At 39.1% G+C, this 57,671-nt stretch carries 55 protein-coding genes (1 of these 55 running past the window's edge); 19 read left to right on the top strand and 36 right to left on the bottom strand.

The features are described from left to right. Positions 1–227: 227 nt before the first annotated feature. The 10 genes from CLV48_RS18795 to CLV48_RS18845 all read right to left on the bottom strand — a co-directional run bounded on the left by CLV48_RS18795 (position 228) and on the right by CLV48_RS18845 (position 15,273). Positions 228–626 carry a hypothetical protein gene (locus CLV48_RS18795; RefSeq protein ID WP_106568845.1) on the bottom strand — a complete coding sequence of 133 codons (399 nt, stop codon included), beginning with the start codon at positions 624–626 and terminating at the stop codon, positions 228–230. A 9-nt stretch (positions 627–635) separates the two neighbouring features. Beyond that, on the bottom strand, positions 636–1,361 hold the full coding sequence (locus CLV48_RS18800) for a superoxide dismutase (RefSeq protein ID WP_066839752.1): 726 nt from the start codon (positions 1,359–1,361) through the stop codon (positions 636–638). Between the two features lie 419 nt (positions 1,362–1,780). Then, entirely contained in the window at positions 1,781–2,257 is a 477-nt protein-coding gene (locus CLV48_RS18810; protein ID WP_146140124.1) for a hypothetical protein, read from the bottom strand. A 74-nt stretch (positions 2,258–2,331) separates the two neighbouring features. Beyond that, positions 2,332–5,430, bottom strand: coding sequence for an efflux RND transporter permease subunit (locus tag CLV48_RS18815; protein ID WP_106568848.1), 3,099 nt, complete (start codon positions 5,428–5,430; stop codon positions 2,332–2,334). A 5-nt stretch (positions 5,431–5,435) separates the two neighbouring features. After that, positions 5,436–6,530 (bottom strand): efflux RND transporter periplasmic adaptor subunit, encoded by a 1,095-nt coding sequence (locus CLV48_RS18820; RefSeq protein ID WP_106568898.1) that lies wholly within the window; start codon positions 6,528–6,530, stop codon positions 5,436–5,438. A 32-nt stretch (positions 6,531–6,562) separates the two neighbouring features. After that, on the bottom strand, positions 6,563–7,879 hold the full coding sequence (locus CLV48_RS18825; protein ID WP_106568849.1) for a TolC family protein: 1,317 nt from the start codon (positions 7,877–7,879) through the stop codon (positions 6,563–6,565). A gap of 70 nt (positions 7,880–7,949) precedes the next feature. After that, a complete protein-coding gene (locus CLV48_RS18830) occupies positions 7,950–9,320 on the bottom strand; it encodes a sensor histidine kinase (RefSeq protein ID WP_106568850.1) in 1,371 nt (456 codons plus the stop codon). Beyond that, positions 9,317–9,997 carry a response regulator transcription factor gene (locus CLV48_RS18835; protein ID WP_106568851.1) on the bottom strand — a complete coding sequence of 227 codons (681 nt, stop codon included), beginning with the start codon at positions 9,995–9,997 and terminating at the stop codon, positions 9,317–9,319. The genes CLV48_RS18830 and CLV48_RS18835 overlap by 4 nt, the downstream gene beginning before the upstream one ends. Positions 9,998–10,500: 503 nt before the next feature. Then, entirely contained in the window at positions 10,501–13,749 is a 3,249-nt protein-coding gene (locus CLV48_RS18840) for a S41 family peptidase (RefSeq protein WP_170069057.1), read from the bottom strand. 180 nt (positions 13,750–13,929) lie between these two features. After that, the gene (locus CLV48_RS18845) at positions 13,930–15,273 is read right to left on the bottom strand and encodes a DUF418 domain-containing protein (RefSeq protein WP_106568852.1); all 1,344 of its coding nucleotides are present in this window, start codon (positions 15,271–15,273) and stop codon (positions 13,930–13,932) included. A gap of 173 nt (positions 15,274–15,446) precedes the next feature. On the opposite strand from CLV48_RS18845, the gene CLV48_RS18850 reads away from it, so the two are divergent. After that, entirely contained in the window at positions 15,447–15,896 is a 450-nt protein-coding gene (locus CLV48_RS18850; protein WP_106568853.1) for a nuclear transport factor 2 family protein, read from the top strand. Between the two features lie 24 nt (positions 15,897–15,920). On the opposite strand, the gene CLV48_RS18855 is transcribed toward CLV48_RS18850, so the two are convergent. The 14 genes from CLV48_RS18855 to CLV48_RS20615 form a co-directional block, all read right to left on the bottom strand. After that, positions 15,921–16,496, bottom strand: coding sequence for a flavodoxin family protein (locus tag CLV48_RS18855; protein WP_010609677.1), 576 nt, complete (start codon positions 16,494–16,496; stop codon positions 15,921–15,923). A 42-nt stretch (positions 16,497–16,538) separates the two neighbouring features. Continuing rightward, entirely contained in the window at positions 16,539–16,997 is a 459-nt protein-coding gene (locus CLV48_RS18860) for a PIN domain-containing protein (RefSeq protein ID WP_106568854.1), read from the bottom strand. Between the two features lies 1 nt (position 16,998). After that, entirely contained in the window at positions 16,999–17,274 is a 276-nt protein-coding gene (locus CLV48_RS18865; protein ID WP_106568855.1) for a hypothetical protein, read from the bottom strand. A 136-nt stretch (positions 17,275–17,410) separates the two neighbouring features. Beyond that, complete coding sequence (locus CLV48_RS18870; protein WP_211299976.1) at positions 17,411–18,805, bottom strand: c-type cytochrome domain-containing protein; 1,395 nt, start codon at positions 18,803–18,805, stop codon at positions 17,411–17,413. A gap of 4 nt (positions 18,806–18,809) precedes the next feature. Continuing rightward, positions 18,810–20,318, bottom strand: coding sequence for a DUF1501 domain-containing protein (locus CLV48_RS18875; RefSeq protein WP_106568857.1), 1,509 nt, complete (start codon positions 20,316–20,318; stop codon positions 18,810–18,812). Between the two features lies 1 nt (position 20,319). Further along, positions 20,320–23,046 (bottom strand): DUF1553 domain-containing protein, encoded by a 2,727-nt coding sequence (locus tag CLV48_RS18880; RefSeq protein WP_106568858.1) that lies wholly within the window; start codon positions 23,044–23,046, stop codon positions 20,320–20,322. Positions 23,047–23,518: 472 nt separating this feature from the next. Then, positions 23,519–23,653, bottom strand: a complete 135-nt coding sequence (locus tag CLV48_RS20855) for a hypothetical protein (protein WP_281261114.1) — start codon at positions 23,651–23,653, stop codon at positions 23,519–23,521. Between the two features lie 170 nt (positions 23,654–23,823). Further along, the gene (locus CLV48_RS18885) at positions 23,824–24,180 is read right to left on the bottom strand and encodes a DUF418 domain-containing protein (protein WP_106568859.1); all 357 of its coding nucleotides are present in this window, start codon (positions 24,178–24,180) and stop codon (positions 23,824–23,826) included. Between the two features lie 240 nt (positions 24,181–24,420). After that, positions 24,421–25,710, bottom strand: a complete 1,290-nt coding sequence (locus CLV48_RS18890; RefSeq protein ID WP_106568860.1) for an agmatine deiminase family protein — start codon at positions 25,708–25,710, stop codon at positions 24,421–24,423. A gap of 219 nt (positions 25,711–25,929) precedes the next feature. Further along, positions 25,930–27,216 (bottom strand): type II toxin-antitoxin system HipA family toxin, encoded by a 1,287-nt coding sequence (locus CLV48_RS18895; RefSeq protein ID WP_106568861.1) that lies wholly within the window; start codon positions 27,214–27,216, stop codon positions 25,930–25,932. After that, positions 27,210–27,554 (bottom strand): helix-turn-helix domain-containing protein, encoded by a 345-nt coding sequence (locus tag CLV48_RS18900; RefSeq protein ID WP_106568862.1) that lies wholly within the window; start codon positions 27,552–27,554, stop codon positions 27,210–27,212. Before CLV48_RS18900 ends, CLV48_RS18895 begins: the two co-directional genes overlap by 7 nt. Before the next feature lie 423 nt (positions 27,555–27,977). Further along, positions 27,978–28,661 (bottom strand): agmatine deiminase family protein, encoded by a 684-nt coding sequence (locus CLV48_RS18905; protein WP_106568863.1) that lies wholly within the window; start codon positions 28,659–28,661, stop codon positions 27,978–27,980. A gap of 168 nt (positions 28,662–28,829) precedes the next feature. Further along, positions 28,830–29,021, bottom strand: coding sequence for a hypothetical protein (locus CLV48_RS18910; RefSeq protein ID WP_106568864.1), 192 nt, complete (start codon positions 29,019–29,021; stop codon positions 28,830–28,832). 39 nt (positions 29,022–29,060) lie between these two features. Beyond that, complete coding sequence (locus CLV48_RS20615; RefSeq protein WP_170069058.1) at positions 29,061–29,201, bottom strand: hypothetical protein; 141 nt, start codon at positions 29,199–29,201, stop codon at positions 29,061–29,063. A gap of 180 nt (positions 29,202–29,381) precedes the next feature. Here CLV48_RS20615 and CLV48_RS18915 point away from each other — a divergent pair, with 180 nt between their 5' ends. Together CLV48_RS18915 and CLV48_RS18920 are read left to right on the top strand one after the other, a co-directional pair. Next, positions 29,382–29,666: a type II toxin-antitoxin system RelE/ParE family toxin gene (locus tag CLV48_RS18915; RefSeq protein WP_010609664.1), complete on the top strand. Its 285-nt coding sequence runs from the start codon at positions 29,382–29,384 to the stop codon at positions 29,664–29,666. 1 nt (position 29,667) lies between these two features. Beyond that, positions 29,668–29,967 carry a HigA family addiction module antitoxin gene (locus CLV48_RS18920; protein WP_106568865.1) on the top strand — a complete coding sequence of 100 codons (300 nt, stop codon included), beginning with the start codon at positions 29,668–29,670 and terminating at the stop codon, positions 29,965–29,967. A gap of 114 nt (positions 29,968–30,081) precedes the next feature. On the opposite strand, the gene CLV48_RS18925 is transcribed toward CLV48_RS18920, so the two are convergent. The 8 genes from CLV48_RS18925 to CLV48_RS18960 form a co-directional block, all read right to left on the bottom strand. Continuing rightward, positions 30,082–30,459, bottom strand: coding sequence for a GxxExxY protein (locus CLV48_RS18925; RefSeq protein ID WP_010609663.1), 378 nt, complete (start codon positions 30,457–30,459; stop codon positions 30,082–30,084). A 232-nt stretch (positions 30,460–30,691) separates the two neighbouring features. Continuing rightward, positions 30,692–31,162, bottom strand: coding sequence for a YceI family protein (locus CLV48_RS18930; protein WP_245889614.1), 471 nt, complete (start codon positions 31,160–31,162; stop codon positions 30,692–30,694). A 152-nt stretch (positions 31,163–31,314) separates the two neighbouring features. Continuing rightward, positions 31,315–32,865 carry a hypothetical protein gene (locus CLV48_RS18935; protein WP_106568867.1) on the bottom strand — a complete coding sequence of 517 codons (1,551 nt, stop codon included), beginning with the start codon at positions 32,863–32,865 and terminating at the stop codon, positions 31,315–31,317. 133 nt (positions 32,866–32,998) lie between these two features. Next, complete coding sequence (locus tag CLV48_RS18940; protein ID WP_106568868.1) at positions 32,999–33,688, bottom strand: hypothetical protein; 690 nt, start codon at positions 33,686–33,688, stop codon at positions 32,999–33,001. A gap of 193 nt (positions 33,689–33,881) precedes the next feature. Further along, entirely contained in the window at positions 33,882–34,712 is an 831-nt protein-coding gene (locus CLV48_RS18945; RefSeq protein WP_106568869.1) for a helix-turn-helix transcriptional regulator, read from the bottom strand. Between the two features lie 228 nt (positions 34,713–34,940). After that, positions 34,941–35,570 (bottom strand): response regulator, encoded by a 630-nt coding sequence (locus CLV48_RS18950; protein ID WP_106568870.1) that lies wholly within the window; start codon positions 35,568–35,570, stop codon positions 34,941–34,943. A 370-nt stretch (positions 35,571–35,940) separates the two neighbouring features. Further along, positions 35,941–37,953: a tetratricopeptide repeat-containing sensor histidine kinase gene (locus CLV48_RS18955; protein ID WP_106568900.1), complete on the bottom strand. Its 2,013-nt coding sequence runs from the start codon at positions 37,951–37,953 to the stop codon at positions 35,941–35,943. A gap of 130 nt (positions 37,954–38,083) precedes the next feature. After that, entirely contained in the window at positions 38,084–39,589 is a 1,506-nt protein-coding gene (locus tag CLV48_RS18960) for a S10 family peptidase (RefSeq protein ID WP_106568871.1), read from the bottom strand. 224 nt (positions 39,590–39,813) lie between these two features. Between CLV48_RS18960 and CLV48_RS18965 the strand changes: the two genes are divergently transcribed. From CLV48_RS18965 to CLV48_RS18975, 3 genes are all read left to right on the top strand, one after another. Further along, positions 39,814–40,164 (top strand): single-stranded DNA-binding protein, encoded by a 351-nt coding sequence (locus CLV48_RS18965; RefSeq protein ID WP_106568872.1) that lies wholly within the window; start codon positions 39,814–39,816, stop codon positions 40,162–40,164. 157 nt (positions 40,165–40,321) lie between these two features. Continuing rightward, a complete protein-coding gene (pfkA, locus tag CLV48_RS18970) occupies positions 40,322–41,296 on the top strand; it encodes a 6-phosphofructokinase (RefSeq protein WP_106568873.1) in 975 nt (324 codons plus the stop codon). A gap of 55 nt (positions 41,297–41,351) precedes the next feature. Continuing rightward, positions 41,352–41,657 carry a hypothetical protein gene (locus CLV48_RS18975; RefSeq protein ID WP_245889615.1) on the top strand — a complete coding sequence of 102 codons (306 nt, stop codon included), beginning with the start codon at positions 41,352–41,354 and terminating at the stop codon, positions 41,655–41,657. Positions 41,658–41,665: 8 nt separating this feature from the next. Here CLV48_RS18975 and miaA read toward each other — a convergent pair whose 3' ends face one another. Beyond that, positions 41,666–42,586 (bottom strand): tRNA (adenosine(37)-N6)-dimethylallyltransferase MiaA, encoded by a 921-nt coding sequence (miaA, locus tag CLV48_RS18980; protein WP_106568875.1) that lies wholly within the window; start codon positions 42,584–42,586, stop codon positions 41,666–41,668. A 52-nt stretch (positions 42,587–42,638) separates the two neighbouring features. Here miaA and CLV48_RS18985 point away from each other — a divergent pair, with 52 nt between their 5' ends. The 5 genes from CLV48_RS18985 (at position 42,639) to CLV48_RS19005 (ending at position 46,387) form a co-directional block, all read left to right on the top strand. Beyond that, on the top strand, positions 42,639–43,400 hold the full coding sequence (locus CLV48_RS18985) for an Hpt domain-containing response regulator (RefSeq protein WP_106568876.1): 762 nt from the start codon (positions 42,639–42,641) through the stop codon (positions 43,398–43,400). Beyond that, positions 43,397–43,774 carry a response regulator gene (locus CLV48_RS18990; RefSeq protein ID WP_106568877.1) on the top strand — a complete coding sequence of 126 codons (378 nt, stop codon included), beginning with the start codon at positions 43,397–43,399 and terminating at the stop codon, positions 43,772–43,774. Before CLV48_RS18985 ends, CLV48_RS18990 begins: the two co-directional genes overlap by 4 nt. Before the next feature lie 8 nt (positions 43,775–43,782). Continuing rightward, positions 43,783–44,061, top strand: coding sequence for a hypothetical protein (locus CLV48_RS18995; RefSeq protein ID WP_106568878.1), 279 nt, complete (start codon positions 43,783–43,785; stop codon positions 44,059–44,061). After that, positions 44,058–44,822: an MBL fold metallo-hydrolase gene (locus tag CLV48_RS19000; protein ID WP_106568879.1), complete on the top strand. Its 765-nt coding sequence runs from the start codon at positions 44,058–44,060 to the stop codon at positions 44,820–44,822. The genes CLV48_RS18995 and CLV48_RS19000 overlap by 4 nt, the downstream gene beginning before the upstream one ends. 134 nt (positions 44,823–44,956) lie before the next feature. Beyond that, positions 44,957–46,387, top strand: coding sequence for an NFACT RNA binding domain-containing protein (locus tag CLV48_RS19005; protein WP_342748309.1), 1,431 nt, complete (start codon positions 44,957–44,959; stop codon positions 46,385–46,387). Between the two features lie 47 nt (positions 46,388–46,434). Here the strand turns inward: CLV48_RS19005 and pyk are convergent, their stop codons facing one another. Together pyk and CLV48_RS19015 are read right to left on the bottom strand one after the other, a co-directional pair. Then, positions 46,435–47,865 carry a pyruvate kinase gene (gene pyk, locus CLV48_RS19010; protein ID WP_106568881.1) on the bottom strand — a complete coding sequence of 477 codons (1,431 nt, stop codon included), beginning with the start codon at positions 47,863–47,865 and terminating at the stop codon, positions 46,435–46,437. A 12-nt stretch (positions 47,866–47,877) separates the two neighbouring features. Continuing rightward, entirely contained in the window at positions 47,878–48,306 is a 429-nt protein-coding gene (locus CLV48_RS19015; RefSeq protein WP_106568882.1) for an IPExxxVDY family protein, read from the bottom strand. A 153-nt stretch (positions 48,307–48,459) separates the two neighbouring features. Between CLV48_RS19015 and CLV48_RS19020 the strand changes: the two genes are divergently transcribed. Genes CLV48_RS19020 through CLV48_RS19040 form a run of 5 tightly spaced genes read left to right on the top strand, consistent with a single transcriptional unit; the run spans position 48,460 to position 53,754 of the window. After that, positions 48,460–48,696 (top strand): acyl carrier protein, encoded by a 237-nt coding sequence (locus CLV48_RS19020; protein WP_008629501.1) that lies wholly within the window; start codon positions 48,460–48,462, stop codon positions 48,694–48,696. Between the two features lie 21 nt (positions 48,697–48,717). Continuing rightward, positions 48,718–49,971: a beta-ketoacyl-ACP synthase II gene (gene fabF / locus CLV48_RS19025; RefSeq protein ID WP_106568883.1), complete on the top strand. Its 1,254-nt coding sequence runs from the start codon at positions 48,718–48,720 to the stop codon at positions 49,969–49,971. Position 49,972: 1 nt separating this feature from the next. After that, the gene (gene rnc, locus CLV48_RS19030) at positions 49,973–50,713 is read left to right on the top strand and encodes a ribonuclease III (RefSeq protein ID WP_106568884.1); all 741 of its coding nucleotides are present in this window, start codon (positions 49,973–49,975) and stop codon (positions 50,711–50,713) included. A gap of 44 nt (positions 50,714–50,757) precedes the next feature. Further along, positions 50,758–52,605, top strand: a complete 1,848-nt coding sequence (gene nadE, locus CLV48_RS19035; RefSeq protein WP_106568885.1) for an NAD(+) synthase — start codon at positions 50,758–50,760, stop codon at positions 52,603–52,605. A gap of 39 nt (positions 52,606–52,644) precedes the next feature. After that, a complete protein-coding gene (locus CLV48_RS19040) occupies positions 52,645–53,754 on the top strand; it encodes a prolipoprotein diacylglyceryl transferase (RefSeq protein ID WP_106568901.1) in 1,110 nt (369 codons plus the stop codon). On the opposite strand, the gene yidD is transcribed toward CLV48_RS19040, so the two are convergent. After that, positions 53,751–53,972, bottom strand: a complete 222-nt coding sequence (gene yidD / locus CLV48_RS19045) for a membrane protein insertion efficiency factor YidD (protein ID WP_106568886.1) — start codon at positions 53,970–53,972, stop codon at positions 53,751–53,753. The genes CLV48_RS19040 and yidD overlap by 4 nt on opposite strands. Positions 53,973–54,060: 88 nt before the next feature. Here yidD and CLV48_RS19050 point away from each other — a divergent pair, with 88 nt between their 5' ends. The 3 genes from CLV48_RS19050 to CLV48_RS19060 form a co-directional block, all read left to right on the top strand. Next, positions 54,061–55,497: a BamA/TamA family outer membrane protein gene (locus CLV48_RS19050; protein ID WP_425430718.1), complete on the top strand. Its 1,437-nt coding sequence runs from the start codon at positions 54,061–54,063 to the stop codon at positions 55,495–55,497. A gap of 89 nt (positions 55,498–55,586) precedes the next feature. Next, the gene (locus CLV48_RS19055; RefSeq protein ID WP_170069059.1) at positions 55,587–56,405 is read left to right on the top strand and encodes a PorV/PorQ family protein; all 819 of its coding nucleotides are present in this window, start codon (positions 55,587–55,589) and stop codon (positions 56,403–56,405) included. 87 nt (positions 56,406–56,492) lie between these two features. Next, a protein-coding gene (locus tag CLV48_RS19060; protein ID WP_106568887.1) for a ComEA family DNA-binding protein crosses the window boundary here: on the top strand, positions 56,493–57,671 show its 5' portion. It continues 927 nt past the right edge of the window; the window shows 1,179 of its 2,106 coding nt (coding positions 1–1,179); the start codon lies at positions 56,493–56,495; its stop codon lies beyond the right edge, outside the window.

Consider the following 57,671-nt stretch of genomic DNA (forward strand, 5'->3'; position numbering starts at 1 on the left):
CCATCGGAGGGCCTCCCTATTGGTTTCCCAATAGTCCTCCATCCATTTCAAAGCATTCGACCTGCTTTTAAGGTCGATTCAAGTCACACACGGTTCTCAGCTATACGCAGGCAGGGATTTTTAGCACTGAACTTCCTACGAAGAACTGAGCTTTCAATTTACCACATTCCTGTCCTACGAAGCACGAAACCCCTGCTTGCGTATAGGTGATGTTATGTGCATACCCTTTATTTTGTCTTATTTTTTTTGTGAAATTTATAACCCAATCCAATTGACCAAACCCATTTGTCTGGGTTATCGAAATGAAAAAATGGTGCTATCAGAACAAAATGTTTGTAGTCAATTCGTGGAGAAACTCCAAGTTTAGCACCTGTTTTTCCTTCTTTGATGTAAAATGATGGCAATGCACCCACACCAATTTTCCAATCATCATTCAGTCTTAACATTAGACTTGGTCCGCCAACATTAAATGCGTAAAAGTCATTACCTGCTGCAAAACCAAGCATTCCTTCCATTCCAATATCCCATTTTGGATTTTCTTTTTCCTTTTTTTCTTGTTCCTGAGCATAAGTCAATGTTGAAATGAAAAATGCCACTACAAGTATTACTGTTTTTTTTAAATTCATTCTCTTTGTTTATTTAGTAAGTTTTAGAGCATTGTCTAACCTGTATGCTACGTTGTCCCAATTGATGATGTTAAACAAATTGTCCACAAAGTCGGCTCTTTTATTTTTGTATTTGAGGTAGTAAGAATGTTCCCAAACGTCAATTACAAGTAAAGGAATAACTCCCCATTGAGTCAATTTTTCGTGATTTTCACATTGTAAAATTGTCAGCTTGTCCGTATATGGTTGATAGCCCAAAATTCCCCATCCGTTTCCGTCAACATCTTTTGAGGTTTTGGCGAGATACATTTTCAGTTTGTCATAACTGCCAAAATCCTTTTCAATTCGTTTGAGCAAGTCTCCTTTGGGGTCGCTCTTTTTGTTTGTGAGGTTAGTCCAAAATATGGAATGAAGAATGTGAGATGAAAGATGAAAAGCCAATTTCTTTGTCCAAAAATCAACGATTTCTAGGTTGTTGTCGTCTAATGCTTTTCGTATCATCTGTTGGTCTTTGTTTGCACCTTTTACCGCTCCACCGTGATGGAAGGTATAATGCAAGTGTAATGTTTCTTCATCCATATACGGCTCTAAATGACTATTTGCATAAGCCAAAGGTTGATGAATGAAATTTCCGTCCTTGTCCACCAACTTGTCAATGGTGTTGTCGGTGAGATTTTGGGCAAATGCTGATGCGTTCGGAACTAGTGTCGCTCCGCCAAGTATCAGTCCGGTTTTTAGAAAGTCTTTTCTGTCCATATTTCTGTCGTTTTATTGTTGCACGTTCGTTTCTCAGGGTTGCACATAACGGTTTGCGTGTATGTGCAGTAGCGGATTAGAAGCACTTTCTTGTCCGTTTGGCACAAAGATAATTAAAAGCACAGACCTTCGATTTATCACTTCACCCGCTATTGCCACATACACGCTGTTGGCAGCTGGTGTTCTTGTCCACCGTCCTTGTAAACCATTGTCAGCATTAAGTTTACGTATTATTGTCCTGTCGGTTTGTTGTCTGTCGATGTCGGTTTGTGTGGTAGCGTAATTTTTATTTTCAGAAGGGTCGGAAAATTTTTTTAATTCAATTTTGTCTCGGTGGGAGAGGTGGAAGCTCTTTTGCAAACTTTGGTCTGTGGGTGGGCTTGTAGCGGTTTGCAAATGTGCTTACACCTGTGGGCGGATTATTCCAAGAACAATTCGTTTATGAAATAGCTCTCTTTCTTTACATCCCAAGTTAACCAATGTTTTTTCTTTATGGAATTAATTCTTTGCAACAGGTCTGGATTGTCGATGTATATGGCAGCTAAATTATTTTTTGTCAAGCGGTTAATCGGGTCATTCAGTGTTTTGCTGAAATGATATGAAGTCCTTGTCGGGGAATAAATGATGTAAATTATCAACCCCTTGTCACATAAAACCTTGTAATGTTTGTCGTTGAATACCCGTATTAAACGCCCTTTATGGTCGGTATAACCCCAAATGTCAGAGCGTCTATAAATAACAGACGTATCAGGGGTTTTAAGTTCAATGTCTTTGTTTTTGAAAAACCCTTGAGGCCACAGGGAATAGTTTTTCTGATAGGGTTTAAATCCATTGGTCAATTTTCCAGCTTCAAAATCTTCAAACGTCAAATAAATTCCTGCTGAATCGTTCACCATAGTATAAGAATACTGAGCATATAACGAATTTGAAGTCAGCACAAATAAACACAAGTAAATAAGAATCTTCACTTTCATTTTTTATGTTCTGTTTTACGGTAAGCCCAATAAAAAACCTGTGGCAACACGGTTAGCGATAAAATCATACAGATGATTAGACCACCTACAATCATAATGGCTAAAGGTTTTTGAATTTCAGAACCCATACCTGTTGAAAGTGCTGCCGGCAATAATCCCATAGAACCCATTAGTGCAATCATAAGAATGGGTCTGATACGGCTATACACCCCTTTTTTAATTCCTTCAATCAAGGCATCTCCCCGATTGATATTTTGACGAATGGTGCCAATCAATACAATACCATCTATGGTTGCTACTCCAAATAAAATGATGAAACCTATGCCTGCTGAGATTCCGAAGATTGTTCCTGTTGTCCAAAGGGATAGATAGCCCCCAATAAAAGCAAAAGGGAAAACCATAAATGAAATAAGCGTATCCTTTAGATTTCCGTTGAAATTCATCCAAAGTAAAAACATAATCAACAACAAGGATATAGGAACTATAGTGGCAAGCTGCTTGGTAGCCCTCTCCTTACTTTCAAATTCACCTGCCCATTCCATTTTGTTCTCAGTGGGAATTTTCACTTCTTTGTCCACATTCGCTTTAGCTTCAGCTATGGTGCTTCCCAAATCTCTACCTTCAATACTGAAACCAACAGCAATGTATCGGCTACTTCCTTCACGGTAAATAAAAGTAGGTCCGGTAATGAAATTGATGTCGGCTATTTCACGTAAAGGAATTTTCTTTCCGCTCATTGTCGGGATTAAAATTTCTCCTATCTTTTGTTGATTATCTCTGTATTCCTTTTGAAATCGAATACGCACATCAAACATTCTTTCATTTTCATAAAAGGTCGTAGCCGCCTGTCCGCCAATGGCCATTTCAACTACAGCTTGCGCATCTGCCATAGCCACACCATATTTCCCCATTTTCTTTTCATCCAATTTGATGCGGAGTTCGGGCAATCCAATGTTTCGATATACATTCAGATCTGTAATTCCTTCCACTTTACCAATACTGTTGGCTACTTGTTCGGCATATTCTTCCAGTTTGAACAAATCATCACCAAAGATTTTAATCACTAAAGAACTTTTCACTCCTGCCACATATTCTTCCACATTGTCCTGAATGGGTTGGCTAAAACCGAATACAATGCCCGGATAAGATTGCAATTTTTGCCTCATTTCCTCGACCAGATCATCTTTCTTAACTTTTCTATTCCATTCTTTTTCGGGATGTAGTTGTATATGAAATTCAATATTGAAAAACCCGGTCGGGTCTGTTCCGTCATTGGGTCTTCCTACTTGATTCAATACAAATTTTACTTCTTCGAACTCGCGTAACTTAGCTTTCATTTCCTGTGCCAGTCGCTTGGATTCTTCAAGATTTACACTATTCGGCAACGTAGCTCTCACATATACAGCTCCTTCATTCAGTTTAGGAAGAAACTCCGTCCCGTGATTCATAAACCCAATGATACAAGTTCCCAAAAGCACAAAAAAAGAAATCATTGTTATCTTCTTATTCCTGAAAGTCCATAAGAACATACTATTAAGTCCATTGCGAAATGTCCTTGTAACCCAATTGTCTTTTTCTACAATATTTTTGGTCAACAGCACCTTACACATTGCAGGAACATAAGTCAAACTCAATAAAAGAGAGCCTAATAGTGCAAAGCCCAAGGTGTATGCCAGTGGAGAAAACATTTTCCCTTCCACCTTTTGAAAGGAGAAAATGGGCACTAATGCGATAATAAGTATAAACAGGGCAAAGAAAATATAGGAAGCCACATTCCTGACACTCTGTTTGATGATCCCCGATTTTGACATTTTGTTGAAGCGAGCCATTCCGAGTTGATGTGCTTTTTGCTCCAGACCTACAAAAATCCGCTCAGAGATGACCAAAGCCCCTTCCAATAACAACCCAAAATCAAGGGCTCCCATAGAAATCAGGTTGGCGGGCATTCCCATTATTCTGAGCATCACAATGGCAAAGAGAAAAGATAAGGGTATTACCGATGCCACGATGAGCGTTAAACGCCAATTATAAAGAAAAATAAAGACAATAATTGAAACTAAAATAATACCCTCAATCAAGTTTTTTGTAACTGTGTTTACGGTTACTTCAACCAACTCCGTTCTGTCAATAAAGGGTTCTATTTTTACATCCTTAGGTAAAATCCTTTCGTTCAGGTCAGTAATTTTTTCTTTTACTCGTGCAATCACATCTCCAGGATTTTCACCTCGAAGCATCACTACAATACCCTGAACCAAATCTTCTTCGTCTTGCAAGCCTACCACGCCCAATCTTGGCTTAGCCGATACATTTACTTCCGCCACGTGCTTTACCAAAATAGGCGTTGCCCCTCTGACTTCAATCAGGATGTTTTCAATGTCCTCAATGCTTTCCAACAAGCCCACACCACGAACAACATAAGCTTGTGAGCCTCTTTCAATCACATCACCGCCCACATTTATATTGCTGTTAGAAACCGCTTCAAAAACCTCTAAGGGTGATAAATCGTAATTCGCCAGTTCGGTGGGGTTTATTTTTATTTCATATATTTTTTCTTCGCCTCCAAAACTCACAATATCTGCCACTCCGGGAACAGCGACCAACTCCCTCTCAATCACCCAATCGTGGATAGCTGTAAGTTCTTTAATAGGACGATCGCTTTTTATCACATAGCGGAAAATTTCTCCTGTGGCTCCATAAGGCGGCTCAATTTCCGCATCTGTACCATCAGGTAAATCAACACCTTGCAAGCGGTTGGCTGCATATTGTTGTGCATAAAAATCATCTATCTCATCTTCAAAAATTACGGTTACTACCGACAAGCCAAATAAAGAAATAGAACGGACACTTGATTTTTTCGGGATGGTATTTACTGCCTTCATAATGGGCAGGGTCACAAATTTCTCTACTTCCTCTGCACTTCTTCCGGGCCACTGGGTTATGATTCTTGCACGGGTATTGGTTACATCAGGAAATGCCTCTATAGGTGTATGAATGTAACTAACGATACCTCCTATTAGCAGTAGGGCCGTGAGAAAGAAAACGACAATAGAATTCTTGAGTGAAAACGCAACGATACCTTGAACAAATTTCTGCATAACGATTAGTTGTTGAAGTTTTTAATCTGTTCGTAAATCAATAGATGGTTCTTCGTGATGATTTTTTCGTTTTCACTTAAACCGCTTGACAAGAATGTGATTCCGTTGCTCTTGGTGAGAATTTCAACCTGTCTGACTTCGATTTCACAATCACTTTTATACACCACCACATAATTCTGATTGCTGTCAAAAACCATTGCTGCAGTGGGAATACTCAGTGCTTCCGTTTTGAGTTCCTTTAAAGCCGTTACATCTACGATCATCCCGGGTTTTAATTTCAGGTCAACATTTTGCAATACTACTCTTGCTTTCACAACTCTTGCTTCCTCATCCAAAACCTGCGAAATAGCTGCGATTTTTCCTTTGAACAATTCATCAGGATAAGAAAGAGTTTTAATGTCCACTTCCATTCCTGCCTCTATATTTTTAACATTAGTAGCATAAATATTTACCAAAACCCACACTTCACTTAGGTCTGAAATGGTAAACAAGGGGTCTCCTTCGGCTGAAATTTGTGCTCCTGTCGATATGGACTTGGCAGTAACTATTCCTGTTGTGGGGGCTTTGATTTGAAAAACACCTCTTTCAGAACTTGCACTGAATAAATGGAGGTTAGCGTTAATTTTTACCCTTTCTGCTTGCAGTACATCCAGTTCGCTTTGTGCTTCCAACAAATCTTTTTGCGAAGCAATGCCATCATCAAACATAGACTGCACGGATTGTAAATTTTTCTCGGCTACCTTTATTTGAGCATCAATGGTTTTTGATTGTGATTGCAGTTCGGACAATTCTGTGCTTCTTAATTCTGCCAATACCTGACCCTTGGTTACTTTGTCGCCCAATGAAAAGTAGGTATTGGAAATAATCCCACCAACCAGACTGACAAAATGAATTACTTTGTCGGGGTTGGGTTCTATGGCTCCAGTAAGTGGAATGCCTTCTGTTACTAACTGTTTTTTGGGTTGTTCCAATTCAATTTTTGATTTGAAGTTTTCGTCCAAACAGTAAGTTTTATTTTCTGAATGATTGCTTTGTTCTTCCGAATTCCCGCAACTATTTAATAGTACCACCGCCAAAATCGAATAGAAAATGAGTTTCATATTTTTACCTGCTATGTTCATTGTTCATAAATTTATTTAATCAAGTCTGTTCCAATAGAAAAATTTAGTTGTTCTGCTTTTTCATTGACATCTTTACCTGCTTCCAAAATGATTTCTTTGTTTTCCAGATAAGCGTCTAAAAAATCAAGGTATTCAAGCAAACTGATATTTCTATTAATGAAATTTTTGGTATAGCTTTCAAGCATCCTATCCAGTGTAGTTTCATAATCGGGTTCTATTTCTTCTAAAAAAGTAATGGCATTAGTCAGGTTTTGAAAGGAAAGTACGATTTCACTTTCAACACTCAATGTCATTTGCTCATATAGAACTTTAGATTGTTCTATACCGATTCGGGCAGATTTAATATTTCCCTGGTTTCTATTGAAGAACGGTAAGTCCATTGCTACACCAAATCCAACGAAATCTTTGATAAAGTTACCCCCTCTATCATAATTGACAATAAAATTTAAGTCAGGTGTTCGTTGTGCTTTTTCTAACGCATATAACTTATTGTAATAACTTTCTTCCAGTGCTGCAATTTTATAATCAGGACGGTTAGCTTTTGCCTGTTCAATAACATCATTCAAGGCAAGTATTTTAAATTGTTCGGTGTTTTTTAAATAACCCTCGTCAGTGATTTCCAATTGTGTGGTAGCAGGTAATCGCATCAGTAATTTTAGTTCCTTTTGAGCTTCATCCACATCTTTGTTCAGTTCATTGATATTTTTTGCTATTTCCAGTTCAAGGGCTTTTAAGCGGATATATTCGCCTTGTGGTACATTACCTTGTTCTACCTGCCTTTTGTAGGCTTGTGTAAGTTGCCTGATAGAATTGAACTGGTTTTGATAAATACTCCTGCTGAATTGCAGGTATTGCAAAGTGGTAAGTTGATTTCGAAATTCTATTTTCAGATTTCTCAACAAGTCCTCCAGATACTGTTTAGACATATCCACAGACACCTGTTCTAAAGCAACTAATTTCTTTCGCTTTCCTGCTGTTTGAATAAGTTGCTCTATTTGAATTCCAAATTGTTGATTTTGTCCAAACCTTCCACCCGAAGTAAAAGGAGGTAAAAATCCTTCAGCTCCAGCGTGTTCTATTTGGTTTCGTGTTACCCATAGATTTGTTTCGTTGAGTTCTATTGTTGGATTTGGCCAAAGTTTGGCTTGTAGAACCATTGCTTCGGCTTTGGGCACTTCCAACCTTTCAGCAATGAGCAACAGATTTTCTTTAAGGAAAACGGCTTCGGCTTGTTCACGGCTTAGGATAAGCTTTTCCTGAGCGAAAATTTGCCCTGAGAGACAAAAAAACAGTATAGTTAAAGCTCTGTATTTTATACGTTTATTCATTCTGAACTACATTAAGTGTAGTGCAAAAGTCCAATGAACAACCTTAAAAAGACCTTAAAACCGATAAAATTTAGCTTAAAGGGAAAGAGATTTCAAAAATATTGAGATTCGTATCAGGACTTGAATAAGCAATTTTTGCGTTGTGCATTTCAAAAATTCTTTTGACTAACACCAGACCCAGACCAAAACCGGTTTTGCTTTGGCTGTTCTGCCCTCTGAAAAAATGATTGAATAGAAATTTTTCTTCTTCAATAGAAATCGGAGTGCCCGAATTTGATATTAAGACTATCAATTTTTCAGAATCTGAACAGTCAAATAGAATTTTAGCTTTTGTATTGTCGCTGTATGTAATACAGTTTGTTAGAATATTCAGGAATGCTTGTTTGATTAGTGGTTCATTGGCTTTGATTTCAAGTTTGGTTTCGCTAACCTGTTTAGGCGTATAATTGGCCTCAAACTTAAAATCAGGATGAATGATGTTGAGTTCTGCAATAATGTCAAAAATTAATTCATCAATGCGAAAAGCCTGTTGCGTTGTTTGTTTGGCTGATTCAATTTTTGAAATCTCCAATAAAGTATTGATGATATTGCCCAATGATTTGGTTTTGACAATTTGAGTTTCAATAGCTGTTTTAAGCTCTATTGAATCCGTTTTTTTCTCTATGCGTTCCAACTCTGAAACCAAAACGGTAATCGGGGTTTTTAACTGATGGGAAATATGGTGAATCGTGTGTTTCTGAAAAGCAAAAGCTTCGTTAGTTCTTTGAATTAATTGATTGAATCGTGTGATAAGAGATTTCAGTTCAAACGATTTTGATGTCACCTGCAATTCTTCAATGCTCTCATTGGCAATATCCAACTTGCCAAGTTGCTCTGCAATTTCGGTAATGGGCTTTGCAATTCTTTTTGATAAAAAAACGGTGACAAGTAAAACAATAATGGAAATAATTGCTGTGATTCCAATAAGAGCATTTCTAAGAAATGCCAGTTTTGTATAACCAAATGCATCATATGCTTTGCTAATGGCATAAAAATGGGTTGCTTCATTTTGGATATAAACAGCAATGATGTCGTATTTATCTTCTTTCGTTTCAACCCATTGTTTTGCAGGAGATAGGCTGTTTAGAAGGTTGTCCGCATTGTTAATCGGCAAATCATCAATACTTTCATAAATCAATGTTTTATGTTTGTCATAAATCAACATCTTTTCATCATAGAAATCGTGGATAGTATGCTTATCCATTATCGCAGTCAATTTCTCACTCAAATCCTTATACTCTGCAATTAAACCAATGGTATATTTTATTTTTTCTTTTTGTCTTTGCTGAAATTCTTCTTCGCGATATTCCGAAAACAAAATATAAATGATAACGGATGATATAATCGTGAGTGAAATTACAGTCGTGGAGAAATACAGCAATATTTTGTTCCTTATTTTCATTTTGTATCAAGGTAATAGCCAAAACCTACTTTCGTTTTGATAGTGTTTTTCTTGAATGGCTTATCCAATTTATTGCGTAGAAAGTTGATGTAAACTTCAATCGTATTGGTATTGGCATCAAACGAACCTCCCCAAATTTCTTTCACCAAATCTGCTTTTGAAACAATTTCTCCCGGTCGTTGAATTAATTTTAAGAGTATTTGATATTCTCTTGGGGTTAATACAATTTCATCATTATTCCTGAATACTTTTTTAGTCGAATCATTCAGCGTAATATCATCAAAGGTAAAAACAGGTTCAGTTGAATATGAATTCTTTCCTTTTCTTTTGATTAAAGCGTTTACTCTTATCAATAATTCCCTCATAAAGAAAGGCTTTGTTAAGTAATCATCTGCACCGCAGTCAAACCCCTGAACTTTATCCTCCAGTTCACTGAATGCAGTCAGCATAATTATGGGAGTAGTGATGTTGTTATTTCTGAAATCTTTGCACAACTCGAATCCGTTTTTGCCTGGCAAGTTAATGTCAAGAATAATGCAATCAAATTGCTCTCTTTTGGTGGTTCGTTCTGCCAATGACCCATCAAAAAGTGTCATTACTTCAAAACATTCCGCTTTGAGTGCTTCACTTATATTTTTGTTTAGTGTATGGTCGTCTTCAATTATTAAAACTTTCATAGATGCAAAACTACATAATGTAATGATTATTGTTTAGAAGGGCGTTGGCAAAAAACGGCTCTTTTGGTTTTGTAAAGGGTCGGCTTGTGTGTCGGACAAAACCAAATGTGCCGTTTGCGGGTGGCAATAAAATTGAATTAAAAAATTGTGCGGTGGGAAAAATAAAAAATACAGAAGCGTAGGCAATGAGTGTTGGCTTACTCGTTGTCCGTTTGTTATATAGTTTCTATGTCTTTGGTCACCTGTCAAAATGGTTTACTTTTTTCTGTTTCTGTCACTCGTTTGTTTGTCGTTGCTATGGTCTGTTACACTTGCTGCCAACTTGTATATTACCCTGACATTTATCAGGCTTAGCCGCCCGAAATTGGTTGGCTAAGCCTGGTTTTTACTTACCTTTTATCAGGGCTTATTAAAACTAATTAATTTGTCATAGACAAACAAAACCCTTTAATCAAAAAAGCAAACCCCTCCAGAAGCTTGCTTTCTTGTTTTTTAGTCTTTGATTAATTACCCGGCCTTACTGCTGGTCTGGGGTAAGGTGGGACATTGACTTCCTGGCTGCCTGCTTTCTCCAGCAACTTCAAGGCTTCTTCCACGCCCCGCTCCAACTGCACATCCCTGCCTTCTGCAAAAGATTTCGCATCAATCGAAACTTCTATATCCGGTGCAATGCCCACATTCTCCCCAATCCACTCGTTTCTTATTGGATCAAATACCGCATTATCAGGAGAGGTCATGGCACCCCCATCGATAAATGAATAATGTACCGAAGACTTTACCAAACCTCCCCAGGTCCGTTTCCCGATCAAAGGTCCTGCATTCTGATTGCGGAATACCCAAGGGAAGAAATCACCGCCAGACCCCGCCAGTTCATTGGTCAAAAGCACTTTTGGCCCTAAGATACCGGCCGGCAACCTGAAATGTCTCGGGTTGGGCACTTCATTGGTGATGGCGGCCCTTAAGGTCCTCGTCATCAGGTCCACCATATAATCATCTAACAGCCCTCCCCCATTGAAGCGCTCATCAATAACCGCCCCCAATTTATCCTGCTGGGCAAAAAAGTACCTATTGAAAGATTCAAATCCTGCTCCGGAGGTATTCGGCACCCACACATAGGCAAGTTTGCCCTCCGACAGCTCCTCCACCTTTCTTCTGTTGTCTTCCACCCATGCCCGCTGCCTTAATCCACTTTCGGAACCTATGGGCTCTACAGTGAGTTTTCTTGCCCCGGTCATAATCGGCTGGCTGTTTACATGCAATAAGGTCTGTTTGCCGGAAGTACCTTTAAATGCTTCATAAATATCCATATCCGCATCCACTTCCTGCCCATTCACCGCTACCAGATAATCTCCCACTTTCACATCCAGACCAGGCTCGGAAAGGGGTGCTTTCAGGCTTGGGTTCCAACTCTCAGCCGTATAAATCCGCTTGATCCTCCACCTGCCATTAGCCCTTTCATAATCAGCTCCCAATAGTCCGGTAGCCAGGGTATCCACTGCCGGAAAATCCCCCCCAAATACAAAACTATGACCCACAGACAATTCTCCATTCAGTTGGTCCAACAAATAGGTCAAGTCCTGACGGTGTTGGATATAAGGGATCAATGGACTGTAGCGCTCCCAGACATCGTCCCAATCCCTGCCATGAGTAGCTGGATCATAGAAATAATCCCTTTCATAGCGCCAGGCTTCTGTGAAGATCTGCTCCCATTCTTTTTTGCGGTCCAGCTCCATGCGCAATTCCATTTTAACTAGGCCATCTGAGGGACTTGGATTCTTGTCCACCGTGACTACCTTCCAGTTTCCTGCTGAGAAATAAAGCAACTTTTCCCTATTTTGGGCAATCTTGACCCGACTTACTCCTTTGGTAAACTCATCGAATTTCTTGCCTTCAATGGTAAATTTATGCAAGGTCAAGCCTGGACCTCCCGCACCTGACTCCGCTATAAATGCGGTCCCTTTTTTCCCTGCCAAAACAAAACTATAGGATTTTACAGGTACAGGAAGGGCCAAAGTCCTTTCTTCCAAACCTTCCCAATCAATTTTGACGGCAACTTCCCCATTTTCCTTTTTCTCCTCTTCTTTTTTCACCTCCTCTTCATCACTTTTCAGTGGAAAAGGGTTTTTCTCTTCCTTGGAAAGAACGAGCATGTAAGCCCCATGTTTGGGCTCGGCCGTGATGGCAGAAGTATTGGCCCAACCCGAACCGAGCGCCAGATTGGTACTGGCCAAAAAATACAGGTATTTGCCAGAGGCATCCCAACTCGCTGAAAAAGAATCTGCCAATGGATTGGTAACCGGCTGGGTTTCATTTTTGTCCACTGACCAGACATAAATTCTCCGGAACATATTGGGACCGGTTTTGCTGTAGGACAGCCACTTGGAATCAGGTGACCATTCCAAACGCATGTTGCCCCGCTCAATGTTGATGCCGCCGGAATCGATGGTGCGAATATTGCCATTGGCAACCTCTAAAATTTTTAGATAGACTTTGTTATCGACAAAGGCGATAAACTTACCATCAGGGGACCAAGTAGGTTCCCAAGCCAATTTGGATTCACCCAAACTAACCTTCCTTAGCTCGCCCAGGCCATCCTGTGATGCCAGGAAAAGCTGGTAACCTTTTCCTCCCGCATCCGAAAACCAGGCCACTTGATCTCCTTTTGGTGACCATAAGGGCAACCTGTCCGCTGCATCACTGGACCTGCTGAGATTGCGAGGGCTTCCATCTTCTACCGGAACGGTAAAAATCTCCCCTCTTGCTTCCAGAATGATCCTTTTGGCATTGGGAGAAAGACTGGCATTGGTACCACGGGAGGTTACATTTTCCCAGCGGGCCTCTGCCCAAGGGAAATCTCCTTTGACATGAATCTCTAATGCTTTGGAAGTTTTTGCCTGAGGGTCAAAAAGGTGTAATAAGCCATCTTTTTCATAAATCAACTGCTTGCCATTTCCGGCAAGCCACATGATGTCCGAACCTTCATATTTAGTCTCTTGTACCAATTGCCCACTACTTGGATCAAATGACCAGATATTGCTTACCCAATCCCTATCAGATAGAAAATATACCTTTCCACCAATCACCACGGGATGGATGTCTGTGGTCCGCTCATTGGGAATCATGGTTTCTGATAAATCATTGAGATTAGTAATGAGCAAAGGGGTATTCTGTCCGCCCCTGTAGGCCCTCCAGGTTACATCCCAGCGGGAAATGGGTTCGACCACTAATTGTTCCTCTCCCAAATAAGCCGCTCTGATGCCCCTTGGTAAATTAAAGGCTTCTGAAGGCCCTCCATCTACAGGAACTTTCCAAAGTCTGCTATAGCCAACCGGAGCGGTGTCTCTGCTGGATTCGTAAATCACATGTTTGCCATCAGGCGTCCATCCTACCACATTAGCCGCAGCCGGATGCCAGGTAAGTTGTCTGGGAGTCCCTCCTTCTACCCCTACCACATACACTGCATAAGCTCCAGTACGGTTAGAAGAAAAGGCTATATGTTTTCCGTCTGGAGAAAACTTGGGATTCCGCTCAATCGCTGGGGTGCTGCTCAGCCGCTTTGCCTCTCCTCCCTCCAAGCTGCTTAACCAAAGGTCCGCTCCATAAACAAAAACCACTTGGCTTTCACTGATATCCGGCTGTTGAAGCAAGCGTGTGCCTTGGGAAAAGCCTAAAAAAGGAATGAGTAAGAAAGCAACAATGCCTAACAAAAGGTATTTACTTCCATGGGATAATCGTAGTAAACTTGGGTTCATCTTATTGTTTTTTGATTCGTTTCGTTTAATATGTTTAATCACTGGCCTTTGGCTTCCTGATTTTAAAGCACTTTTAGAAGAACTGAAGCCAATCATTTCGCCATTCCAAGATTGGATAAATAAAGCCAACACAAGCTAATCAATAAAAATAAAGGGGGCAAATCCCCCCCCTTAATCCCTTTACTTTCTCACAAAAGGCTGTACTCTTCCATAAGTCAGGCATCTCCAAAGCCATTCAAGCGGCCCAAAGAGGAAGTACTTTAACCATATAGGGCTGATGACCAGTTGGAAAATCCAAATTCCGATCACCAAGTAATAGAGTTGGTAATATTCCCATTCGGCATATTGATTGAGTCCATAACCAAAAAAGACCAAAGTACAGATGACCGAATGCATGACGTAATTGGTAAAAGCCAATTGTCCCACAGCCCTTAATCCATTCATCAATCTGGTCAAATAGCCTTTTTGATAAAGCACTATCACCAAAGCCACATGCGCCATCATGATGAGGATCCTTTGGAAATCATAGATCAAATTTACCCACATGATGGAATGTTCTTCAATGTATTTCAGCCCTGCTTCCACATTGGGGAAATGGATGGTATTATAGACAAAAGAAAATATCACCAAAGGCAATCCAATTCCATATCCTATCCAGATGGTTTTGATGTATTGGTCAGTGGTCCATTTCATGGTCAGAAAGCCCCATTTATACAGGGCAATGCCCAAAAGCATCAAGGCCAACATGTCCCAAATGGAGAATATCAGGTATTTGGTCTGCCCGTCAAATGCCTTAGGCCGGACATGTCCGGCTACATCGGAATAGCTCCCTTTCATCAGGGCTGTGTTTTCCACCACTTCATCTTTGTTGGGAATCATTTCTTTTCTCGTTTCCTCCCAGGCTGCTATGGCCTCCAATTCCTTCTCACCAAGCGCTTCTCCAGCTTCCTGCTTCTCCATGGCTGTTTTGGCTTCCAAATATTCACCCCTGATGTTTTGCATAAATAATGTACTTGCCACAAAGCCAATGATTGCCACAATGGGCACCCCCATGGCCAGATATTTGGGCTTCATTTTTCTAAAAAGAAAAGCCAGCATCCCAATCAGTCCATAGAAATAAAGGATATCCCCCATCCATAAAATCAAATGGGCATGGGCAAGTCCAAATAGGGTCAACCAAATCATGCGCTTGTAAAATAGCCAAGTGGCAGATTTTCCAGCCTTTTCTTTGTTGGTGGTAAAGAGGACAATTCCTGCCCCAAATACCATAGAAAACAGGGCCCGCATTTTTCCCTCAAAGAAAATGATGTTGACTGCATGCACCCAAAAATTGGTATTAGCGGTATCTTGTGACCATGGCTCTGTGAAGTATTCTTCCATGGAAAAATAGGGAATATTCAGAATCAGAATACCCAAAAGTGCTATTCCTCTGATGATATCAATGATGTCAATTCGTTCGGTAAGTACCGCGGGTTTTGGAGCTTGTTCCATTTGCTCCATCTCAGTCGTGGTTTTTAAAGTCATAAAATGCAGAGTTACAGTAAAAATTTTCTTAAATCTAACCAATAATCCCGCAATTACATATCACATAATAATGTGATAATCAATCCTTTTTCCAGTATAAAACATCCTGATTATCCTAAATTTTATGTAAATTTAAACAATAACCCTTCGCTCCTCCTAAACCCCTAATTGCTATGAAGTCTTTTATCCTATTGGCCGCTTCGGTATTGGTGATTTTTGGAAATGCTTTTTCCCAAACTGCCACAGAAGATCAAATAATATTGCTGGAAAATGAGGAAATCACTGCGGTTTTAAAGCATGACTATCCCACATTGGAAAAAATTTGGGCTGAGGACTTTATGGTCAATAACCCCAACAATATGGTTATTCTCGGAAGAGCCGCGGTAATAGATCGGATGAAAGAAGGGATTATCAACTACAGTGGTTTTGAGCGGGAGATCGAAAAGATGATGGACTTAGGAAATACGGTGATAGTCATGGGGCTGGAAACGGTACTTCCCAAAGAAGGAGCCCCCATGGCCGGCCAGAAAGTACAGCGCCGCTATACCAATATCTGGATCTTGGAAGATGGCAAATGGCGCATAAAGGCACGCCATGCCAATGTAATCTGTATGGGAGATTGAATTTTAGTTAAAAATCCTTCAACTTCACCTCCCCGCCATATCCCCTACCCTTTTTCCCAATCCTTTTGCTTTTTCCAAGAAGATTTCCTGAACTTCTTTTCCATCAAATTCTCCTTCACCTGTGATGGCAGAAGCTCCAAAAGCAGCTTCCACCTCTTCCCCTCCCACAATTACCATCCCATGGATCATCATAGACCGTATCATACTGAACATCACCGCTTCTTCACCAATGGAAAATCCTCCACCGGTAACAAATACTGCCCCGATTTTATCCTTCAAAGGACGCCCATCAAATGGCCAGGAGTTGATAAACTCCTGCACTTGCGGAGCCATATTGGCATTGTACACCGGTGAACCAAGGATAATGGCCGAGGCATTGAGAATTTCCTGTTCCTGTACTTTACTGATGGGTTTAAGAATATAACTTACACCCTGAACCTGAGATACTCCCTCTGCAACAGCTTCTGCCATGGCTTTTGTTTTTCCGGATTCGGAATGGTAAGTGATCAGGATACTGGGGAGGGACTGGGCATTTGACACTTCTATGAAACCCCGTAATAGGATAATAAAAACAGTCGCCTTTATATTTCTATTTTTCATCCTTAATATGTAATCTTATCTCAAAGTGATTCTTGTCCATTTTCATAGATAGAACCTTTTATTCCTTTCCAAAACCAAATCATAAACTTTTATTCCCCTTGAGACTGCATAATCAGACAGTCTTGAATCTGATGTTATCAAAATCTCACAATTATCAGCATAATAAAGCAGTAATGAGTCAGTAATCCCTAAATCAAAAAAAGTATATTGCTTAGTAGCTTCAATAGTTTCTATATATTTTTCTGTTGATTCTTTAATTAGCTCTGTAACTCTTAAGATATATTGACTCTTTAAATTTCCTGTAAAGGAATTTAGTAGATTATCAACTTCTGTCCAGACATTTGGCAATACTATTAATTGATTTAAGTCCTCTACAACCAACAATAAATTATTAACATCCTCTTCATCATAAATGGAAAGTCTTTTATGGGTTTTGATTTGCCGAATATCAACTATCCCAACGATCAATAAAATAAGTGCATTGGTGTCAATCAATTTCATTCTAATTTTCAAAAATATAAAAGCCCATTACCTCTTTTCTAGAATTGATCTTGATTCTCTTAAAAGTTCTATAGTTAGTTGACCTCGTTAAATTTAATATATTCTGACCCTCACTGGAATTATCAATCAAATAAGAAACGATAATATCCCACTCACCCAAAGACTCATTAAACTCTGCCTGTTCTAATCTAAAGTCAGGGTTCTCTACGGTTGTCAGGTCTTTAAGTTCTTCAACTGCAATCTTCAATAGGTCCTTGAATTTAACTTTAGATTCCATTTAATTCTGTATTAAAATTTAACCTTCACTTGAATATACGATTCATTAAGCAAAAAAATGATATGATTTAAAAACAAGAGTCAACATTTGGGTTTTATGGGATCAAGTGAAATTAAATCAAATTTTAAAACTTCCCCTAATACACCACAGTATCCGAAGACAGCACAGGCAACTCATACCCCCCATATTCCAATCTGGCCAAAAACCTCACAATTTCATCAGAAGAAATCGCTTTGGAGGCAGGAGTAGCATAAAAAAATATACCTTCCAGGGAAGGATGATCTTCCAATGCCAACAGATTAGAAAGTTGGAGATCAGAGTCATTCAAGTTAAGTCTTTTGAGATTTGTCAATTGGTGTAAGGCCTCTATTCCCTGCCCTTCAATATCAACCCGGTTTATCTTCAATACCGTCAAGTTCTTAAAAGCCACCAAATCATTCCAAACAGCATCATCCTGATCAGTACCACTGATATCCAAGTAGGCAATATGTGAAGCAATGCCTTGGAAATCCTTAAGATTTAACTTTTGACCTTGGTGAAAATTGATGGCACTGATTTTTAACAAAGGGGATTCTTGACTAATGGGCTCTATCAAAAGTCCTGATTTTCTAAAAGGCAGCAATACATTCTCCCCCAATTTGGCAAGTTCAGTTTCAGGATAAAAATCATCCTTTGCATCTGGAAAATACATGTTGATCATTTCTTCCTTTACTCCAGCCTTTGCCAAACTCACCTCAAAGGAAGCACCAGCTTCAATCCACTTATGGATCAAAGCAATTTCCTGTTTGGAAGGCTGTCTTTTATCCTTGGGCGGCATGTGCTCTTTGTCATCATGAGGCAATAACATTCTTGCCAAAAGGGTACTGTTTAAAGGTACTTTCGAATCTAACACCTTCCCATTCTTTCCCCCTTTGGTAATCCATTCAGGACTATTGAGAACTAGCTCCCCTTTCTTGTTTTTTTCATTATGACAAGAGTTACAGTTTTGGGAAAGTATGGGATGGATGACATCTTGGTAAAAAATGGCCTCTCCCCAGTGCTCTTCATCCAAACTGATCATTGTAAGCTCTGAAGCGTTTGAAATGCCGAAAAATTCCTGAAACTTCTCAGGTAGTACTTGGGTGAAGTAGTCCGATCCATGGGTCAATTCCCCTCCAAAATGTCCTGTAAGCATCAACAAGATCATTAGACCCACAGACATCCCCCTCACTTTTGAATCAATGAAATCGACCTTATTCTTAAGATAGAGATAAAAACCAAAGGAAAACAAGGTAGTCAACACACCCAAAATCAGGTGTTTGCTTACCGTATCAAAGCTGTATCCTTCTCTTAGGTAAAGTAATAATCCTGATACTACAGAAAATAGGGCGGCTATTGTCCCCCAGAAAAATGAAATCCTGATCGCGGGAAGAAACTCCTTGCTCTCCTTTTTGGCATAAAAAACCAGAATACCGCCAAGGATCAAAAAACCAATGGGCAAATGAACCAATACAGGGTGAAAACGACCAAAAAGGGAGAAAATAAAATCCATAAACTCAGGCCAATATTTCTTTGATGATTTCTCCTTCCACATCGGTCAACCTGAAAGGTCTTCCCTGGAAATCATAGGTGAACTTTTCATGATCAAATCCCAACAGATGAAGGATGGTAGCATGGATATCATGAACAGATACACTCCCTTCAATACCCGAAAAACCCAAATCATCTGTCATACCAAATGAGGTTCCTTTTTTAATGCCTCCTCCGGCCATCCACATGGTAAAGGCCTCCACATGGTGGTCTCTTCCTTTGAAGCCCATGGTTTTTCCTTCCCTGTTTTCCTGCATCGGAGTTCGCCCAAATTCTCCTCCCCAAATTACCAAAGTATCCTCTAAAAGCCCCCTTTGTTTCAAATCAAATAGCAAAGCGCTCATGGGACGGTCAATTTCCCTGCATTTATTTCTAAAGCCGAGGTCAAGAGCGGTGTCCTTTTCTGTTCCATGACTGTCCCAACCCCAATCGTACAACTGCACAAAGCGGACTCCCTTCTCTACCAACTTTCTGGCCAAAAGGCAATTATTGGCAAAGGCCTCTTCTCCAGGACGGGTTCCGTACAGTTCATGAATATATTCCGGTTCATCATTGATATTCATGATTTCAGGAACATCAATCTGCATCCGATAAGCCATTTCGTATTGATTGATCCTAGCCAAAATTTCGGGGTCACCTACTTTTTCAAACTCCTCTTTGTTGATATCATTGATGGTGGCGATTATCTTTTTCTTTAAATCCCTACTGATGCCCTCCGGGTCTTGAAGATAAAGCACGGGATCTCCCTTTGACCTGCACTGAACACCCTGATAAACCGAGGGCAAAAACCCGTTTCCCCAGACACTTTTTCCTGCATCAGGCGTTTTTCCGCCTGAAGTCAAGACCACAAATCCGGGCAGATTTTGATTTTCCGTCCCCAACCCATAAGTCACCCAGCTCCCCAAACTTGGTCTTCCCAATCTTGGGCTCCCAGTTTGCATAAAGAGTTGGGCAGGCCCGTGATTGAACTGATCGGTATGAACAGCCTTCAAAAAGGCCACTTCATCCACCACCTTGGAAAAGTGTGGAAGAAAGTCTGATACCCAGGCACCGGATTGACCATGTTGGCTGAATTTGGCCACTGGCCCAAGCAAATTGGGAACACCCCGAATAAAAGCGAATTTCCTTCCCTCCAACATGGATTCGGGACATGGCTGATTGTCATATTTGGCAAGCTCTGGCTTGTAATCAAACAATTCCAATTGGGAAGGCGCTCCCGCCATGTGCAGGTAAATGACTGACTTTACTTTTGGGATAAATGGTGGCGCAAGAGAAGCCAAAGGATTTAAATCCCTTTCGGATAAATTTAGCCCTTGAACCCCCTCTTTTCCAGAACCTATTTGACAGGCATTTAATAGGGGAAAGAGTGCCAAACCACCCATCTTACTCACACAGTCCATCAGGAAATGTCTTCTGGTCTGTTTTTGGAGTCTTTGTAACTCCAGCTCTCCCAATAATCTCTCAATCCCCTTCATATCATGGTTTGGTTAAGAATTCATCCAAGTTCAACAATGCATTGGCCACTACTGTATAAGCACCCCATTTTTTCCTTTGGGAATCGGGTAAATCTGCTGCAAAAAAAGCGGATTTTTCATAAGCAAAATCAGCAAGAGCAGCATGGTAAAGTTGCATCAAAGCTTTTATCTTTTCCTCAGAAGGTTTTTGGAACAAAACTGCCGCATATACTTCTTCAATGGCTTTGGCCGGCTCTTTGGAATCATGGTCAAGCATCTGCTTTCCCAAAGCGGTTGCCGCTTCAAAGAATACGGGATCATTCAAAGTTACCAAAGCCTGAAGCGGCGTATTGGTAACAATCCTTTTACTCAAACAGACTTCCCTACTTGACGCGTCAAAACTGATAAAAGTGGGATAGGGACTGGTCCTTTTTAAAAAGGTATAAATACCTCTGCGGTACTTGTCTTCTCCTTCACTTTCTTTCCAAGATTCTCCACTGTACACCGTCTGCCAAATTCCATCCGGCTGAGGAGGCATGACACTTTTTCCATACATCTTATCGCTTAACAGCCCAGACACAAATAGGGCCTGATCCCGCACAATTTCTGCACTCAACCTAAATCTAGGTCCTCTGGCCAACCATTGGTTTTCTGGATCCCTCGACATTTGTTGCGGACTGATGGAGGAGGCCTGTCTATAGGTATGGGAAAGTACTATTTCCTTGATCAAGGCTTTGAGGCTCCATTGATGGGTATGCATCAGTTCCCAAGCTAAATAGTCTAACAAGTCCTTTTGAACTGGGGGGTCAGACTGGGTTCCCATATCTTCCAGTGTACTGACCAGTCCTCTTCCAAACAATTGGTCCCATACCCTGTTGACCGCCGTCCTTGCTGTCAGCGGGTTGTTCTTATCTGTCAGCCACAATGCAAAACCCATCCTGTTTTGAGGCCATTCCTCTTTCCAGGGATTCAGGGATTCAGGTGTAGTGGCTTGCACCTCTTCTCCATGCAACATCCAATTTCCCCTTTCGAAAACATGCGTTTGCCTTTGCATGAAAGAGGGGTTTTCTATCATGATCGGAACTGTCAGAGGCCTTTTGTTAAGCAGGTCATGGAAACTGTTCTTGACCTTTTGATGTGCGTCGCTTTGGTCTCCTGGAATTTCGGAAATAAAAGCAAACCAACTGATCGCTGCCGTGGATTGCTGGGCAGCAAGTCTGGAATTTTCTGCATAGATATACAGGTCCACTTTTTCAAAAATGGGTTTGAATGGAATGCTCCTCGTGATAGTTCCTGTCCGGTCAATGATAAATTCGCTCAGCACCTCTCCATTGGGACCTCCCTTTCTAATGGTCATTTTGGTGCCATCATGCGATGACCAGTAATTCAAAAGCATCCTGTCTGCTCCTCCTGTAAAGACATTCTTGAGGTAAGCAGAACCTTGTGGCCATAAGCCCAACCATTTGGTATCGATCAACTCTCCCTTGACAAAATCCGTGCACAGATGGGCATGGTATTTTGGTTCTTGAAAACTTAAAAATTCCGTATACGCTTTCGTTTGCTCAGGTACCGCATTTTCTTGTAACCAAGACCTGATCTGATGGAGCTTCAGCTCGTCCTCAACTTCATAAAGTCGGATTTTAGGCTCCTCATCTGTGGTGTCCTCATCCCTACTGTTATTGAAAAAAGCCATTGAACGGAAAAAATCTTCATGTACAAAAGGATCATAAGGATGGCTGTGGCATTGCACACAGGCCATCGTAGTACTTTGCCAGACTTCATAAGTGGTGTTCACCCTATCCAATACTGCTGCTACTCTGAATTCCTCATCCTCCGTTCCACCCTCATCATTGTTCATGGTATTTCGGTGAAAAGCTGTGGCTATGAATTGGTCATGGGTAGGATTTGGTAAAAGGTCTCCTGCCAATTGCTCAATGGTAAATTGGTCAAAAGGCATGTCCTGATTAAAGGCCTTGATGACCCAATCCCGGTATGGCCAGATGATTCTGGATTGGTCCCGTTCATAGCCTTTGGTGTCAGCATAGCGGGCAAGGTCCAGCCACCACGAGGCCCATTTTTCGCCGTAAGTTGGCGAGGCAAGCAAATGGTCCACCATTTGCTCATAGGTAATCTGACCAGCTTTCCATTGATCTACCAAATCTTTGGATGGTGGAAGCCCCGTAATATCCAGCGAAAGCCTCCTTAACAATTGCATGGGATCCGCTTCTTGGGAAGGTTGAAGCCCCTGGGCCATTAAGTTTTCAAATACAAATCTGTCAATATTGTGTACTGCAGATGCTCCTATCTGTTTTTCAAAACCTTTGACAGTTTGGGGAATCTTATTAGCTTGGACGGGTACATATGCCCAATGCTCCCCCCATTTGGCACCTTGCTTGATCCACTTTTTTAAGATGTCAATCTCCCCTTGGGACAATGCCGGCCTATTGTAAGGCATTCTCAATTCAGGATCATGTTCCAACACCCTTTTGATCAACTCGCTTTGATTGGGTTTTCCTTTGATAATGGCCGGAATACCAGAGTCCGTATTTGCAAATGCCTCATGTTCAAAAAGTACGCTGAATCCGCCATTTTTCTTCACACCTCCATGGCAAGAAATACAGTGGTTGTTCAGGATGGGTTTAACATCTGTACTGAAATCCACCTGCTCTTCCCTCCCTATGACTAGAAAAACCAGGAGCAGTAAGGCAAGAGAAGCAACAAGAATCCATATTTTCTGTTTGGATAACATATCCTTAGAAATCTGCTCAAAATTTCCCTGAAAATCAACCCCTTGAAAAGATTAATGGCACAAAGCAAAAATAATACAGGGATTAGAAAAAAATTCAGCTATCAAATAAGTAGAAGATGGCCTTGATGGAGACAAATTTTTTTACCAAAACTTTAACCCGAGCATCTTTATAAAGCTTTTTTTGGAATCGTCTTCCCTGAACATAATTATTTCATAAAGCGATAGCCAAAGCGTATAACCGAATAGCTCAAACCTTAAGTTGTCCCACTACTTTTATGCTAGCAAACCACATAATTTGAATACTGCATACCATCATGACAATGCCATAGGATGCAAAACCCACGTTCATAATGTTACATCCCACAGCTTCATGAAGAAATAAAAAGGTCAATCCACCAATAGCCGTAAATAAACAGGCAAGGATATAAATTCTACCAACTATCCTGTGAAAATCCAAAAACCGATTGCGTACCTATTCAAGTAGCTGTGCACTTCCCAAATCCAGGATAATTCCCCCTGCTACAAAATCTAATGCCATTCCTCTTTTAGCTTGGATATAATGTGGGTCATAGAGATTGGGATTGAATAAACCATTCCATTGCTCCATCTTGCTTTTTAAAAAACTACCTTCCTATTGAGCCGCGATGTATAATCCTCAAAGACCTGAACTGATCCAGAAAATAGCCACCAACAAATAACTGATCAGGGTAACAAAGCTAATTGAATTGGGAGTTATTGTTGAGGCCTTTGATGTCATACTGTAATTTTTCAAGGAGTTTACAATTTAAATTCTGGTATTTTACCATAGGTGAGCTTCCTCCAAAGCCATTCCATTGGACCAAACCTATACTTGCTCAGCCACCATTTGCTAAAGGAAATTTGGAAGCTGAAAATAGCTAAGACCAACAAGATACCTTGCCAGACTTCGATTTCTCCAAACAAACCAAATAAAAGGGAAAACAAGACAAAAAATTTCCCAGTGAAAAAGAAGTAAATAAAACCATTGGAAAGTATCTCCATGGTACTTTCTCCAAAGAAAGGTAACAAGATCAACTCAACGGCTGGTTTGAAAAAAGCTGGCATATTGACCATAAGAATTCCGAAAATGGCAAATCCCCTCAAGGAATCTACCAAGTCGATTCTTTTGGATTAGGACAAAGGGGCAAGAGTTTCCATAGTGTGTAGTTTTTGTAGTTCACGCAACGAGCGCAGCGGGATACGCAGCGAACGCGGCGATTTTAAAACCCTACCGTTGCGCTCGTTGCGTTTTCTCACTGCGTGCGTTGCGTGAAACCATTCCCCTAAATTTCCCTCAATTTCAAGTCGCCCACAATACCCCAATGATGTGATGGTATTATAAAAAATCCCTAATTCTCAATTCACTTTAGGCACTTGCTTGGTGAAACAATGAATACCTCCACCCCACCAATTATAGGTTGTAGCATCTATCCAAACCAAAGTTTTATCAGGGTATAAACTTGAAAAGATATTTTTCACACGTTCTTCTTTTTCAGGAGAACTGCCTACATGTAAGTAGGTGGGTAATAAAACCTTGTCATTTGAAATCAAAAAATTCAAATAGGAAGAAGAAGACAAATACTGAAATGTATCTCCGAGTTGAACATCCTGATCAGGGGCAAAATACTCTTTTCCAATCGTGGAATCACTCATTGCCCAGCCTTCTACAACCACATTAGGCCTATACCTAAGGTCAGGCAAAGGAACCTTAATGATAGAAAAAGGCCTTCCATCTTGATCTTTTGCTTTTTTCAGAATTTCATAGGTCTCCTGCATCCTTTTGTGATTTTCGGCATGTATGGGATGTAGGTTTTTTTCTTCTTCATCCACCCATGCAAGAAGAATCGTATTGGCATTGGCGAATCGAATGTATTCATCCGTATGACCAGCAGTGCCCATAGCAACATATCCAGGAATGATGATTTTCGATATATCACCATCTTCCACCAAGCCTTTTCCCACCCAAATAAAATGCTGAACACCCAATGTGCGATGCAACTCTTGCTCCATGCTTTCCTTCGTGGAAGTAGGATTGACCATAAACATCCACGCTTCATTCAGCAAAATGGTACCTTTACCATTGACTTCTAGTGCACCCCCATCTAGATTCAAGTCAGAAGTAATCACCTCTAACCCATCTTTTACAGCCAAAAGACTGTCGGTTTTTTGATTTCGGTCGAAAAAAGACGCGTCTGATTTTGCCTCCTCAGCATCTATCCCTTTTTCGATCAAAAAACGTTCAAAATAGTCTTGATAGGACCATCGGAAGTCTATGACTTTTTTATCCCCCAATCCATTCACCAAGTAAACCGGACCAATGTCCCTAAGTGCCAACGACTGCCTAATCGGTACGGATAAAAACGTAAATTTTGAAGTATCTAAGCCTTGTTCCAACAAGTATTCTTTAAAAACCATTTGGTTTTCACTGGTATCTGATACAAATATGACATAAGTGGAACCTTCAAGCGCTCGTGCCACATCTGCAGCCAAGGGGAAAAACCCAGGTTCCCTTTCAGCCCAGCCCAATAATATGGCTTCCTGTGGTTCCCATTCAGCAGGATAATAAAAAATAGCAGGATCTCTTCGCTCTTGCCTGCAGGAGAAAATAATCACTATCAAAAAGACAAAGAAAATTAGATTTTTCATGGATTAAGGATTTTTGTTTCATGCGGCGAGCGCAAAGAAAAGCGCGGCGAACGTAGCGATTTTTTAAATTAATTACGTTGCGCCCGTTGCGTATTTCTCGTTGCGCTCGTGGCGTGAAACCATACCCCTAAAATTCCCTCAATTTCAAGTTGCCCACAATACCCTAATGATGTGATGGGTGAAATATTGAGAAGTAAAAAAAATAATCAATTCCAGCAATTACACCAATTTCACCAAAGTGGCGGCAATAGCCTCAGCAAGCTTTGAGTTCACTTTATATTTTCCAGCATAACTTGTCCAATTGGAAACGACCTCCTGTACTTCTTGGATAATGCCTTGCGGGTTTCGGATAGAATTTTGCTTGGCTATCGCCAAAAAATCCTCTAGCACAAAATCTTTCCTTTTGCCATTGATGCTCAGACAATGCTGACTGACCCAAACACTATCCGGCCTGTAAGCATGGCAAATATCATAGGCTGGAGAAAGACTCCATTTTCCCTTCTGATTCATTAGGAAAGCAAAGTTTTTGGTATGATCGTCACAATTTCGGGCCAGCACATTGAACACCATCCTGCGGAACAACTGCTCTGCTTCTGCATAGGTAAGCCGAAGTTGGCGCATGGTCTGAAACAGCTGTTCGTAACTGTAGCTACTGACATTATTAAAATCAAAATGCTGCAAAGCACAAAAAGTCTGCATGTGTAGCTTTTCGGTTCCGTTTACTCTATCAAAACGCTTAGTCATAAAATGAGCCCTACCCTCTTCTTCAATCAGCCTGCTTTCAGCCATTTCAATTCCAGCGTCTATCGCCATGGCATAATAAGCCATCTCCACCCGTCCATAACCAAAGGTCTCTCCAAACTGCGTATCATTGACCCCATCAAACTTGATCAACCAATGCTCAAATCCAGCCTCCTGCAAGGTCTGCCCCGATCGGATCATTCCTGTAGCTTCATTGTATGCGATGATGGCTTTGGGTCTCGCTCCCCCCGCAGAGGTCCCCATCTTTAATACATTCAACATGACATCGCGCATAGCCTGATCTGTATTAGTTTCAAACTGCTCCCTGCTTTCCAACAACTTTTTGGTTGTCTCGACAAGGCTTGATAGCTCCAATAACTGACCTTGCTCTTGAGCAGGCAGTGTAGAAGGCTCAAACTCCAAACCGCCCATGCCTCGATTTCCTATGAAACAAAGTAATTCTACAGGATTCAGGGAGTTTTCCGGTCGTCCATGACGGGCAAGCCAGCCATTGATCAATTCATTTCCATAGCGATCAGGTAAGGAGTCCGCCAACAAACCTGGAAGTCCTTTGAATGTTGCATTGCCTCTCAATTCAGGAAAGCCATAAATACGATTCCCAAGCGGCATCCGAATTGGTGAGATATCGAGTTTATCGGATGCAAACCTGCGGTCGTATTCGAAAAAAGCCAATTCTTGACTTTCATCCCATACCACCGCTCCTATCCGCTGTCCCCATAGCTTGACAAATGCCGTCCTTACCATCCCAGATCATCTTTAGGAGGAGATTTTTTGCTTTTGGAAGCCCTTTTCCACTTGGCCTCATCTTCTTTGGCCAGCTGCATGGGACTGATCGGCTTTACTTCTTGAAAATGCTCCAACACATACAGCGCATCTAAAACACGAAGTATTTTTAATAGATTGGTCAGCGCAATATTCTCTCCCCTCTCCAATAAACTAAGTGTAGATCGACTGATCGCAGCCCGCTCCGCCACTTCATCTTGCGTAAGGTTCTGCTCAATCCTGCGGGATTTGATAAAGCCTCCTATTTTTTTGAGAAGCGCTCCATCACTTATATACGATATGTATGAAAAATCACTCATTATATGACAAATTAAGCTATTATGACTTATTTTTCATACAAATATACAACTATTTTTCAATACAAAAAACATATTTTGAATGATTTTTCATTCGTTAATAGTAATTTAATCTATTAACGAGTATTATTTCATTCGTTATTTTAATTTATAAATAACAATTTTGATTGATGAAATAGTTTTTACAAAAAGCATTTTTCAAAAATAGTTTTTCAAGAAAGCGTATTAATAATTGTTTCACGCAACGAGCGCCAAGGGTATCGCAACGACCGCAGCGATGATATATTGACTGCCTTTGCGTTCGTAGCGTTTTTATCGTTGCGCCCGTTGCGTGAAATATTAACGCTGAAATTGGTTGAAATTCAATTGGTTGCCAACAACTCAATCATAGATAGTTTTGATAAAGCCATTATTAAAACTCCTGATTTACCTCAAAACTCTCCTTTCGGGTTCCTGTTGTGTACTGCAATGTATACCTCCACCATGCCAATTCAGCATCAAAGCATCTACAAAAACAATTTTACGACTGGGAAATGCTTGTTTGAACAAACCTTCGATGGTCAGATTTCCTTTAATCCATTTGGCATCGGTGGCAACAGCCATTAGGCTGTCCACTTTTGCTCTGTCAATTGTTCTTGTTTTTTCTCTAAATATCTCTAAACTATCCAAGATAGTAGAATCTCTGAGTACCCTCCAATCCAAGCTCCCATATCCATTCCACTCAAAATCTACCGCTCCTAATTCTCCTTGGTGATTGACCACAAAAGCAGCACCATGATCCCTGATCCAGTGAGCCTCTCCCGGCATTACAAAGAATTGAATTTTGCTAATATCCACACCCAAGCTGTCCAATTTCTTTTGAGCAATCTGCATGATACTATCCGAAGGAGAGGCCATTTTGATCTGCACATGTGCATCAATCGCTTTCATCACTTCGCTCATGACTCTCTTGTAGTCAGTAGCCCACTCGCCCATGATCCAGGTTCCAAACCACACCGCTTCATGGGGTTCGAATTCCCCAGGCATGTAGAATGCAGTTGGGTCTTGATGCTCTTGCTTACAGGTGAAAAGGATAAGGACTAAAATGGTAAAGAGAGCTAGTTTTTTCATGAATTTTTAGATGGTTTATAATTGTTCATGCAACTAAGGCAAAGAAGCTCATCCTTTACTTCCTTGGAATCTCCCAATGGTCGGGTACGGCTTCACAAAAGAAACGCTGCGCTCGTTGCGTGAAAGTCGTTGCGCTCGTTGCGAGAAACTTTTAAACTATTTAACATCTTAATCAGATAAAATTTTAGCAATCCTCGGCTGCTCAACTTTCTGCAATTCAGCGGCTTTTTGTTCCACTGCTTCAAAGACCCTCAAAAAATTCTCTTGGGTCACCTTTTTCAACTCGCTTTCTTCATGCGTCAGCTCTACTTTGCCTGTACAGGAAATCATAACAATAAAGAACAAGCCATATATTTTCATGGTTGAAAATTGATTATAATTAAAACATAGATAGTTACCTCAACCTAATGAAGCTACAGATAAAAAGCCCTTTAAATAATCCAATAGCATCATAATTAGGAAAAGGATTGTACCAATCAAGGCAGCGCAGCCCCCTATCACACAGGTATGGGCCAGGATATTTTCAGATTGAACTTTCATAGTGTTGATAACTTGATAAAACATTGAATATGAATATCCTATAAATGTACAGAAATGACAAAGTGCGGACAATACCCTAATTATGTGATATCGAGGCAAAACGTTTAAAAATAAAACAGTGTGTTGTGAAATTAAAAACAAGATACTAACTTTAAACGTTAGTAACGCAAGGCAAGACTGATGATAAAAGATTTTGGTGATAAAGAAACTGAAAAAATTTGGAACGGTATCTTTTCAAGAAAACTACCAAATGAAATTCAGCATGCTGCAAGAAGAAAATTAAGAATGCTTCATAATGCCCAAAGTCTTCAAGATTTGAGGATTCCACCAGCAAATAGACTTGAAAAACTCAAAGGAAATCTATCTTCATTTTACAGTCTCAGAATCAATGATCAGTGGAGGATCATATTTGTATGGGACAATAATGATGCTTACCAAGTTCAAATATTAGATTATCATTCATAAAATGGAAAAGCTTAAAAACATTCATCCAGGTGAAATTTTATTAGAGGAGTTTTTAATTCCTATGGAAATTTCTGCTTACAAATTGGCTAAGGAAACATTTATTCCTCAAACGAGAGTTTCTGAAATCATCAAGGGCAATAGAAGGATTACTGCTGATACTGCACTTCGATTAAGCAAGTTCTTCGGAACTAGCCCTAAATTTTGGTTAGGATTACAGGATGACTTTGACCTAGAAGAGGAACAAGATTTAAAATCAAAAGAACTGGATAAAATCATTCCTGTTGAAGATTCGGGTGTTTGATGGTTTTTTTAAAAAAATTTCACGCCACGTGCGCAAAGAGAAAACGCAACGATCGCAACGAATTCTTGCCGTTTTTTCGCTGCGTTCGCCGCGTGAAACCATCAATTTTTTAAATCAAAGATTATTGACAATTCGATGAATCCCATCTTTAAGATATTTGACATTAAAATTTATAAGTAGACCAAGCTTTTTCTCTGATAGCTTCAAATATGTCAAGGTTTGGGCAAAATGTACAGGTGCTAGAGCTTCGTTGGCTTTAATTTCTACGATCACCTTGTTTTCAACCAGCAAATCAAGTCTAAAGCCTGCTTCAAATTTTATTTCTTTGTAAATAAGAGGGACCGGCACTTGAGATACCACAAAAATACCAGCCTGAATCAATTCAAACTCCAAAGCTTTTTCATAAACTGACTCCAATAATCCCGGGCCCAAGTTTCTATGAATTTCAAAAGCCTTATCCAGAATGACAGTTGCAATTTCATTTTCCTTCATGACTTAAAAATTGGTTTTTATCAAATTTCCAATCAAAGAATTTTTCTACCAATTCTGAGGCAAGAGATAATCGATTAATTATCCGTTTAATCATTTTCATTTAAAAATTTCACGCAGCGACCGCAGAGATAAAACGCAGCGACCGCAGCGAAATATGGACATCTTATTCGTTGCGAACGTTGCGTGAAACCGCTGCGCCCGCTGCGTGAACAAAAAAGCTAAAATCTTAGATCTAAAACTCAATAATGATCCTCACCTCGTCAGAAAGCACCAAACTCTTCTCTCCTAGCCCGAAATCCAATCGATCAATTACAAACTCTCCCTTAAACTTCTGCTGCCTTCCTGTTTGGGACAAAGTAAATGGGATTTCAACTTCCCTTTTTACATCCCGGATCTGCAACTCAAAAATCCCTACAAAAGCGTTCTTACCTTTTGCCTTAAAAGATTTGGATTCCAAACTAATGGAAGGAAATTTTTGGATATGGAAGTACTCCCGCCCATGTAGATGCTTATCTCTTAATTTAATTCCTGTTTGAATACTTTCTGGATTGGCTTTTCCTCGGATACTTGATTGATCCAATCTCTTTGAATCAAAATCCACCTCCACCTCCCAATCTGAAATCATTCCATCCACAGTAATTCCCGCATTTTTGATTTTGAATTGGATAGGGCTTTCTGGTTTAACCGATTGAGCTATAAGCAAACACGGAACTAATGCAAAAACCAAAAACAATCTATTTTTCTTATTAATTAAAACTAGGTTCACGCAGCTGGCGCAAAGAATACGCAATGATCGCCACGGGGCTAAAACAATATCTAAATATCCAATATCCATCAATATCAATTTTTAAAAGTTTAAAGTGTCAACAAATACGCAACTAAAGCCTTCCTATCCCCTTCATTCAACTCCATCCCAAATTCATGACCTTTAACTGCCTTGGTTTTGATATCATGTGGCTTGAATCCTGTAGGCACATAATCATCTCTCAGTCTCGCTGGATCAAATAGATCCTCCAGCTTAGCTAATGAAGCATCATGTAAAAAGGGGCCTCTATACCACAGCCCCAACAAAGAAGGAACTTTGTAATACCCTGTTCCTCTACGGGTATTCAAGGTATATCCTGGGTCAGTACCAACCGAAATATCGAAGACATCATATTTATCAAAGTGTTCATCAGGTACTTCAAACCCATCAGCAGGAGTCAGCTTATTGTTTGTAAAAAGCGGCGGGGTATGACAAGTCACGCAACCTTGTTCCGCAAAAATGATCTTCCCCCGCTCGCTGACAGTTGATGGTTTATAAGGGTTTTCCGGTGGGGTCAATGAATAAACATATTTTGCAATAGCATATAATTGTGCATCTGAATGTCGGTCATGGGTTCCTGGAAAAAAGATGGGTTCTCCATTATTTAGCCTTTCTTTTGTCAAGCCTATGGAATTGTAGTCTCCATAGAAATTCAAAAAATCCAATGCCTGATTCATAGCAATGTAGCGCATCATATCTTCTATATTCCTGTGTTGACCCAAACCTCCATGGTCTAGGTATTTCCGGTCTTTTACACCAATCAAGTTTGGCGCTTGGGGTGGATACAGGATACTGGTTCCTTGTCTACCAAACGCACCTTCCGGAACTGCCTTATAGGCTTCCAGAATAAATTCTCTTCCACTGGCCAGCAATTTCCCATGAGGATCACCTTCCACAAAAGGACTTCCGAAAAGAATATTGGTAATACCCTGCACTCCTCGTTCAGAAACTCCATCGGACTCTAAAGCAAATGCAAAAGCCTTATCCCCAGGCCAGTTTCCTTGTGCTCCTTTCAATAGACTACCATCTTCCATGATCCGGGTATGGCACATGGCACAGGAAAGATTCCCCAAATACACCTTCCCTTTTCCTGCTACAACCCACTGTGCAAAAGGCATGATTCCCTCTGGTGTCAAAGGCATGCCTGTACTGGAATAAAAATACGGATTGCGGACATGTTGGGTATTGATTATAGCTCCTAGGGTATCAATTGGATAGTCAAAGAGTAACTCACCTGCTTTGATCCAGTCCTCCTCTGTAACTAATTTACTTTCATCAAATACAATTTCTGCTTCCTGTTCGTGCAACCATTCCCAGTATCCTTCTGGTTCATAATCTGGATGGTAGACAGGATAAGTTTTGTAGATGACTCTTTCTGGGAGCTTATAGTAAAAAGCTTCTGATACAGGTTGTGCCGAATATGCTGGATTTGAATTAGGCAGCTCCCAATCCTTCATGGCTTCATCTGTCCAGATACGTGGAATATCCCTAACAGAAAAATAAGAAACCCCTTGATTACTCAACCCAAAAGCCAGAAATGGCAATATCATACAGGCATACAGCCACAAGGGGAGTCTAGAAAGCCATTTTTTGATTTTCATATTAATACTTTATTTTCAACCACTTACACAAGTTAACACTTTCAAAAATCTACCACAATACCCTAATCAGGGGATATGGTTTGGGTAAAGACCTGTCAGGTTTTGAAAACCTGACAGGTCTTCAAGCTAAAGCCTACCAAATCCTCAATTCAACATCTTGTCTAGCCTTAGTTCTAGAAATCACCTTATACTCAAATTTCTGATTGGTACCTGACATTGTTCCTTCTGATTCTATTACCAACAAATAGTCTTCCTCAGACCTAGGCTTATTGTACTCTTCGTAGCGGGAAGCCACTCCTTTCCTTGGATTGAGGGCTTCCAATTCAGGAAGAGTTAAGACTCCATCCGCCATAGCATTTGCCAATAAGCCACTATCCACAAACCAAACAGGCATATTCGATCCTGCACCATAAGCAATGGCTGGAAAAGTACCCATTGGTGCATTTGGTTCGATCAAACCTTGTCCGGATAGTGTCAATGGGCAAAAAAATCCATTGGGAACATGGTACAAATCCAGCAAGTTAAATTCAGGATCAATGCACTCTACCTGCCGCATCATGGGAATCACAACCGTTCCATTAGATTCCATCAATAAAACATCCGGACCAAGGACTGCAATTCTTGCGTAAAATGGTGGCCCAGGATCATCCTCTGGAAAGGCCAACTCGATGAATGACGGATTGGCTTTCAGTTTCTCGTATTCCATCCGTGCTTTTTCAAGCTCTGAAACTGTAGTCTCAGCATCGTCATTAGAGCATGCAATTATCAAAAAAGTAAGACCGATAAATAAGTTGATTAACAAATAGTTTCCAATTCTTTTCATGACTTTAAGAATTAAGGTTTAACAATGATTACCCTACAAACCTATATTCCAGATCAAAAAATGGATAGTAAGAAAGCGACATGTTTATTGAGTAGCGAGAGACGAGAAGCAAGATATTAGAATCAAGAGGCATGAATTAAGAAAAAAAGAGAATTGGAAAAAGATGGCGTGTCTCGTTTCTAATCTCTCGCTGCTAGAATCTAATTGCCGCCTGAAACCTCAGTGGCTTCCTTTTCAACTCCTCCTCCATCATCGAAGGTGTGATCCCGGCAAATTCTTTGAAGTCTTTGATAAAGTGCATCTGATCGTAATAACCGGAGAGATATGCTATTTCTGACCAATTAGGGATTTCTGATTTTTCAAAAAGTCTGTATGCATTGGAAAACCGGATCAAGCGGGCATAAACTTTTGGGGAGAAGCCCACCCTTTCTTTGCATTTTCTTTCAAATTGTCTCAGGCTTAAGCAGGCATTGTCAGCCACCTGTGAGATGGGCATCAGCCCTTGATAATAGATCATTTCATTTAGGGCATTGTCTATCGGCAAAAGCTCTTTGACTCTACTCAATTTCCCAAGCAAATAATCCTCTATGAACTGATGTGCTGTCTCCAATGATTCTACTTGTGAACAGCGCTCTACCAAATCATTGATATCATTGCCCAACAACTCCAATCCATCAAACCCATCATCAAAAATTTCTACCATAGGAATACCCAGCAATCTAAAAAGGCCTCCTGGACGGAAACCTATGACAGCTACTGAATAATCATGGCTCACCGTCAATTCCATCCGGGTTAACTGTGGCCCTACCACCACAGCCTTTGATCTTACCCTAAATTCAGATTCATAGACTTTCTTGGCTTTGAACTTTTCTTTGATATATAAAAAAATACAATGCTGAGGCGTTGGAGGATATTGACCGGAAATTGCTCCTTCATTTGGGTAAAGTACATGATCCACCAGAAAAATACTTTGGACAAAACTTGCCAAAAGCGGATGGGGAGCGAAAAATTTGTATTGGATCATATTTGTAACTTCATTTTAGCATCAAGACGTCTTCTTATATAAAAGATATTCATAGATATTGGGATATTGATGAATATTGAACCTAATACAACCTTCAAAAAATATCAATCGAGTATCAACAAATATCGATAAATATCCATTTTAGGAAGATCCAGACCTAGCAAGTCCTTATCAATATCTCATCCCGATGCCCGGGACAGGGTATCCAATCGTATCTATCAACATCAATCAAACCAACCCTTCATTTATTGCTTTCGATACTGCCTCCGTTTGGCAGTGTACCTGAAGTTTTTCGTAAATGTGTTTGATATGGGTTCTCACTGTATCAATGCTGATTTTACAATCCGCAGCAATCAGTTTGAAACTATTGCCTTTGCTCAATGAAAGTAATACATCTTTTTCTCGTTGAGTTAAACTATAATTAGATGGCTTATGATGATTCTGCATTGATTGAATTACCAATTTAGCTACTGCCGGTGACATGGGTGCCCCTCCCTCCAATATTTCTTCCACCGCATGAAACAAACGTGTGGCGATGTACTTTTTAAGCAAATATCCAGAAGCTCCTGCTTTTATGGCACTTAATACATTTTCTGAATCCTCGAAAACGGTTAAAATCAAAACCATTGTTTTTGGAGCAATTTTTTTTACAATTTTTGTCGCTTCTATTCCTGATATTCCCGGCATCTCAATATCCATCAAAATCAGATCTGGCCTTAATCTTTTCACCTGTTCTTCCGCCTCATTTGCATGTGCATAAGCCCCCAACAACTCCATACCCTCATTCAAAGCAACCATACTGCTGATGCTTTCGCGCAGGAGGTCATTGTCTTCATATAATAAAACCTTAATGGACATATTCTTGGTATTCAATGGAACTTTGTGTTTTGGCAAACTCCTCTTATTGAAATAAATAGTAATATGCTTTTGGCGAAATATTTTGAAATAAGCTTTCGGAGAAATATCCTTAAGCCTTCCGCAGTCAAGTGTAATTAATTACATTGATATTTAAATTTGGTGAAAATTATTTCAACCATATTACGTTAAACTGTCTATCGAATAGAAGAGCTTATTTCCACTTTATTTCAATCAACATATTTCAACCCTATTTCGCGAAGCATATTTCAACGTTATTTCTACCTTATTTCGCAGAGCATATTTCTTACACACTTAAATATCCGATTTTACTTTCAAAAAATAAATCCCCTAATCATGTGATAAAAAAGCATTAGGTAATTGGTGCACTTAGTTGTATCGAAGTTCCAGATTGTGGAAAGCTAACTATGGTCATGCAGCCCCCCATCATACTTGCTCTTTGTTGCATGTTAAATAGTCCATTTCCTTTTTTGATCTGCTGAGGATCAAAACCCTTCCCGTCATCTTTGATCAAAAGTTCCAATTTATTTCCTTCAAATCGGAGTTTGATATCTAAATGCCTACTTTCCGCATACTTGGCTGTATTATTTAGTGCTTCTTTGAAAATCAGAAAGAGGTTTCTTCTTTTTTCCAAATCAAGTTTAACTTGTTCTGCTCCTTCCTCAATTTCAAAAAAATAAGTAATCCCTTTGGGATCCAATATCTCAGCTGCGAATTCCTTCATTTTGCTAAGCAACTGTTCCAAACTATCGTTATTCGGATGGATAGACCAGACAATATCACTTAATCTGTCCATCATGGCTGCAGTCTGGATGTTGATTGTAGAAAATAAGGACTTGTCTACCACCCCTCCTTTTTGTATTGCCATTTGGGAAAGTATATGGATACTCGAAAGTGTACTTCCCAAATCATCATGTAAGTCCCTGGCAATTGAATTACGTAACTTTTCAACTTCCAGTAACCTTTTAGTACGATTTACAATCCTATATTTATTAACCAAAATAGTTGCCAGTAAAATCAAAAAGGCAAAAATTGAAATTATCAAATTTTGGTTGGCTTTGCGCTTGACCAATTCTAAGCGGTCTAATTCCTTCTCAGCCTTGAGCAAACTGATTTCATTTTCTTTAATGTCAAGTGCATACCTTGACTCCACTTCCTTTAGCTGGGCTTGTAATGCACCAATTCCAACAGAATCTCGATAGGCAAATTCAAGGGTTTGAGCTTCAAGAGCATCCTTGAATTTTCCACGATCTTGAAAATATTCTTTTATGTTCCTAAATGCAGTACTGGCCTCACTGTATTTTTTGTTTTGAACTGCTACCTCCGACGCAGTCATAAGGCTCTGAATTGCCTCCTTGTCCAATGCCAAAATCCTTTGGGTTTTCCCTAAATCTGCTAAAATCTTAGCATCATACGTGCCGATTTCTGCTTCCTTCAATACTTTTTGTGCCTTTTGAAAATGTTCCAAAGCAAATTGGTATTCCTCCATAATCATGTAATTTCTTCCAAGATTATAAAGTTGGATACCTACCAATTCTTTCAGACCAAGCTTTTCCTGCATCTCCAAAGCCTTGGTAAAGAATTCTTTAGCCTTATGATTTTGCCCGATATCCATAAAAATATTTGCCAGATTGCCCAATACCATGGACTCTCCCCTTTTGTCGCCCAAAACCTTCCTATATTCCATAGATTTTAAAAAATACTTTTCAGCCTCATTATAATTTTTCAAATGGTAATGGGCAGCTCCGAGGCTGTTATAAACAAAGGCCAAACCAGTCTTATTCTGGGTTTTTTCAAAAATTTCCAAAGCCTTGAAAGTAGCATCAAAATTGGATTTGTGATTTTCCAATTGCTTATACACATTTGACAAATTAATGTAAAGGCCAGCCACATTATCCTGGCCGATCGCCTTATGATCCAAGGCTAAGGCTTTCTCGTAATAGAATAGTGCCTGTTCAAATTTTCCAATTCTGTTAAAATGTATCCCTTTACCGTTATAAAGATTATAAGCGAGTTTTTGGTCATTTAAATCAGATTTGCGAAGCTCTTCTGATTTTTCAAAATAATAATACACAGAATCCAATTTGCCCATTGCAGAATAATTTCCTGCCAAACGAATAGCGGCATTTGCTTTGAACTTATCAAAACCTGAGTCCTCCTTCAGATTTAGAACTTCCCAAAAGTACTCTGCCGATCTCTTAAGGTCAGAGCGCTCCAGCGTAATTCCTAAATTCAATAGTGCTTTGGCATGTGTGGTATCTTGCCTGTTTTGGGAAACGATATTTTGCAAACTGTCCAAAAGGGAGGTCTGAGCTCTAATATTTGGACTGACAAAAAAAACCAATATCAAAACAATTATTCTCATGATCTCAATCTCCAAAAACTCATTCAATATAGAATATTTTTCTGGAAATCAAAAAGTTAACCTCAGCACTCTCAAAAATAAAGGAGGCCATCCTGGGGATAGCCTCCTGAAATATTAATTAAAAAACATATCATTTCATCGTGTCCAAAATAAAATCAGACAAATCCTTTTTGAATTTGATCAATGAAGGCATGTGCGTGTACATCATATGACCTGCTTCATAATAAGTCATAATTATATTTTTTCTGATTTCAGGCCTTAAGTTCAATTGGTCAATGGTATGCTCCACACCATAAAAAACTGTAGCAAGATCATAATACCCATTCATAATCAACACCTTAACATTAGGATCCTTGTTCAGAGCATCGGCCATATCGATAGCGGTATTAATAGAAATCATGGAACCCCAGCCTTCATTTCCTTTATGTGACCAATCCCATTTAAACCCGGGAGATGAATATGCAGAGGTTTTGTAATTCAAATTTTTGCTTACGCCAAGATCTCTGTGAAAATAATCCAGAAAGCCGGCAGTATAAGCAGGAGAAATGGCATCACTTTGGGGATCTGTAATGGCATATTGGTTTATGGGAAAAGGATTGATCCCAATAAATCTAGAATCCAATCTTCCTACAGTCATTCCTTCTTCTCTAAGCAGCTCATTAAAAAACTCTCCTGCCGTCATCCTAAGGTTAGCTCTCTCCCAAATTTTGGCAGGAACACCAGCATAATTTTCCATTTTCTGGGCTACTTGCTTTCTTTCTGCATCGCTCAATCTTCCTCCTTTAAATAGGGCTGGTAAATATTCTTCTTCCGTAAATTTCCTGACCTCATCTACAAATGCTTCCAGGTTAGGATTTTTATTCTTCAATTTATCATGATACCAGGCTGTTGTAGCATATGTAGGAAAATGTACCAGGTAAGAAGTACTTTCTTGTACAGGGAAAGCAAGAGACCGGATATCGAAAACAGCTGACACCATTACAACCCCATTAAGGGCATATCCTTTATCCAACAAATAACTCATTACACCCGCATTTCTCATGGTACCATAGCTTTCACCAAGGAGATATTTTGGGGATTGTAGTCTATCGTATTCTTTAAGAAATTGCATGATAAATAAACTAATGGCCCTTATGTCCTGATCAACACCCCAGAAATCCTTACCCTCAGCCTTTCCGACAGGTATACTTAACCCTGTCCCAACAGGATCCATCATTACCACATCTGCAATATCTAAAATTGAATATTCATTATTCACCAATTGATAGGGTGCAGCTTTGGTATAGTCAGGGTCATTGACTACAATCCTTTTGGGCCCCATTACGCCCATATGTAGCCAGTATGAGGATGAACCTGGGCCACCATTGAATGAAAAAATAATAGGCCTTTTAGAAGGTCCATCTTCTTTGAAGTATGCTGTAAATCCATGAAGGGCAATTGGCTCATTATTTTCATCCTTCAGGAGCATGGTTCCTGCCCTGGTTTTAAGAGTATGGTTTACACCATTGATTCTTACGGTCTGATTAGAAATAAATACCTCTGGTTCGGGAAATGGTTTGTCTGTTGGCTTTTCCTGGGCCAAAGTAGCCGAGGCAAGAAAAAAGATTATTAGAATTAGGAAGTTGAATTTTCTCATAGGTTTTATTAAGTTGGTTACAGCACACAATCTAAGCATTTATCTTTATCCATTGAAAGCCACTTATTGGCAGATTTTAATCAATAGGACCATTAATCGGATATAGTCGGATATATCCGATTAGAATTTAGGCAAATCACTCACTTTTCTGATATTTGAACAGCTGCCTTTTTTTAGTCGGCTATTAATCTAAATCATTCTTTTAACCATTTACTATTTTAACAATGAGCAGTTTAAGAAACAGGGTACAACTTATCGGGAGATTAGGTGCCAAAGCAGAAATCAAAAGATTTGAAGATGGAAAAATTAAGGCTTCATTAAGTTTGGCCACAAATGATTTCTACAAAAACCAAAAAGGGGAAAAAGTTGAAGAAACCACTTGGCATAATGTAGTGGCATGGGGCAAATCTGCAGAAATCATTGAAAAATACACTGATAAAGGAACGGAGATTGCCCTTGACGGAAAACTGACCAATAGGAGCTATATAGACAAGGATGGTATTAAAAAGTACATTACAGAAGTTGTACTAGACAACATCGTGCTTTTGGGTGAAAAAGTAGCTGTAACAACTTGATCTGATTTATCCAGATTTCAATATTTTTAACGAGGCATGGCCCTACCCCTTTTCGTTGGTTTGGAAAGGGATAAGATAACATTTAAAAGATTTTCAGGTTTCTTATTTTTAAAAGGGTTTTATCAGTATTTTTACGCCTCGTTAAACCTATTAAACAATGAAAAGAATAGCGGTTTTTACTTCAGGTGGTGATGCACCTGGAATGAATGCATGCATACGTGCTGTTGTTAGGACAGCCATTTTTAAAGGTATAGAAATTTATGGTATTTCTTATGGATACGATGGTATGATCAATGGAAATATCAAAAAAATGCAATCTCATTCTGTAAGCAATATTATTCAAAGAGGAGGCACTATCCTCAAGTCTGCTAGAAGCGAAGAGTTTAGAACTCCTGAAGGAAGGAAGAAAGCATATGAGAAATTGAAAAAGAATGAAATTGAGGGAATTGTTGCTATTGGCGGTGATGGTACATTTACAGGAGCCAAAGTTTTTTTCGAAGAATTTGGAATACCAACAATAGGCTGTCCCGGAACTATTGACAATGACATTTACGGAACTGATTATACTATTGGTTTTGACACTGCTGTTAATACTGCTTTGGAAGCAATTGACAAAATCAGGGATACAGCAGCAGCCCATGATAGGATCTTTTTTATTGAAGTCATGGGAAGAGATTCTGGGTACATAGCCTTAGAATGTGGAATTGGTGGAGGAGCAGAATTTGTGATGATTCCAGAAACTGAAACCAATTTAAAAAGTGTAGTTAAATCCCTGAAAAATCTTCGAAAAAGCAAAAGTTCTTCTATCATTGTCGTAGCAGAAGGAGATGAAGAAGGAGGCGCAGAAGAAATCATGAAAAAGGTTCAAGAGAAAGTAAATGACCCTGAAAAGGAGTTTAAAGTTACTACCTTAGGCCATATTCAAAGAGGAGGTAATCCCACTGCCAGAGACAGGGTTTTGGCTTCCAGATGTGGGATGGCGGCAGTAGAAGGCCTTTTAAATGGCCATTCAAATTGCATGGCCGGTATTGTCAATGGGGAGGTGGTTTATACACCGTTTGAAGATTGCATTGGCAAACCCAAAGAATTAAAAGAAGACCATCTCAAACTTATTGAAATATTAAGCATTTAATATGGGGTTTATTCCAGTCATCCTAACCTTGTCTGCAGCCATAATTTTATTTATTATGGCTGTAAACAATTCTTTGAAATCAAAAAAAATACAAATTCAGGATTTCCAATTTAAAATGATAGAGGGGTTAAAGGAGTTTGATGATTCATTGAAATCCAATGAAGCCATCAAACCTGATTACATTTCCGAGATATATCAAAGAGTAAAGAAAAACCTCCAAGAGGATGATTTTGAAGCTTTCGAAAACAAAGTAAGGAGACCTTACCAACAGATAAAACTACTAAAATCACAATTCAACAAGCTCATCTCCAAAAAACCATATAGTTTTGTTGCAACCCTAATGGGACATAAACCATATTGATTGCCCTATTAATTTAAATCTACAATTTTTGCCCTTACAAAATCAAATATTTCCTGCTCTTGATCCGGATGGAACCAGGTAATTTCTGGATCATTCCTAAACCATGTCAGTTGTCGTTTGGCATATCTTCTGGAATTCCGCTTTAAAAGTCGGATTGCTTCAACTTTATCATATTCCCCTTTCAAGCTCCCAAAAATCTCTGAATATCCTACCGTCTGAAGGGCATTTAAGTCCCTATAGGGAAACAGCTTTTCTGCTTCTTCAAAAAGACCTTGATCAATCATAAGGTCCATTCTTTGATCTATCCTTTCGTATAATTCAGCTCTGTCTCTGTTTAACCCTATTTTTATGATATGAAATGGCCGATCAGTTTTCTTTTTTTGTCTAAAAGAACTATAGGGTTTACCTGTTCCTAAACTGACCTCAATTGCCCGCATCAAACGCTGAGGGTTCATGATATCTACTTCAGAATAATAAGTAGGGTCAATTGCTTTTAACTTATTTTGTAAGTATTCTAAACCAAATTCCTGATAGGATTTAATTACCCCAGCTCTAATCTGTGGTTCTATTTCAGGTATTTCATCCATCCCATACGATATAATATTTACAAAAAGGCCAGATCCGCCTGTCATGATGGCCAAATTACGTCTTTTGAAAATTTCATTTAGCGCATCTAAAGCGTCCTTTTCAAAATCCTTTACATCATAATTATCAAAAATGGATTTATGATCAATCAAATGGTGTTTGACCAAAGCCAATTCCTCTAAACTAGGCTTTGCTGTCCCGATAAGCATTTCTTTATAAAATTGTCTGCTATCGGAGGAAATAATTTCTGTTTGAAAGTTTTTAGCTAATTTTAGGCAAAGGGAAGTCTTACCTACAGCCGTAGGACCGACTACAATGATGAGATATTTGTTTTGTTTACGCAATTCGGCTTAGGAGTTAATTATTAGTTGCTTCCAAAATTATCAATAAAACCTGATGAAAAACAAAAAGGTCCTAATTGCAGACGATAATGCCTTAAACAGGAGGGTGTTTCAAAATATAATCAGTCAAGTTTATCAGTTTGATTTAGCAGAAAACGGTAAAGAAGTAATAGAAAAGCTTCAAAGCGACCATTTCGATGTGATTCTGCTAGATATTCAAATGCCACAACTTGATGGAATACATACATTAAAAGCCATCAAAGAAAGACAGCTCAGCAATGCTCCAATAGTAGCAGTTTCGGCATTTGCAGAAGACAAAGACAGAGAATACTTTCTATCAGCCGGATTTGATGATTTTATTTCCAAACCAATCAAACCAAAGCAACTGCTTGAAACTATCAACGACCTAATAAAAAAATCTGATGCCTCCGAAGCTTATAGTAGCCAATCTATCAATCAATTGGGGGAAGCTGCCATAATTGACAACAACATTTTAATCAAACTATTGAAATTCAATTCTATAGCCAACATAAAAGTGGTTTATGATGATTTCATTTCTGAAACAGAAAAACTATTGGATGAAATTGAATACTTGATCAAGTATGGTGATTTCCCAGGAATCGGTGAGAAGTTACATATTATCAAGGGAAACTCAGGAACTTTGGGTGCTATGCAATTGTATAATTTTTCCCAAACATTTGAAAGAAACATAAAATCAGGCAATTTTGACAATACTTTAAAAGATTATATATATTTGAAGACCTTATTTGAAACCTTTAAGGTGCAATATCATTCATCAGAATACCTTAATCCATGACGCCAACGAGAAAAATATTGGTAGCTGAAGACAGTTCTGTAATCATCAATCTTACCAAAAACGTATTAATGTTTGAAAAATACCACATTACTGCGGTAAAAAACGGTAAGCAAGTTCTTGAAAAATTATCCAAGGAAGATTTTGATCTGATTCTGATGGATATTAATATGCCAATAATGGACGGCATTGAATGCACAACAGTGATACGTTCCCTCCCAGATAGTAAGAAATCAAAAATTCCAATTGTAGCCATTACAGGAAACTACAAAAATTATACAATGGACGATTTCAAAAAAGCTGGTCTTAATGATTATGTCCAAAAACCATTAGATTATGACCATTTATTGGCTACAGTTAAGAAATATTTGACCTAGGTTCTAACATGATTGTCAAGTACACCAAAAACTTTCTTGATAAGCTGGAAAATATATTTGCGGCTTCTGAGTATATTTTGAGGTACGAAAAGGGAAATTTCAAATCCGGCTATTGTGTTCTAAAGGAAAATAAAATTGTAATAATCAATAAATATTACACTCTGGACGGAAAGATCAATGCGCTATTGGATATCATCAAAGAGCTGGGTTTGAAACCTAATGATTTTGAAGACCAAAAAATACAGGCACTTCTGACTGAACTTCAGCAAACAGAACTTAAGCTTTGAAAGTAACGTTTTTAGGCACGGGAACATCACAGGGCGTACCGGTCATAGGCTGTGACTGTCTTGTTTGCAGTTCTTTGGATTTTAGAGATAAAAGAACAAGAAGTGCTATACACCTTGAGATAGATGGGAAAAGCCTGGTAGTAGATACCGGTCCCGATTTCCGCATCCAAATGTTGCGAGAAAAAATCAATAAACTGGATGCTGTGCTTTTTACTCACGAGCATAAAGACCATACTGCCGGATTGGATGATATCAGACCATATAATTTCTCCCAAAAAAAAGACATGCCTATATTTGGGTCAAGAAAGGTCCTAAACCAAATCAAAAGGGAATACTCTTATATTTTTGATGAAGTTAAATACCCTGGTGTACCTTCTGTAGTTCCCAATGAAATTACAAACAATCCTTTTTCAGTTGAAGAAATTATTGTAACTCCTATTGAGGTTATGCATTATCGACTTCCTGTATTTGGATTTAGATTCCAGGATTTCACTTATATTACTGATGCAAAACACATAGAAAGGAAAGAGATCGAAAAAATCAAGGGCAGTAAGGTACTGGTTTTAAATGCCCTTCAAAAAAGCCATCATATTTCCCATTTGACTTTGAATGAGGCCATCCAGCTAACAGAAATCATCCAACCTAAGGTGGCATATTTTACCCATGTCAGTCATAAACTGGGTACACACCAGGAAATTGAAAAAGATCTCCCAGCTCACATCAGGCTGGCTTATGATGGACTTAAGATCCATATCGACTAATGCATTTCAATTATCATTTCCTTAGATTTTTGTGTCCTGAACTCGACAAAAGATTTCAGGGGATGCGCATCATTACTTGTTTTTCCCAAAACAAAGATGAACTTGTTATCGGATGTACTAAAATTGATAGTGAAATGTACATTAGAGCAAATCTCCTACCTGTTATTTCCTGCATTTCCTTTCCTTTAGAATTTAAGAGAAGCAAGAGAAATACAATTTCTCTTTTCCCGGTAATCATTGGTCAGGAAATAAAAGGCATCAAGGTATTTCAATTTGAACGGGCCTTAAGAATCGATTTATTATCTGGAGATTGTTTGGTTTTCAAGCTTCATGGCACAAGAAGCAATGTCCTGTTCTATCCAAAAGATTCCCTTTTTCCTTCCATTTTATTCAGAAATGAATTGAAAGATGATTGGAACATAAACCTGCTCGAAATTGATGTACAATTAGATCTTAGTGTTGGGCACTTCCAAGCATTGGAAGGTAATGCTTCAAAATTTTTGCCTACTTTGGGAAAAATCCCAAGAGATTGGTTGAAAAACAAAGGGTATATTGAGGCTGATGTTCAGTCAAAATGGAGTTTAATGGAGGAATTGATGGATATGCTCAATGTTCCACATTATGCCATAATCAGAGAAGAGAAGGAATTTAATTTAACATTGCTTCCAGCTGAGAATCCAATTTTTGAAAGCTCTGACCCTGTAGAAGCATGTAATGAACTTTTTAGATACAGAGTTGTCATTCAGGCTTTTGAAAAGGAAAAAAACCAATGGCAAAAATCTTTTGAGGAACAAAAGAAAAGAACCAAGGCCTATATTCAAAAAACAACAGAAAAACTTGAGGAACTGGAATCAGCAACTTCTCCGGGGCAGATTGCAGATATTATCATGGCCAATCTCCATCAGATAAGTAACGAGGTAGAGGAAATAGTTCTTTTTAACTTTTATACCAATAAGGATGAAATAATAAAGCTTAAAAGAGGTTTATCTCCTCAGAAAGTAGCAGAAAATCTTTACAGGAAATCCAAAAACAGAAAGAAAGAGCTGGACCAGCTTTATCAAAACCTTGAGGAAAAAGAAGAAATATTACTTCAATTGGAGGATTGGCTTGATGAACTTGCCAAGGTCAACAATTTCCGTGAATTGAAAGAATTTGTTAAATCAAAGCAGCTTCTTGAAAAACAAAAAGTAAAAGAAGAACAGGTTCCTTACAAAAGGTTTGAAGTTGAAGGCTTTGATGTACTTGTTGGAAAATCCGCAAAGGCCAATGATGAATTACTTCGTCGGTATGCCTGGAAAGAAGATCTCTGGTTACATGCAAAGGACGTGTCAGGGTCCCATGTGCTGATCAAGTTCCGATCGGGTCTGAACTATCCAAAAACAGTTCTGGAAAGAGCTGCAGAGCTAGCTGCGTTTTACTCCAAATACAAGAATGAATCTTTGGCACCTGTCATCTATACCTCCGTAAAATTTGTAAGGAAAGTAAAAGGCACTCCTCCTGGTGCAGTTATGGTGGACAAAGAAAATGTTTTGCTAGTTACCCCAAAAGGTCCTACCAATGAATAAAAAAAGCCAGGATGAAAACCCTGGCATTTATTTTTAACTTGATTTAATTATTCGACTTCATGGATTTTAAGCATGTTGGTTCTTCCTTTTGCTTTCAAAGGCATACTTGCAGTATTGATTATTATTTCCCCTGGCTTTACATATCCATCATTTTTTAATTGATTTTGGATATCCATAAAGGTAGCATCTGTGGAAACATTGCTTTCATAGAAGTATGTTCTAACTCCCCAAACCAAGCTCAGCTGGGTCATCAATTTCTTATTTCTGGTAAATACAAGCAAATTAGCCAAAGGTCTAAAGGAAGCTAGGCGTAGGGCTGTCATTCCGGAACTGGTAATTCCTATTAGCGCTTTAGCCTTAACGTTTCTAGAAAGCCTTGCAGCCATCAAAGTAAGATTCTTGCTGTAAAAATTCGGATCATCCTCTGGTATTTTGTAGAGGTGATGGAATACATCATGGTTGTTTTCAATGTAATTGATAATACTGCTCATTGCTTTAACGGCATTGATTGGAAACTGACCTGAAGCAGTTTCAGCAGAAAGCATCACAGCATCAGCGCCATCTAATACAGCTGTGGCAACGTCATTAGTTTCAGCCCTGGTTGGTCTTGGATGGGTAGTCATTGACTCCAACATCTGGGTAGCAATGATTACAGGCTTGCAGCTTAATTTGCATTTGGCCACCATTTGTTTTTGCCATAATGGAACTGTCTCCATTGGAACTTCTACACCCAAATCACCACGGGCGACCATAATGGCATCTGTAGCCTCAATGATTTCATCAATATTCTTAAGTGCCTCGGGTTTTTCGATTTTGGCTACGATCTTACAATCCTTGCCTGATTTCTTGATCCTCTCTCTTAAGTCTTTGATATCGTCAGCAGTCCTGACAAAAGATAAAGCAATCCAGTCCACATCTTGGGAAAGACCGAATTCCAGATCCTCTATATCTTTTTCAGTCAGAGAAGGGGCAGAAACTTTCGTATTGGGGAGATTGATGCCTTTTCTGGACTTCAAAACTCCACCGTGAATAACTACACAACGAACATTTTTCCCATCAGTGTTATTCACGGCCAACTCTATATTACCATCATCTATGAGAATTTTATCACCTGATTTGACATCATTGGGGAGGTTTTTGTAAACAGTACTGACGATTTCAGCATTTCCAATCAAAGGTTCATTGGTGATGGTGATTTTTTGACCAGGACTTATCTGAACGCCTCCATTCTCGATCTCACCTACTCTTATTTTGGGACCTTGTAAATCCTGTAAAATCCCAATATTCAACCCTGTTTCTTTGTTTATTTTTCGGATGATGTTGATCACTTCTGCATGTCCATCATGACTTCCGTGGGAGAAATTCAATCTGAATACATTGGCTCCGGCATTTGCCAAGCTTAGCAAAGTATCATAATTATTGGATGCGGGGCCTATTGTTGCTAAAATTTTTGTCTTGTTGTAAAGTGCAATACTCATTGAATAATTGTGTTAATAGGTTAGTAGATTTTCCTTTGATTTTAATTTAGAGACGTCAAGTTTGATTACGTTTTGGATATATCTCACCTCACTTAGGCGCTCAATATACGTATTTAAATTCAATTCGAAGGTCATATCCTGAATTAGCATAAAGTAGTCCACCATCTTTAACTCGGGTATCAAATACAAGGTTTGCCTACTTTCGAGTAGTGATCTGTTTTTTAATAATTGGGTATAACCATGCTCCTTTTCTTCCAAAAACTGGGCAATTTTCATTTGTGGCTGATTAAGAAAATCCGGTTCAAAGTCACATACCCTGACCAATTTCAACCCTAATGTATTATTGATCACCCATGCCATTTTATAATCTTTGATAGGGGCCACCAATCCAAGGAGTTCAAATTCATATTCGGGTTCAACTAGTAACTTTGTTTTCTTCATTAAAAGGAAGAATTAATGCGAAACAAAGTTAGAAATATTCCTCCAAGTTCAGCCTGCTTTGGGCAGTTCTTGAATTTAGTTAGGTTATTTTTTTGGCAAAAAGCCATTAAATATATTTCTTTGCGGAGTGTTTAAATTTAAACTGATCAAAAAATGTCTGAAATTGCACAAAAAGTAAAAGCCATTATCGTTGATAAGTTGGGCGTAGAAGAATCTGAAGTTACTCCTGAGGCTAGCTTCACTAATGATCTTGGTGCTGACTCTCTGGATACAGTAGAGCTCATCATGGAATTCGAAAAAGAATTCAATATCTCTATTCCGGATGATCAAGCTGAGCAAATCGGCACTGTTGGTCAGGCTATCAGCTATCTGGAAGCTAACGTAAAATAAATAATCACTTAAAATTCATTTATGAATTTAAGAAGAGTTGTAGTAACAGGTTTAGGTGCCCTTACGCCAATTGGCAATACCGTTGAAGATTATTGGAACGGTTTGGCAAATGGCGTAAGCGGCGCTGCGCCTATTACTAGATTCGATGCCTCAAAATTCAAAACCCAATTTGCTTGTGAGGTCAAAGGTCTAGATATCGATCAGCACATCGACAGAAAAGAAGCCAGAAAAATGGACCTTTTCACCCAGATGGGTTTGGTCGTTGCGGATCAGGCTATACTGGATGCAGGTCTTGACCTGGAGAAGTCCAATCTCAACAGGATTGGGGTGATCATGGGGTCGGGAATTGGTGGACTGAAATCATTCCAGGACGAAGTCACAGACTTCGCCAAAGGAGATGGAACACCAAGATTTAATCCTTTTTTCATTCCTAAAATGATCGCCGATATCTGTGCAGGGTTCATTTCCATCAAATATGGATTTAAAGGACCTAACTTTGTCACAGTATCCGCTTGTGCTTCTGGAACAAATGCGATCATTGATGCTTTCAATTATATCAGGCTGGGTAAAGCAGATATTTTTGTAACCGGTGGGACTGAAGCCACTGTCACCGAAGCAGGTGTTGGAGGATTCAATGCCCTGAAGGCACTATCACAAAGAAACGATTCTCCACAAACAGCCTCTAGGCCATTTGATAAAGACAGAGATGGATTTGTACTTGGCGAAGGAGCTGGTTGTTTGATTTTGGAAGAATACGAGCATGCCAAAGCACGCGGTGCAAAAATTTATGCTGAAATGGTCGGAGGCGGCATGTCTGCTGATGCTTACCACCTGACTGCCCCACATCCAGACGGAGAAGGTGCAGGAAATGTTATGAAAAATGCACTTGAGGATGCAGGATTGAGACCTGAGGATATAGATTATATCAACGTTCACGGTACTTCCACACCGTTGGGAGATATCAGTGAGATCAAAGCAATCCAAAAAGTCTTTGGAGAACATGCGTACAATCTGAACATCAGTAGTACCAAGTCCATGACAGGGCACTTGTTAGGTGCTGCCGGAGCCATTGAGGCCATTGCCTCTATACTGGCAATTAAAAACGGTATCGTACCTCCTACAATAAACCACTTCACTGATGATGAAGATTTTGATAGCAGATTGAATCTGACTTTCAATAAAGCTCAGAAAAGAGAAATCAATGCTGCATTAAGTAATACTTTTGGATTTGGCGGTCATAACGCTTCCGTCATTTTCAAAAAAATCAGCCAGTAAATTGAGACTGTCCAGATTACTCAGATTACAGTCAGTATTTTATAATCAATCTGAAAAAAGGCTTGCTTCTGCCATAAAACATATGGTCGGGAGCAAGCCTTTTAACTTATCCCTTTATAAGCTTGCTCTGAAGCACACCTCAGTAGCAGAAGACACAGTCAATGGACTTAAGATCTCCAATGAAAGACTGGAGTATTTGGGCGATGCAATTTTAGGGGCCGTGGTAGCAGAGTTTCTTTTTAACAAATTCCCATTTAGGGATGAGGGTTTTTTGACCGAAACCAGATCAAGGATGGTCAACCGAGAAGCTTTAAACCAGATTGCCATCAAAATTGGCCTTTCAAAAATCATAGAGAAAGAATTTAAAGGAAAAAATCTAAGTGCACATAAATCTATCTATGGTGACACTTTGGAGGCAATAGTAGGTGCCGTCTACTTGGATAGAGGATATGATTTTTGCAAAAAATTTATCCTGAAGCGTATTATTATTCACTTTGATGTGGACGGAATCATCACTACGACTTCCAACTTCAAAAGTAAAATCATTGAATGGTCACAGAAGGAAAACAAAGATGTTGACTTTCAGACCCTTTCAGTTTCGGGAAACCCGCGTTTTAAGGAATTTCATGTTCATTTGTTGGTAGAGGGGGAAGTTATCGCTGAAGGCAAAGGATCTACCAAAAAGAAAGCTGAACAGGATGCCTCTAAAAATGCCTGTGAGATACTTAAATTAGATATCTAGAACAGTATCTTTGGTTTTAATGTTTTGTTGTTTTAACAAATAATATGTCCACGCTCAGAATCTCATGCGCCACAGTCAATCAAACCCCACTTGATTGGACAGGCAATCTAAACCATATATTATCTGCAATAGAAGAAGCTAAAAAAGAAGGTGCTGAAATACTGTGTTTTCCCGAGCTTGCCATCACTGCTTATGGTAGTGAAGACCTTTACCTGAGCTATTGGTATCCACAAAAAGCTCTAAAACAACTGGAGAAAATTCTCCCATATTGTGAAGACATTACAGTAGCTGTAGGTTTGCCTGTGAGAATTCATGAAAAGGTATATAACTGTATGGCTATCATTGAAAATTCCGAACTGAAAGGCTTTGTGGCCAAACAGTTTATGGCAATAGATGGCGTACATTATGAGTTTCGCTGGTTTACTCCCTGGGAAGCCCATCAGCTTATAAAGTTTGATTTTTTTGGAAAAGAAGTACCACTGGGAGATATGATTTTTGAAAAAAAAGGCATCAAATATGGTTTTGAGATATGTGAAGATGCCTGGAGAGGCAAAATCAGGCCTGGCTACAGACTTAAAGACAGAAAGGTTGACATTATTTTTAACCCCAGTGCAAGTCATTTTGCAATGGGAAAAACCTTACAGAGAGAAGAACTAATATGTGAAAGTTCAAAAATTTTCAATGTCACCTACTTTTATATCAACCTTTTAGGAAATGAAAGTGGGAGGATGATTTTTGATGGGGAAATTATGGTTGCCAGAAACGGAGAAATCCTGCTTAAAAACCAACTACTTTCTTTTAGGGATTTTCAAGTCAAGACTTTTGACTACGATTCGGATTCAGAATCTCATCTGCCTATAATAACTTCACTGAACAAAAATGAAGAATTTGTACAGGCAGCTGCTTTGGGTCTTTTTGATTACCTCAGAAAAAGCAAAAGCAAAGGTTTTGTATTGTCATTGAGCGGTGGTGCTGACTCTTCCACTATAGCTATTATTGTGGCCGAAATGGTCAAAAGGGGTATTAAAGAACTGGGCGTAGATAATTTCTTAAGAAAAATCAACCTTGATTTCTCTCCAAAATCTTCCCATCCAGAAAAAGAAATAGTAGGACAAATTCTGACAACTGCTTATCAGGCCTCGGAAAATTCTTCAAAATCAACCTTTGATAGTGCAAAGGCCCTTTCAGAAAGTATTGGCGCTGAATTTTTGAACTGGGAAATTTCCCAAGAAGTGAAAAGCTATACCCAAAAAATCGAAAAAGCGATAGGAAGAAAACTTAACTGGGAAAAAGATGACCTTGCGCTTCAAAATATTCAGGCCAGAGCAAGGTCTCCCATTATTTGGCTTCTCGCCAACCTAAAAAATGCCCTACTTTTAAGTACATCAAATAGAAGTGAAGGTGATGTGGGGTATGCAACTATGGATGGTGATACCAGTGGTAGCATCTCCCCTATCGCCGCTGTTGACAAATATTTTATAATCAATTGGTTGAGATGGGCAGAAAGCCATTTAAACTATACAGGGCTTAAAATGGTAAACAACCTGAAGCCTACAGCAGAACTTCGTCCATTGGAAAACCAACAGACGGACGAATCAGATTTGATGCCCTATGCTTTGATTGTAGAAATCGAAAAGTTAGCGATCAGAGACAGAAGGTCTCCCGTGGATATTTATCTTATCCTCAAAGATGAGCTTGCAATTGACAATGATTTGCTTAAATCATATGTTAAAAAATTTTTCAGGTTATGGTCAAGGAACCAATGGAAAAGGGAAAGACTGGCTCCTTCCTTCCACTTGGACGAATTCAATGTGGATCCCAAAACCTGGTACAGGTTCCCAATTCTATCAGGTTCTTATGAAGAAGAGTTAAAAGAGTTGGATACTTACTAAAAAAAGGTAATTTCACATCCTTTGGATAATCAATAAATGATGGACACGATAGATTTCATTTTAAGCTATGTTGTCTGGAGCCCGAATCCAGCAGTTTTCCCAAGCTTTGAAAGGTTGAGATGGTATAGCCTTCTTTTTGCTTTGGGCTTCATTATTTCCCAGCAAGTTATGTTCTACATTTATAGAAAAGAAGGGCATGATGAAAGGTTGGTAGATAAACTGACCATTTACATGGTTTTGGCCACCATCATTGGTGCAAGATTGGGACATGTATTGTTTTATGAACCCGAGAAATATTTAAGTAATCCAATTGACATTCTTAAAGTTTGGGAAGGGGGATTGGCCAGCCATGGTGCTGCTATTGCCATCTTGCTAGCCTTATACATGTATTCAAGAAAGGTTCCTGGCCAAAGTTATCTTTGGGTAGTGGACAGGATAGTTATTGTGGTGGCTATGACGGGAGCTATGATCAGGATAGGCAACCTGATGAATTCTGAAATTGGAGGAAAAGCGACAGATTCTGATAGTGGATTTGTTTTTGCAAGAGATACTGAAGAAGTGCTGGAAACCTTGAGGATTCCTGTCACCGATGTAAAAGCTTACAAGCCAGAGGACAGAAATTCCGAGCTGAGAGGTAATGGAATTGTACCGGTTAATTTTGATATTAAGATAGAAAAAGGGGGATATAGGGAAGTGGATCTCAGAACAGCCCTTGAGTCTGATGTTAAATATGTTCTGACCAAATACAGAAGTTCACAGAAATACTTAGCTGAAAATCCTGAAACACCTTTGAATTTTGACCTTACTGATAAGGGTGACCATTACCTTGCCACAATATATACCTTTGGGATAGCCAGGTACCCTACCCAAATTTATGAAGCTGTAACTTATTTTATAATTTTCCTTATTTTGTTAGGAATATGGCAAAAGTACCAGTCAAGATTACCTGATGGATTGTTCTTGGGATTATTCCTCATTTCTGTCTTTGGTATGCGGTTTGTCTGGGAATTTCTGAAAGAGAATCAGGTGGATTTCGAGGATGGACTTTCCCTCAATATGGGGCAGACCCTGAGTATTCCTTTGGTTATCGGAGGAATAATTCTAATTTTCTTTGCCTGGAAAAAAGGACTCAAACCCAAGCAAGGTTAAGGAACTGGGTCATGGCCATGCCCGCCCCAAGGGTTACAGCTGGCAATTCTCTTTATTGCCAGCCAACCTCCCTTTAAAACTCCATGTTTCATTATTGCCTCTTTGGAATATTGACTACAAGTGGGATTGTATCTGCAGGTGGGGGGAAATAAAGGTGAAATCAAATATTGATAAAAAAGGATGGGTAATACGGCGATTTTTCGGATGATGTTCTTCAATCTTTTGCTGGCTTTATTCTATAATATTAAAAAAATTCTGAAAGTTCATTTTCATATCCTAGGAAACAAAAATTTGCTGAAAATATCATTGTCATATAGATTTTTCGGACTTTTTTTACTGGTTTTTATCGGTAACAATTTGGATAATTTAGCTCAGGATGAATCAAAGGAACCCATTTTGAACATCGCTCCTGAAAGGGTTTTGATCAATAACATTTATATTATCGGGAATGAAAAAACGAAAAAGAATATCATCCTCAGAGAAATTGACCTGCAAACTGCTATTTATTATGATTGGGAAGAACTGATACAAACCATTGAATCAGATAAGAAAAAAATCTACAACCTCCAGTTGTTCAACAATGTAGAAATTACACCCCTGTTTACAGGCCCAGAACAAATCGAACTTTTGGTAACAGTAACAGAAAGATGGTACATCATTCCCAATTTAATTTTTAATCTGGCAGACAGGAACTTAGCAGAATGGTGGACCAATCAGAACAGAGATTTATCCAGGGTGAATTTCGGGGCAAGATTGATTCATAACAATGTCGGAGGAAGGAATGAAAAACTCCGGATTGGAGGTCAGTGGGGGTTTGTGAGAGCATTTGAAGTTCTTTACAGTAAACCTTACATCGATAAAAAACAAAAACATGGACTGGCTGTACAATACACTTATTTTACCCAAAAAACAATTCCGGTAAGATCGGAAAACAACAGGCAGGTATTCTATAGAAATGAGAATGAAGATGTCTTAAGGCGAAACTCCTCCGCTTTCCTCAGATATACATACAGAGGAAGTTATTATAATTTCCATTTTTTGACTTTGGGTTATACCAATACGCGTATCAATGATGATGTTTTTTCACAAAATCCAAACTACTTTATCCATGGGGACAATAGGCTCAATTTCTTCATGATGAGCTATAATTTTAGGCATGACAATAGAGATAATATTGCCTATGCAACAGAAGGGAATTTGTTGAACTTGACGTTGACAAGATATGGGTTGTTACCTGGAAATGATGTAAATGATCTAGAATTCACATTAAATGCTAATAAATACAAGCGTTTAAATTCCAAATTCCATGTAGCTTCGGGCCTTTCATTCAACTATTTTTTTGCACAAAACCAACCCTACACCCTGGTAAGGGGAATAGGATACAATCCTAACTTTATCCGTGGTTATGAATTAAATGTGATTGAAGGGCAACAGTTGTTCGTCCATAAAAATAGTTTAAGATATAAATTATTTGATTTTGGATTTGATATTTCCAACTATGTACCTAGAGATGAGTTTTCATATTTTCCATTCAAATTTTATATCAGCGCCAATTATGACCATGGATTTGTCAATGATAAGAACAGATTGCCAGAAAACTTGAGATTAACCAATAAATACCTGTTTGGATATGGCCTGGGTATTGACTTGGTAACATTATATGATATGGTATTCCGTTTGGAATACTCAATAAACAATCAAAATGAACGCGCTTTTTTCTTTAATATCAGGGCTCCTTTTTAATTGAGATAAATTATCCGTTTATATCCGGATATCACTGCAGTAACCCTATATTTAAATAGTATTTTTAGCCTGATCATCTATTAATTTTTATGAGATGGCTGATTTTTATCATAGGTTTTTTTAATAGCGTCCATTCGGTCAATGCACAATCTGGAATTGAAACTTTTCCAAGAGGGGCAAGAAGTATGGGTATGGGAAATGCTCATGTTACTTTGCATGATTCTTGGAGTTTTTTCAACAATATTGGTGGCTTAAGTCGTCTGGAATATTCTCAGGCAATATTTGCTTTTGACCACCGCTTGGACATTGAGGAGTTGACCACCTTGGCAGCTGCAGCTGTTCTTAAGAAAAACAATGCCGCTTTTGGATTTGGTGTTTCAACCTTCGGTTCAGATATATTTTCCCAAAGTAAATTGGGAATCGGGATTTCCAATCATTTGGGGATCGCTAGTTTAGGAGTAAAAGTAAATTATTTTCAGACAAGCATTGAAGGTTTTGGAACGGGAAGAGCTGCGGTATTAGAATTAGGTGGAGTAGCGGAATTGAGCCCTGAATTATTTTTTGGGGCACACATTTACAATCCCACAAGAGCCAAATATGGAAGATTTTCAAGTGACCACCTGCCAACTGTAGTCAAAGCAGGTATTTCGTATAGGCCTTCAGAAAAAGTATCCCTTCAAGTTGAAGCTGAAAAAGACATTCTACTGGATCCTATAATTAAAATGGGAATTGAGTATAATTTTCTAAATAAAGTATGGGGACGGAGCGGAATGATTTCCTCGACCCGGTCCCTGTTTTTTGGTATTGGATTTCATGGAAAGCTCATTCAGATAGACTATGCCATGACACAGCATCCGACATTGGGATTTACCCATCATTTTTCAACCAACATCCGGCTTTCTAAATGACATCGGGAATTGTAAATAGTGTGACTCATCAAGATGCTTACCGGTTACGCATATTTTCATCTGTCCAATACAAAGCAATTTTTTAGCATGAATAAGATCGGATTCTATATTCTATTCCTGCTACTTATTGATTGCTTCAAAATCAGTCTTGGGCAAAATATTCCTAAGGGTGAAATTGACATTGAGAACTTCATAGAAGATATATTTGGTATGCAAAGGGAAGAAATGGACTATGAGGATCTTTATGAAGGGCTTCTACAAACTCTACTCAATCCGATCAACCTGAACAAAACTAATCCCGAAGAACTGAAATCTATTTTTATCCTTAACCCTAATCAAATCAATCATTTTTTTGAATACAAAAAAAAATTCGGGGATTTATTGTCCATTTATGAGCTTCAGGCTATTCCTGAATTTGATTTGGAAACAATCTACAGATTACTTCCTTTCGTTATATTGGAAGAAAGAAACAAGACGAATGCCTCTCTTTGGAATCGGATAGGGAATGCCAAGGACGGTTATTTCATTTTTAGACATAGAAGGGTTTGGGAAACGAGAAGGGGCTTTACTCCTCCTGACACCTTATCCAATGGAAATTTAACAAGTCGCTATCTCGGAGATCCGAACAGCCTATATGGGCGATTCCGTATTCAACAAAGCAAAGATTTCAGTTTAGGCTTTACTATTGATAAAGATCCCGGTGAGCAGTTTATTTGGGATCCATCCACCAAACGCTATGGATTCAACTTTTTATCCTATCATTTTACATTGTACAACCGGGGGAATTGGAAAGCAATAACGATAGGAGATTTCCAAATGCAATTTGGTCAGGGACTTGTATTTGGTGCGGGATTCTCTGCGGGAAAAGGAGCTGAAACAATTACTACGGTAAGAAGAAGCAGTTTTGGGATCAGGCCTTATACTGCAGCTTTGGAATTCGGCTTTTTCAGAGGAACAGCGGGAACCTATCAAGCCGGTCCAATTCAAATTACAGTTATGGCTTCTCATGCCCCAAGGGATGCTAACCTTCAAGTATTATCAGACACTCTTGAAAATGAAACTGCCATAATCACGTCCTTACAGAGCAGTGGACTTCATAGAACAACCACTGAGATCAGGTATAAAAACAGGGCTAGGGAAAAGAATCTAGGTGGAAATTTACACTATCAAAGCAAAAACAAGAATTTTCAAATGGGGATAAATGGGCTTTACACGCAATTCAGTCAACCTTTTTTAAGGAATCCTAGAATTTACAATCAATTTGAG

The sequence above is a fragment of the Cecembia rubra genome, assembly GCF_003014575.1.
GTDB classification, from domain to species: domain Bacteria; phylum Bacteroidota; class Bacteroidia; order Cytophagales; family Cyclobacteriaceae; genus Cecembia_A; species Cecembia_A rubra.

Coding starts and splice junctions, on each gene's coding strand:
- CLV48_RS18940 (WP_106568868.1), bottom strand. CDS start 33,688: ATGAAAAGAATTGGAAACTATTTGTTAATCAACTTATTTATCGGTCTT.
- CLV48_RS19015 (WP_106568882.1), bottom strand. CDS start 48,306: ATGAAGAAAACAAAGTTACTAGTTGAACCCGAATATGAATTTGAACTC.
- CLV48_RS18990 (WP_106568877.1), top strand. CDS start 43,397: ATGACGCCAACGAGAAAAATATTGGTAGCTGAAGACAGTTCTGTAATC.
- CLV48_RS18865 (WP_106568855.1), bottom strand. CDS start 17,274: ATGGAATCTAAAGTTAAATTCAAGGACCTATTGAAGATTGCAGTTGAA.
- CLV48_RS18860 (WP_106568854.1), bottom strand. CDS start 16,997: ATGAAATTGATTGACACCAATGCACTTATTTTATTGATCGTTGGGATA.
- CLV48_RS18820 (WP_106568898.1), bottom strand. CDS start 6,530: ATGAAACTCATTTTCTATTCGATTTTGGCGGTGGTACTATTAAATAGT.
- CLV48_RS18925 (WP_010609663.1), bottom strand. CDS start 30,459: ATGAAGGAAAATGAAATTGCAACTGTCATTCTGGATAAGGCTTTTGAA.
- CLV48_RS18800 (WP_066839752.1), bottom strand. CDS start 1,361: ATGGACAGAAAAGACTTTCTAAAAACCGGACTGATACTTGGCGGAGCG.
- CLV48_RS18950 (WP_106568870.1), bottom strand. CDS start 35,570: ATGTCCATTAAGGTTTTATTATATGAAGACAATGACCTCCTGCGCGAA.
- CLV48_RS18830 (WP_106568850.1), bottom strand. CDS start 9,320: ATGAAAATAAGGAACAAAATATTGCTGTATTTCTCCACGACTGTAATT.
- nadE (WP_106568885.1), top strand. CDS start 50,758: ATGTCCACGCTCAGAATCTCATGCGCCACAGTCAATCAAACCCCACTT.
- CLV48_RS18905 (WP_106568863.1), bottom strand. CDS start 28,661: ATGAAAAAACTAGCTCTCTTTACCATTTTAGTCCTTATCCTTTTCACC.
- CLV48_RS19020 (WP_008629501.1), top strand. CDS start 48,460: ATGTCTGAAATTGCACAAAAAGTAAAAGCCATTATCGTTGATAAGTTG.
- CLV48_RS20855 (WP_281261114.1), bottom strand. CDS start 23,653: ATGGAGCAATGGAATGGTTTATTCAATCCCAATCTCTATGACCCACAT.
- CLV48_RS20615 (WP_170069058.1), bottom strand. CDS start 29,201: ATGAAAGTTCAATCTGAAAATATCCTGGCCCATACCTGTGTGATAGGG.
- CLV48_RS19055 (WP_170069059.1), top strand. CDS start 55,587: ATGAGATGGCTGATTTTTATCATAGGTTTTTTTAATAGCGTCCATTCG.
- CLV48_RS18955 (WP_106568900.1), bottom strand. CDS start 37,953: ATGAGAATAATTGTTTTGATATTGGTTTTTTTTGTCAGTCCAAATATT.
- CLV48_RS18975 (WP_245889615.1), top strand. CDS start 41,352: ATGGCTGTAAACAATTCTTTGAAATCAAAAAAAATACAAATTCAGGAT.
- CLV48_RS18855 (WP_010609677.1), bottom strand. CDS start 16,496: ATGAAAAATAGAAATATAAAGGCGACTGTTTTTATTATCCTATTACGG.
- CLV48_RS18845 (WP_106568852.1), bottom strand. CDS start 15,273: ATGACTTTAAAAACCACGACTGAGATGGAGCAAATGGAACAAGCTCCA.
- CLV48_RS18895 (WP_106568861.1), bottom strand. CDS start 27,216: ATGGTAAGGACGGCATTTGTCAAGCTATGGGGACAGCGGATAGGAGCG.
- fabF (WP_106568883.1), top strand. CDS start 48,718: ATGAATTTAAGAAGAGTTGTAGTAACAGGTTTAGGTGCCCTTACGCCA.
- CLV48_RS19005 (WP_342748309.1), top strand. CDS start 44,957: ATGTACATTAGAGCAAATCTCCTACCTGTTATTTCCTGCATTTCCTTT.
- CLV48_RS19040 (WP_106568901.1), top strand. CDS start 52,645: ATGGACACGATAGATTTCATTTTAAGCTATGTTGTCTGGAGCCCGAAT.
- CLV48_RS18935 (WP_106568867.1), bottom strand. CDS start 32,865: ATGAAAATCAAAAAATGGCTTTCTAGACTCCCCTTGTGGCTGTATGCC.
- CLV48_RS18995 (WP_106568878.1), top strand. CDS start 43,783: ATGATTGTCAAGTACACCAAAAACTTTCTTGATAAGCTGGAAAATATA.
- CLV48_RS18795 (WP_106568845.1), bottom strand. CDS start 626: ATGAATTTAAAAAAAACAGTAATACTTGTAGTGGCATTTTTCATTTCA.
- CLV48_RS18870 (WP_211299976.1), bottom strand. CDS start 18,805: ATGGATTTTATTTTCTCCCTTTTTGGTCGTTTTCACCCTGTATTGGTT.
- CLV48_RS18835 (WP_106568851.1), bottom strand. CDS start 9,997: ATGAAAGTTTTAATAATTGAAGACGACCATACACTAAACAAAAATATA.
- CLV48_RS18810 (WP_146140124.1), bottom strand. CDS start 2,257: ATGGTGAACGATTCAGCAGGAATTTATTTGACGTTTGAAGATTTTGAA.
- pfkA (WP_106568873.1), top strand. CDS start 40,322: ATGAAAAGAATAGCGGTTTTTACTTCAGGTGGTGATGCACCTGGAATG.
- CLV48_RS18915 (WP_010609664.1), top strand. CDS start 29,382: ATGATAAAAGATTTTGGTGATAAAGAAACTGAAAAAATTTGGAACGGT.
- CLV48_RS18825 (WP_106568849.1), bottom strand. CDS start 7,879: ATGAATAAACGTATAAAATACAGAGCTTTAACTATACTGTTTTTTTGT.
- CLV48_RS18880 (WP_106568858.1), bottom strand. CDS start 23,046: ATGTTATCCAAACAGAAAATATGGATTCTTGTTGCTTCTCTTGCCTTA.
- CLV48_RS18910 (WP_106568864.1), bottom strand. CDS start 29,021: ATGAAAATATATGGCTTGTTCTTTATTGTTATGATTTCCTGTACAGGC.
- CLV48_RS18875 (WP_106568857.1), bottom strand. CDS start 20,318: ATGAAGGGGATTGAGAGATTATTGGGAGAGCTGGAGTTACAAAGACTC.
- CLV48_RS18890 (WP_106568860.1), bottom strand. CDS start 25,710: ATGAAAAATCTAATTTTCTTTGTCTTTTTGATAGTGATTATTTTCTCC.
- CLV48_RS18850 (WP_106568853.1), top strand. CDS start 15,447: ATGAAGTCTTTTATCCTATTGGCCGCTTCGGTATTGGTGATTTTTGGA.
- CLV48_RS18965 (WP_106568872.1), top strand. CDS start 39,814: ATGAGCAGTTTAAGAAACAGGGTACAACTTATCGGGAGATTAGGTGCC.
- CLV48_RS18945 (WP_106568869.1), bottom strand. CDS start 34,712: ATGATCCAATACAAATTTTTCGCTCCCCATCCGCTTTTGGCAAGTTTT.
- CLV48_RS18815 (WP_106568848.1), bottom strand. CDS start 5,430: ATGCAGAAATTTGTTCAAGGTATCGTTGCGTTTTCACTCAAGAATTCT.
- CLV48_RS18960 (WP_106568871.1), bottom strand. CDS start 39,589: ATGAGAAAATTCAACTTCCTAATTCTAATAATCTTTTTTCTTGCCTCG.
- CLV48_RS18900 (WP_106568862.1), bottom strand. CDS start 27,554: ATGAGTGATTTTTCATACATATCGTATATAAGTGATGGAGCGCTTCTC.
- CLV48_RS18920 (WP_106568865.1), top strand. CDS start 29,668: ATGGAAAAGCTTAAAAACATTCATCCAGGTGAAATTTTATTAGAGGAG.
- CLV48_RS18840 (WP_170069057.1), bottom strand. CDS start 13,749: ATGAACCCAAGTTTACTACGATTATCCCATGGAAGTAAATACCTTTTG.
- pyk (WP_106568881.1), bottom strand. CDS start 47,865: ATGAGTATTGCACTTTACAACAAGACAAAAATTTTAGCAACAATAGGC.
- CLV48_RS18985 (WP_106568876.1), top strand. CDS start 42,639: ATGAAAAACAAAAAGGTCCTAATTGCAGACGATAATGCCTTAAACAGG.